At 42.0% G+C, this 57,520-nt stretch carries 63 protein-coding genes and 1 other annotated feature (1 of these 64 only partly in view); of the genes, 16 read left to right on the forward strand and 47 right to left on the reverse strand.

Annotated elements, in window-relative coordinates; all coding sequences use genetic code 11:
- The first annotated feature begins 199 nt into the window (after positions 1-199).
- A complete protein-coding gene (locus M1K58_RS06630) occupies positions 200-799 on the forward strand; it encodes a hypothetical protein (protein WP_256757860.1) in 600 nt (199 codons plus the stop codon).
- Between the two features lie 50 nt (positions 800-849).
- Here M1K58_RS06630 and M1K58_RS06635 read toward each other — a convergent pair whose 3' ends face one another.
- The 3 genes from M1K58_RS06635 to M1K58_RS06645 form a co-directional block, all read right to left on the reverse strand.
- Complete coding sequence (locus M1K58_RS06635) at positions 850-1,593, reverse strand: COG4705 family protein (protein WP_256758271.1); 744 nt, start codon at positions 1,591-1,593, stop codon at positions 850-852.
- 136 nt (positions 1,594-1,729) lie between these two features.
- A complete protein-coding gene (locus M1K58_RS06640; protein WP_256757861.1) occupies positions 1,730-3,127 on the reverse strand; it encodes a sensor histidine kinase in 1,398 nt (465 codons plus the stop codon).
- On the reverse strand, positions 3,124-3,798 hold the full coding sequence (locus tag M1K58_RS06645; RefSeq protein WP_256757862.1) for a response regulator transcription factor: 675 nt from the start codon (positions 3,796-3,798) through the stop codon (positions 3,124-3,126). The genes M1K58_RS06640 and M1K58_RS06645 overlap by 4 nt, the downstream gene beginning before the upstream one ends.
- Positions 3,799-3,987: 189 nt before the next feature.
- Between M1K58_RS06645 and M1K58_RS06650 the strand changes: the two genes are divergently transcribed.
- Positions 3,988-4,563 carry an undecaprenyl-diphosphatase gene (locus tag M1K58_RS06650; RefSeq protein ID WP_256757863.1) on the forward strand — a complete coding sequence of 192 codons (576 nt, stop codon included), beginning with the start codon at positions 3,988-3,990 and terminating at the stop codon, positions 4,561-4,563.
- A 355-nt stretch (positions 4,564-4,918) separates the two neighbouring features.
- Here M1K58_RS06650 and M1K58_RS06655 read toward each other — a convergent pair whose 3' ends face one another.
- The 11 genes from M1K58_RS06655 to M1K58_RS06705 form a co-directional block, all read right to left on the reverse strand.
- On the reverse strand, positions 4,919-5,053 hold the full coding sequence (locus tag M1K58_RS06655; protein ID WP_256757864.1) for a sporulation protein YjcZ: 135 nt from the start codon (positions 5,051-5,053) through the stop codon (positions 4,919-4,921).
- A gap of 189 nt (positions 5,054-5,242) precedes the next feature.
- On the reverse strand, positions 5,243-5,347 hold the full coding sequence (yjcZ, locus tag M1K58_RS06660; protein WP_256757865.1) for a sporulation protein YjcZ: 105 nt from the start codon (positions 5,345-5,347) through the stop codon (positions 5,243-5,245).
- Positions 5,348-5,486: 139 nt separating this feature from the next.
- Positions 5,487-6,719 (reverse strand): MFS transporter, encoded by a 1,233-nt coding sequence (locus tag M1K58_RS06665; protein ID WP_256757866.1) that lies wholly within the window; start codon positions 6,717-6,719, stop codon positions 5,487-5,489.
- A gap of 27 nt (positions 6,720-6,746) precedes the next feature.
- Positions 6,747-7,008, reverse strand: a binding site (T-box leader).
- A 22-nt stretch (positions 7,009-7,030) separates the two neighbouring features.
- Positions 7,031-8,197: a polysaccharide deacetylase family protein gene (locus M1K58_RS06670; protein ID WP_256757867.1), complete on the reverse strand. Its 1,167-nt coding sequence runs from the start codon at positions 8,195-8,197 to the stop codon at positions 7,031-7,033.
- 214 nt (positions 8,198-8,411) lie between these two features.
- A complete protein-coding gene (locus M1K58_RS06675) occupies positions 8,412-8,966 on the reverse strand; it encodes a GNAT family N-acetyltransferase (RefSeq protein ID WP_256757868.1) in 555 nt (184 codons plus the stop codon).
- Between the two features lie 47 nt (positions 8,967-9,013).
- Positions 9,014-10,975 carry a copper amine oxidase N-terminal domain-containing protein gene (locus M1K58_RS06680; protein WP_256757869.1) on the reverse strand — a complete coding sequence of 654 codons (1,962 nt, stop codon included), beginning with the start codon at positions 10,973-10,975 and terminating at the stop codon, positions 9,014-9,016.
- A gap of 155 nt (positions 10,976-11,130) precedes the next feature.
- Entirely contained in the window at positions 11,131-11,457 is a 327-nt protein-coding gene (locus M1K58_RS06685) for a YnfA family protein (protein ID WP_256757870.1), read from the reverse strand.
- A 37-nt stretch (positions 11,458-11,494) separates the two neighbouring features.
- On the reverse strand, positions 11,495-11,947 hold the full coding sequence (locus M1K58_RS06690; RefSeq protein WP_256757871.1) for a CBS domain-containing protein: 453 nt from the start codon (positions 11,945-11,947) through the stop codon (positions 11,495-11,497).
- 39 nt (positions 11,948-11,986) lie between these two features.
- On the reverse strand, positions 11,987-12,643 hold the full coding sequence (gene bshB2 / locus M1K58_RS06695; protein WP_256757872.1) for a bacillithiol biosynthesis deacetylase BshB2: 657 nt from the start codon (positions 12,641-12,643) through the stop codon (positions 11,987-11,989).
- Positions 12,644-12,666: 23 nt separating this feature from the next.
- A complete protein-coding gene (locus M1K58_RS06700) occupies positions 12,667-13,011 on the reverse strand; it encodes a YojF family protein (RefSeq protein WP_256757873.1) in 345 nt (114 codons plus the stop codon).
- A gap of 219 nt (positions 13,012-13,230) precedes the next feature.
- Entirely contained in the window at positions 13,231-13,761 is a 531-nt protein-coding gene (locus tag M1K58_RS06705; RefSeq protein WP_256757874.1) for an acetylglutamate kinase, read from the reverse strand.
- A 269-nt stretch (positions 13,762-14,030) separates the two neighbouring features.
- Between M1K58_RS06705 and M1K58_RS06710 the strand changes: the two genes are divergently transcribed.
- Positions 14,031-14,429, forward strand: coding sequence for a LysM peptidoglycan-binding domain-containing protein (locus M1K58_RS06710; protein WP_256757875.1), 399 nt, complete (start codon positions 14,031-14,033; stop codon positions 14,427-14,429).
- Positions 14,430-14,507: 78 nt separating this feature from the next.
- Here M1K58_RS06710 and M1K58_RS06715 read toward each other — a convergent pair whose 3' ends face one another.
- The 5 genes from M1K58_RS06715 to M1K58_RS06735 all read right to left on the reverse strand — a co-directional run bounded on the left by M1K58_RS06715 (position 14,508) and on the right by M1K58_RS06735 (position 17,184).
- Entirely contained in the window at positions 14,508-14,882 is a 375-nt protein-coding gene (locus M1K58_RS06715) for a DoxX family protein (protein ID WP_256757876.1), read from the reverse strand.
- 84 nt (positions 14,883-14,966) lie between these two features.
- Positions 14,967-15,407: an RrF2 family transcriptional regulator gene (locus M1K58_RS06720; RefSeq protein ID WP_256757877.1), complete on the reverse strand. Its 441-nt coding sequence runs from the start codon at positions 15,405-15,407 to the stop codon at positions 14,967-14,969.
- 97 nt (positions 15,408-15,504) lie between these two features.
- Positions 15,505-15,975, reverse strand: a complete 471-nt coding sequence (locus M1K58_RS06725) for a DMT family transporter (RefSeq protein ID WP_256757878.1) — start codon at positions 15,973-15,975, stop codon at positions 15,505-15,507.
- A gap of 29 nt (positions 15,976-16,004) precedes the next feature.
- Positions 16,005-16,703 (reverse strand): Crp/Fnr family transcriptional regulator, encoded by a 699-nt coding sequence (locus M1K58_RS06730; protein ID WP_256757880.1) that lies wholly within the window; start codon positions 16,701-16,703, stop codon positions 16,005-16,007.
- A 55-nt stretch (positions 16,704-16,758) separates the two neighbouring features.
- Entirely contained in the window at positions 16,759-17,184 is a 426-nt protein-coding gene (locus M1K58_RS06735; protein ID WP_256757881.1) for a DMT family transporter, read from the reverse strand.
- A gap of 282 nt (positions 17,185-17,466) precedes the next feature.
- On the opposite strand from M1K58_RS06735, the gene M1K58_RS06740 reads away from it, so the two are divergent.
- Positions 17,467-18,006 carry an NADPH-dependent FMN reductase gene (locus tag M1K58_RS06740; protein ID WP_256757883.1) on the forward strand — a complete coding sequence of 180 codons (540 nt, stop codon included), beginning with the start codon at positions 17,467-17,469 and terminating at the stop codon, positions 18,004-18,006.
- An 89-nt stretch (positions 18,007-18,095) separates the two neighbouring features.
- Here M1K58_RS06740 and M1K58_RS06745 read toward each other — a convergent pair whose 3' ends face one another.
- From M1K58_RS06745 to M1K58_RS06805, 13 genes are all read right to left on the reverse strand, one after another.
- Positions 18,096-19,052, reverse strand: a complete 957-nt coding sequence (locus M1K58_RS06745) for a hypothetical protein (protein ID WP_256757884.1) — start codon at positions 19,050-19,052, stop codon at positions 18,096-18,098.
- A 63-nt stretch (positions 19,053-19,115) separates the two neighbouring features.
- Entirely contained in the window at positions 19,116-20,030 is a 915-nt protein-coding gene (locus M1K58_RS06750; RefSeq protein ID WP_256757885.1) for a tyrosine-type recombinase/integrase, read from the reverse strand.
- Positions 20,031-20,618: 588 nt separating this feature from the next.
- Positions 20,619-21,305 carry an FMN-dependent NADH-azoreductase gene (locus M1K58_RS06755; RefSeq protein WP_372339133.1) on the reverse strand — a complete coding sequence of 229 codons (687 nt, stop codon included), beginning with the start codon at positions 21,303-21,305 and terminating at the stop codon, positions 20,619-20,621.
- 40 nt (positions 21,306-21,345) lie between these two features.
- Complete coding sequence (locus tag M1K58_RS06760; RefSeq protein WP_256757887.1) at positions 21,346-22,446, reverse strand: DNA alkylation repair protein; 1,101 nt, start codon at positions 22,444-22,446, stop codon at positions 21,346-21,348.
- Positions 22,447-22,563: 117 nt separating this feature from the next.
- Positions 22,564-23,574 carry an LLM class flavin-dependent oxidoreductase gene (locus M1K58_RS06765; protein WP_256757888.1) on the reverse strand — a complete coding sequence of 337 codons (1,011 nt, stop codon included), beginning with the start codon at positions 23,572-23,574 and terminating at the stop codon, positions 22,564-22,566.
- A complete protein-coding gene (locus M1K58_RS06770; RefSeq protein ID WP_256757889.1) occupies positions 23,571-24,296 on the reverse strand; it encodes a DsbA family oxidoreductase in 726 nt (241 codons plus the stop codon). The genes M1K58_RS06765 and M1K58_RS06770 overlap by 4 nt, the downstream gene beginning before the upstream one ends.
- Before the next feature lie 195 nt (positions 24,297-24,491).
- Positions 24,492-25,196, reverse strand: a complete 705-nt coding sequence (locus M1K58_RS06775; RefSeq protein WP_256757890.1) for a DUF3105 domain-containing protein — start codon at positions 25,194-25,196, stop codon at positions 24,492-24,494.
- Positions 25,197-25,283: 87 nt separating this feature from the next.
- Positions 25,284-26,144 carry a M56 family metallopeptidase gene (locus tag M1K58_RS06780; protein ID WP_256757891.1) on the reverse strand — a complete coding sequence of 287 codons (861 nt, stop codon included), beginning with the start codon at positions 26,142-26,144 and terminating at the stop codon, positions 25,284-25,286.
- Positions 26,141-26,557 carry a BlaI/MecI/CopY family transcriptional regulator gene (locus tag M1K58_RS06785; RefSeq protein ID WP_256757892.1) on the reverse strand — a complete coding sequence of 139 codons (417 nt, stop codon included), beginning with the start codon at positions 26,555-26,557 and terminating at the stop codon, positions 26,141-26,143. Before M1K58_RS06785 ends, M1K58_RS06780 begins: the two co-directional genes overlap by 4 nt.
- Before the next feature lie 64 nt (positions 26,558-26,621).
- Positions 26,622-27,431, reverse strand: a complete 810-nt coding sequence (locus M1K58_RS06790; RefSeq protein ID WP_256757893.1) for an ABC transporter permease subunit — start codon at positions 27,429-27,431, stop codon at positions 26,622-26,624.
- Positions 27,428-28,315, reverse strand: coding sequence for an ABC transporter ATP-binding protein (locus M1K58_RS06795; protein WP_256757894.1), 888 nt, complete (start codon positions 28,313-28,315; stop codon positions 27,428-27,430). Before M1K58_RS06795 ends, M1K58_RS06790 begins: the two co-directional genes overlap by 4 nt.
- A 63-nt stretch (positions 28,316-28,378) precedes the next feature.
- A complete protein-coding gene (locus tag M1K58_RS06800) occupies positions 28,379-29,008 on the reverse strand; it encodes a TVP38/TMEM64 family protein (RefSeq protein ID WP_256757895.1) in 630 nt (209 codons plus the stop codon).
- Positions 29,009-29,226: 218 nt separating this feature from the next.
- Entirely contained in the window at positions 29,227-32,292 is a 3,066-nt protein-coding gene (locus M1K58_RS06805; RefSeq protein WP_256757896.1) for a glycoside hydrolase family 2 TIM barrel-domain containing protein, read from the reverse strand.
- Between the two features lie 106 nt (positions 32,293-32,398).
- On the opposite strand from M1K58_RS06805, the gene M1K58_RS06810 reads away from it, so the two are divergent.
- The gene (locus tag M1K58_RS06810) at positions 32,399-33,247 is read left to right on the forward strand and encodes an AraC family transcriptional regulator (RefSeq protein ID WP_256757897.1); all 849 of its coding nucleotides are present in this window, start codon (positions 32,399-32,401) and stop codon (positions 33,245-33,247) included.
- 44 nt (positions 33,248-33,291) lie between these two features.
- Here M1K58_RS06810 and M1K58_RS06815 read toward each other — a convergent pair whose 3' ends face one another.
- Positions 33,292-33,594 (reverse strand): hypothetical protein, encoded by a 303-nt coding sequence (locus tag M1K58_RS06815; protein ID WP_256757898.1) that lies wholly within the window; start codon positions 33,592-33,594, stop codon positions 33,292-33,294.
- Positions 33,595-33,984: 390 nt separating this feature from the next.
- On the opposite strand from M1K58_RS06815, the gene M1K58_RS06820 reads away from it, so the two are divergent.
- Entirely contained in the window at positions 33,985-34,662 is a 678-nt protein-coding gene (locus M1K58_RS06820) for a YjgB family protein (RefSeq protein WP_256757899.1), read from the forward strand.
- A 124-nt stretch (positions 34,663-34,786) separates the two neighbouring features.
- Complete coding sequence (locus tag M1K58_RS06825; protein ID WP_256758272.1) at positions 34,787-35,752, forward strand: NAD(P)/FAD-dependent oxidoreductase; 966 nt, start codon at positions 34,787-34,789, stop codon at positions 35,750-35,752.
- A 69-nt stretch (positions 35,753-35,821) separates the two neighbouring features.
- Here M1K58_RS06825 and ribF read toward each other — a convergent pair whose 3' ends face one another.
- The gene (gene ribF, locus M1K58_RS06830) at positions 35,822-36,754 is read right to left on the reverse strand and encodes a riboflavin biosynthesis protein RibF (RefSeq protein ID WP_256757900.1); all 933 of its coding nucleotides are present in this window, start codon (positions 36,752-36,754) and stop codon (positions 35,822-35,824) included.
- Positions 36,755-37,021: 267 nt separating this feature from the next.
- A complete protein-coding gene (locus tag M1K58_RS06835) occupies positions 37,022-37,159 on the reverse strand; it encodes an MYXO-CTERM sorting domain-containing protein (RefSeq protein ID WP_256757901.1) in 138 nt (45 codons plus the stop codon).
- 229 nt (positions 37,160-37,388) lie between these two features.
- Here M1K58_RS06835 and M1K58_RS06840 point away from each other — a divergent pair, with 229 nt between their 5' ends.
- Complete coding sequence (locus tag M1K58_RS06840) at positions 37,389-37,511, forward strand: sporulation protein YjcZ (protein ID WP_256757902.1); 123 nt, start codon at positions 37,389-37,391, stop codon at positions 37,509-37,511.
- Between the two features lie 145 nt (positions 37,512-37,656).
- On the opposite strand, the gene yjcZ (M1K58_RS06845) is transcribed toward M1K58_RS06840, so the two are convergent.
- From yjcZ (M1K58_RS06845) to M1K58_RS06855, 3 genes are all read right to left on the reverse strand, one after another.
- Positions 37,657-37,761: a sporulation protein YjcZ gene (gene yjcZ, locus M1K58_RS06845; protein WP_169280063.1), complete on the reverse strand. Its 105-nt coding sequence runs from the start codon at positions 37,759-37,761 to the stop codon at positions 37,657-37,659.
- A gap of 123 nt (positions 37,762-37,884) precedes the next feature.
- The gene (locus tag M1K58_RS06850; protein ID WP_256757903.1) at positions 37,885-39,828 is read right to left on the reverse strand and encodes a TOMM precursor leader peptide-binding protein; all 1,944 of its coding nucleotides are present in this window, start codon (positions 39,826-39,828) and stop codon (positions 37,885-37,887) included.
- Entirely contained in the window at positions 39,825-41,291 is a 1,467-nt protein-coding gene (locus tag M1K58_RS06855) for a bacteriocin maturation protein (RefSeq protein WP_256757904.1), read from the reverse strand. Before M1K58_RS06855 ends, M1K58_RS06850 begins: the two co-directional genes overlap by 4 nt.
- A 216-nt stretch (positions 41,292-41,507) precedes the next feature.
- Here M1K58_RS06855 and M1K58_RS06860 point away from each other — a divergent pair, with 216 nt between their 5' ends.
- On the forward strand, positions 41,508-41,993 hold the full coding sequence (locus M1K58_RS06860) for a hypothetical protein (RefSeq protein WP_256757905.1): 486 nt from the start codon (positions 41,508-41,510) through the stop codon (positions 41,991-41,993).
- 55 nt (positions 41,994-42,048) lie between these two features.
- Here M1K58_RS06860 and M1K58_RS06865 read toward each other — a convergent pair whose 3' ends face one another.
- The 4 genes from M1K58_RS06865 to M1K58_RS06880 all read right to left on the reverse strand — a co-directional run bounded on the left by M1K58_RS06865 (position 42,049) and on the right by M1K58_RS06880 (position 44,327).
- The gene (locus M1K58_RS06865) at positions 42,049-42,591 is read right to left on the reverse strand and encodes a GNAT family N-acetyltransferase (protein WP_256757906.1); all 543 of its coding nucleotides are present in this window, start codon (positions 42,589-42,591) and stop codon (positions 42,049-42,051) included.
- Positions 42,592-42,632: 41 nt separating this feature from the next.
- The gene (locus tag M1K58_RS06870) at positions 42,633-43,064 is read right to left on the reverse strand and encodes a hypothetical protein (protein WP_256757907.1); all 432 of its coding nucleotides are present in this window, start codon (positions 43,062-43,064) and stop codon (positions 42,633-42,635) included.
- Positions 43,065-43,158: 94 nt separating this feature from the next.
- The gene (locus M1K58_RS06875) at positions 43,159-43,599 is read right to left on the reverse strand and encodes a hypothetical protein (RefSeq protein WP_256757908.1); all 441 of its coding nucleotides are present in this window, start codon (positions 43,597-43,599) and stop codon (positions 43,159-43,161) included.
- Positions 43,600-43,754: 155 nt separating this feature from the next.
- Positions 43,755-44,327, reverse strand: coding sequence for a TetR/AcrR family transcriptional regulator (locus M1K58_RS06880; RefSeq protein ID WP_256757909.1), 573 nt, complete (start codon positions 44,325-44,327; stop codon positions 43,755-43,757).
- Positions 44,328-44,501: 174 nt separating this feature from the next.
- Between M1K58_RS06880 and M1K58_RS06885 the strand changes: the two genes are divergently transcribed.
- Positions 44,502-45,704 (forward strand): MFS transporter, encoded by a 1,203-nt coding sequence (locus M1K58_RS06885; RefSeq protein ID WP_256757910.1) that lies wholly within the window; start codon positions 44,502-44,504, stop codon positions 45,702-45,704.
- Between the two features lie 115 nt (positions 45,705-45,819).
- A complete protein-coding gene (trpB, locus tag M1K58_RS06890; protein WP_256757911.1) occupies positions 45,820-46,980 on the forward strand; it encodes a tryptophan synthase subunit beta in 1,161 nt (386 codons plus the stop codon).
- Positions 46,981-47,152: 172 nt separating this feature from the next.
- On the opposite strand, the gene M1K58_RS06895 is transcribed toward trpB, so the two are convergent.
- From M1K58_RS06895 to lpdA, 4 genes are all read right to left on the reverse strand, one after another.
- Positions 47,153-47,953 (reverse strand): GNAT family N-acetyltransferase, encoded by an 801-nt coding sequence (locus M1K58_RS06895; protein WP_256757912.1) that lies wholly within the window; start codon positions 47,951-47,953, stop codon positions 47,153-47,155.
- A gap of 85 nt (positions 47,954-48,038) precedes the next feature.
- Positions 48,039-49,172: an ABC transporter permease gene (locus tag M1K58_RS06900; RefSeq protein ID WP_256757913.1), complete on the reverse strand. Its 1,134-nt coding sequence runs from the start codon at positions 49,170-49,172 to the stop codon at positions 48,039-48,041.
- Complete coding sequence (locus tag M1K58_RS06905) at positions 49,156-49,788, reverse strand: biotin/lipoyl-containing protein (RefSeq protein WP_256757914.1); 633 nt, start codon at positions 49,786-49,788, stop codon at positions 49,156-49,158. The genes M1K58_RS06900 and M1K58_RS06905 overlap by 17 nt, the downstream gene beginning before the upstream one ends.
- 30 nt (positions 49,789-49,818) lie before the next feature.
- Complete coding sequence (gene lpdA / locus M1K58_RS06910; protein ID WP_256757915.1) at positions 49,819-51,222, reverse strand: dihydrolipoyl dehydrogenase; 1,404 nt, start codon at positions 51,220-51,222, stop codon at positions 49,819-49,821.
- 197 nt (positions 51,223-51,419) lie between these two features.
- Between lpdA and M1K58_RS06915 the strand changes: the two genes are divergently transcribed.
- From M1K58_RS06915 to gnd, 5 genes are all read left to right on the forward strand, one after another.
- Positions 51,420-51,986, forward strand: coding sequence for a TetR/AcrR family transcriptional regulator (locus M1K58_RS06915; RefSeq protein ID WP_256757916.1), 567 nt, complete (start codon positions 51,420-51,422; stop codon positions 51,984-51,986).
- Positions 51,987-52,182: 196 nt separating this feature from the next.
- Positions 52,183-52,914 (forward strand): GntR family transcriptional regulator, encoded by a 732-nt coding sequence (locus M1K58_RS06920; RefSeq protein WP_256757917.1) that lies wholly within the window; start codon positions 52,183-52,185, stop codon positions 52,912-52,914.
- Entirely contained in the window at positions 52,907-54,457 is a 1,551-nt protein-coding gene (gntK, locus tag M1K58_RS06925; RefSeq protein ID WP_256757918.1) for a gluconokinase, read from the forward strand. The genes M1K58_RS06920 and gntK overlap by 8 nt, the downstream gene beginning before the upstream one ends.
- 19 nt (positions 54,458-54,476) lie before the next feature.
- Positions 54,477-55,823: a GntP family permease gene (locus tag M1K58_RS06930; RefSeq protein WP_256757919.1), complete on the forward strand. Its 1,347-nt coding sequence runs from the start codon at positions 54,477-54,479 to the stop codon at positions 55,821-55,823.
- A gap of 15 nt (positions 55,824-55,838) precedes the next feature.
- Positions 55,839-57,251, forward strand: coding sequence for a decarboxylating NADP(+)-dependent phosphogluconate dehydrogenase (gene gnd / locus M1K58_RS06935; protein ID WP_256757920.1), 1,413 nt, complete (start codon positions 55,839-55,841; stop codon positions 57,249-57,251).
- 117 nt (positions 57,252-57,368) lie between these two features.
- Here the strand turns inward: gnd and M1K58_RS06940 are convergent, their stop codons facing one another.
- Positions 57,369-57,520: the 3' portion of a nucleotidyltransferase domain-containing protein gene (locus M1K58_RS06940; RefSeq protein ID WP_256757921.1), read on the reverse strand. It continues 703 nt past the right edge of the window; 152 of the gene's 855 nt are visible here — the last part of the coding sequence; its start codon lies off the right edge, out of view; the stop codon is at positions 57,369-57,371.

Below are 57,520 nucleotides of genomic sequence, written 5' to 3' on the forward strand. Positions count from 1 at the left end.
CATCCGAATTTAGAGCAAAAGTCGTTCGTCCACTCCACCCTCTACAATAGTTTTGCAGATGTGATAATAATTTACGACCATACACGTGGTAATCGATGGTCAAATTTTGTGCCCCTCTTAGCTCATAAAGCTGAAATCTCATCAAAATTTAATCTTTGAGCATTAAGATTATGGTATTCATGAGATGAGGTGCCAAGCAATGAGAAGCAATCGAGGCAATCGAGCTTTAATGATACCCGCCCAACTGGTGGCAATTGTAAGTCTCTTTCTTATTCTTTACTCAATCTTTGGGTTGACTCAAGAGAATTTGGGCGGCGCAAGGCCAAGAGTCGAACAGGGTGGAGAAGAATTATTCAAGACACTAGGTACTTTGTCTGTGTTTATTACAGCCGTCAGTTATGCCTGGTATCATTTGAAGAAGAAAAGGAAATCACCCTCCCCTTTAGTCCGGTTGATTGTTAAATGGTTTGACAAGCTGCACAAATACACCGGCTATTCAGCAATCCTCCTCATCGCCACCCACGGGATCTATTTTCTGACCCAGGCCGTCGTTAAAAAAGAAACCTACACCGGAATTGCTGCATTCTCACTGTTGCTCTCAGCTGGGATATACGGCTTTCTAATTAAGCGTTTACCTAAGAAAAATATGCGAAAGGTTCATTTCATGCTTGCTACCGCGTTTGCGCTTGTTGCCATCATTCATGCAGGTGGTTCAGCTATTATGGCCATACTTTGTACAATCGTGTTCTGGGGCATTACTGAGTTGATCGAACGGAGTGCAACCCCTGCTCAAGATTAGCGTTGAGGTAACACTCCCTCAGATTACAAGGATACCGAGCACTTGTGAGATTAGTCGGAGCGGATCTCGTCTTTTCTCGTCACGGTCAGAAAGATGACCAAGCAAATAATGGTTGCGAGGAAGACAACGCTAGTCACTGTCGTTCCTACTTCAAGTCCACCATCCTCCCGTGTCTGCGACAGGTAATCTCCAATAGAGGCACCGAGCGGGCGCGTTAAGATATAAGCGATCCAGAAGGCCAAAACCGCATTCAGCTTGAAGCGATAATAAGCGATGGTAACTGCCCCGATCATAACAGCAAACAAAATTAAAGAAGTTGAATATCCAAAGTTAAGTCCTTCCGCGATTAGATCGCCTACCGCCGTGCCTAGGGCAAAAGTGAACAGGATAGCCAGCCAGTAGAACACTTCCCGCTTGGTCGTGTAGATCGAGTGAATCGACAGAGTCTTCTCGCTCCCATACCAAATAGCAAAGGTCACCGCAAGTAAAACACTGAAGAGAATTGTAGTCGTCAGCAAAGGAACTCCGAAGTTGTCCGTTAGGTTGTCGGTAATTAGTGTGCCAACAACGCTAATTAGTACAACCGTGATCCAATAGATCCAAGGGACGTAAGTTTTGGCTTTGAACTGCAATACGAGAGTTAGTAGCAAGATTGCGCACATGATCAAGGTCGTATTCGTTAAACCTAAGTCGAAGTTCTCGTTCAAATAGTCTGCTGCCGTTTCCCCCACAGTGGTTGCCATAATTTTGATTATCCAGAAGACGATGAATACTTGGGGTACCTTATTTAACATTTTCAAGCCTCATTTCCCCTCTCACCCATGATTGAGCGGTAATATTCCGCTGCCTCATGTAGTATAAACCCGCATTATGAGAATACAGTGTGAGAAGATAAACAAGGTTGCTTACAATTGCTAGTCTCTATTTCGTTCAATTGCGCCACCTCGGTAAAACTATCGTAACAACAGTCCCTTCGTTTTCCACGCTCGTAAGATGAATGCTGCCATGATACGCCTCAGCTAGACGTTTAGCGATCGCAAGTCCCAAACCACTTCCTCCTACTTTACGGCTCCTTGCTTTATCTATTCGGTAGAAACGATCGAATACGAAGGGAATATGTTCTTCCGATATCCCCACTCCTTTATCAGCTATGCGCAATTGTACTTTATGATCTGTCGTTGTGTTTCCTGAAATCATGATGGTCTTCTCATTAGTTGAATATTTAATCGCATTATCGATAACGATCATCAGGATTTGCTTCAAATGATGTGCGGAAACTGCGAGTTGAGCATGACTCAGGGAGCGATAATTGACATCGAAAATAAAATTCGGGTGGATGATCGCGAAGTCTTCCACGACTTTCATTATTATTCGATTTGGTTCGGTTTTTTGTTCCTTCTCCATATGAATGGGTTCCGAATGAGAGGAAGCAAGTAAGTCTTGGGTCAGATTTTTGAGCCGCACCAATTCTTCTAACGAAGCATTTAATGATTCGTTTAATATAGCAGGATCGTCCTTTCCCCAACGTGATAGCAATTTCAAATGTCCTTCGATTATCGCAATTGGTGTTCTAAGCTCATGCGATGCATCTTCCACGAATTGATTTTGCTGTTCAAAGGAAGTTTCTAATCGATCCATCATCTCATTGAATAGCTGGCCAAGCTTAGATAACTCGTCATTATTATTTATGAAATCGACCCTCTCGGATAACCCGTTGTAATTGATGTTCGCTATCGTACCGGACAGCTTTGCTATGGGTTTAACGAATTGTCTACCAAGAAGTACGCCTCCTATAGAACTAAAAGCAATACCTCCTAGCCCCCCTAGTACCATAACCAAAAGCAGCATTTGATTTAATTTCTCGTAATTTTCTAAATTCCGAACAATTTCAATGGTTCCGTTAAAAGAGTCAATCTGAAGTGGACTTCTCAGAATGAGCAGATGTTCCCGCTCGTGTCGTACACTTACCATAAGTGTGGTTTCAACAGGCTGCGGAGACACCCATTGAGCAGGCAAACCGTCGCTTATCGTTAGTAGGGGATTCCCTTCTAGGTCCAATAGGCGAATCAATTGATCGTTCTGGTTTGCTTTCTCCAGGAAGCTTTTACCTGCCGTTACATCTCTTGAGCCATTGTCCTCATAGTATCCAATGATTTCATCCATACTCTTCTTTATCGCAAGCTCTTCTTGCTTAAGGGTCCATCGGTCAAGCACAAGATATTGAACAGAATTATAGAGAAGAAAGAAGATGCACATCCATAAAGAAGCCCATACGGTAATTCTCCATTTAATCGGAAGAGTGTTTATATTCAATATTCCTTTTCTCATGCTCTCATCACATATCCAATTCCTCGCTGAGTGTTTATGTAAGGCTCGTCTGCCGAATCGCTCAATTTATTTCTCAAATATCTGACATAGACATCGACGACGTTCGTTTCAACTTCCGTATCGTAGCCCCATACTTTATCCAACAAAGAGTCTCGTGACAGCACGACATTGACATTCTGCAGTAAGACGGCAAGCAAATCGAATTCCCGTTTCGTAAGTTCTACGATTTTGTCTGCTTGTTTGAGAATTCTGGAACTGAGATCTAGATTGAGATCGCGAAAGACAAGAATGTTTGACTGTTGTTCGCTATGCTCGAATCTACGAAATAAAGCTCGCATCCGAGCAAATAACTCTTCGATTGCGAATGGCTTCGGAATATAATCATCCGCCCCACAATCTAATCCTAACACCCGATCTGTCACATTATTTCTTGCAGTGAGCATGATAATGAGGGTTTTTTTGGTGTTTCGGATAGCTCGGCACACCTCTATCCCATTCATACCAGGAAGCATGATATCAAGCAAGATCATGTCCCATTCCTGTTCAAGTGCTAATTGAAGTCCATTTGTTCCATCATTGGCAACCGAAACATCATACGATTCATGGACTAGCTCTAACTCAAGAAATCTCGCAAAGTTAGGTTCATCTTCCACGATAAGTACCTTTTTCATCGTTCCCCTCCTGTCCCTTTTCCGTTTATTGTTGCATACTCGGTGGCTTCTCATTCCAAGATTAACAGACTTATATGAAATCATGATGTGAATATTCAAATGGATTGAAATAATTATTCAATGATCAAACTCTCATTAAAAACACAGAATCTTTCGTTATAGTGTAAAGAAAAAAAAGGATGTGGCTAAATGAACAACTCATTGTTCCATTTCTTAAATCATTTTGCCGGGCATTACGATTGGATTGACGATCTCATGGAGGTTTTCGCGCAAGATATCGTATGGATTATGCTAGCTATAATAGCATGTCTATGGTTTACCGGAAAAGAAGGCAATCAGAAGTTGGCGTTCTATTCGTTAAATGCCGCAGTAGTTGCTCTATTCATAGCAAGCATCATCATCTCACCCAGGGTGAATCATGCAAGACCCTTCGTTGAACATCAAGTCATGCAATTAATACCGCACGCTCCCGATGCTTCTTTTCCTAGCGACCATGCCACATTGGCGTTCACTCTTGCCTTTAGCGTGCTGTTCGTCAGACGCAAGCTGGGGTTAGGGATGCTATGCCTTGCGATAATCACGGGAATATCAAGGGTTTATGTTGGTGTTCATTATCCAGGCGACATAGCAGGCGCAATCGTATTGTCCTTCTTTATAAGCTATATCATTTATAAACTCACAGGTCATTTGGATTTCATCCCTTTATTATTTGTTCGGACCTATAGGAGTTTGATAGGCAAAATTATCGAAACCTTTGGAAAGTAATTTCTTCGCAATACTCCGATACTTGTCCAAATTTTATTCTGTTACTGAATAGGTCCGCGATTAACGTGGACTTCAATTAGGAAACTGACCCCAATGTCCCTCGATTATGCCAAATATTGTTTGTATAAAAAGCGCTGCCGATAAGTATAAAAACTAATAGAATGAAAATAACAAGTACAAATAAAGCAACAATAGATATACGCAACAAGTTCACCCCCTATTATTCAAAAACACAACCCCGGTTTGCCTTAGGCTCTGCGGGGTTGTATACAAGAACAAGATAAACCATCTTATTAATAAGATCGGAGATGAATAATGTGGGATTCAACTGAATTAGGCGTACTAGAATTATCTCTTAGTAAATCCCAGTTCCAGCTTTCAATATGATGACCAACAAAATGAAGAGAACAAGAGCAAAAGCGGCAGCTCCCATTCCACCACCATATCCTCCACATGAACCAGTTTCTACACCACCTACTTGACAACCCATAGTAACACCTCCATTTTTTAATTGTGAATGTTTATCACCCTGTTAGGTTATGTCTGGATGATTATATTGCCAGTACATTCGTACACTTGTATCAAAAATCCACTTATACACAAGCATCTCACTATTCAACAAGAGCCTAATCCACGTAAAAAACCACCATACTACTTGAGCATGGTGGCAATTCGTTCATTAATAGCCTGCGCGCAAGATGATAACCAACAAAATGAAAAGTACAAGTACAAAAGCAGCTGCTTGCATACCGCCATAACCTGCACAAGATCCACCGTAACCCATCGAAATCACCACCTGATTCTTTGATCTGTGATTGTTTATCACCGTCTTAATTTATGCACGGGTAAATATACGGACAGTGCATTAGCACAGTTACAAATGAAATTTCCGTTCATGACCGAAAATTAATCCTTACTAGATATCACTTTTGATTAAGTTCTTTGTCGCTAGTCGAAGTACTTATACTCGAAGGCTGCAGAATGTAAGTGCTTAACGCAACTCCCAATGCAACCATAATAATAACACCCACGATGACAACAATCTGAATAGAAAACAGTTCAGCGGCAATTCCACATACAACGGTAGTAAACATAATGAATATGGCTTCGATAAAGCTATTTACACTGCTAACACGCCCCATGATATTTACTGGAATGTTGTTCTGATAAAAGGTGGCGAATCCCGTATTTGCGAAGGCTAAAAAGAAAGCTAAGACAAAAAAGCCGATAGCTGCGACATTAAAAGCTGTTGAGAAAGCGTAAATGAGATACCCCCCACTCACTCCTAGTGCTCCTAAACCAATCATCCGTGAATTGGCGACTTTTCTGACTATTAATGTATTGATGCTTGCTCCAACGATAATACCGGCTCCAGAAACACTGACCAAAATTCCGTATTCTCCTTCGGTTAAGCCGAGAACAACTTTGGCAAATGCCACCTCCAACGAGTCTATGGCTGATGGCATAACTACCATTACGCTACTGAATAGAATGCAAATCATCATAATAAACAAATGTCGCCGATAAAATCGAAGGACAATGTTCCAATCCTCTTTAATCATCGCCAAGGTGATTCTATTATCCCTTTTATCGCTAGAGTTTTTCTCTAGATTGGGCATGAATATCGTAATCAATCCAGACAAGACAAGAGCAGATGCATTAATATAGATGGCAGAAATAGGTGAGCCAATCACGAACAGCATTCCGGCAATCGCTGGACCAATTAAGAAGGCTCCCGACCCGATTAATGCGTTAAGCGAGTTAAACCTTTGCCTTTGATCCACTGGAATCAACTTGGTTATATATGTTGTAGATGCCGGTCGAAAAATAGATTCCGCCATATTGATAAAGAAGACGATCAAATAGATGTACCCAATAGCCGGATTCAAGGGAAGCAAGACAATCAAGATAGATCGCATTAAATCAAGGCTAATCATGAGGTTTCGCTTGTTCAAACGGTCAATCAGGCTACCTGACCAGATATTCGTAAATAAAGCGGAAAGAGGCCTGATGATGTACAGAGCAGATACTGCCAATGCCGACTGTGTCATTTCCAGAACAATCAGATTGAGGGCGATGAAATAAATCCAACCGCTAACGTTGGATATCCCAATACCAAATAGCAGAATCGTTGGATATTTCCATGATTTAAACATAAAAAATCCCGCCCCTAAGACCAAAGTCTTGGGGACGAGAATGATCGTCGTGGTACCACCCCAGATTTGCCAATCTGTCACCAGATTAGCCTCATCGAGTACGGCAATCGCTGAATGCTTATACTCTAGCTCTATAACAGGAGCTCCTGTCACACCACCCCCGCACACTAGCTCGGTTCCGATGTGATGCTCAGAGACTTGGTTCGATAAAGCATTCTTTACTCCTTTTCACCTACCGGAGCTCTCTGCCAAAGAACAGTTTATTTACTCTTCTCTTCATCGCATTTGTATAATAATTCTATATAGAACGATCAAGTTGTCAAGCTCACTTGTTTCTTCTTATTGTTCCAGTCGACCTTAATATCGTACTTCTTGCAAAATTCGCGTAACGGGATTAAAATTTCGTCCTGACGCTTGAGCGGTTGTAGCTCCGAGAATATCATTTTCTCCCCATTAATGCTAACGATTATTGTGCTCTCATCTGAACCTAAGCTCTTAAGCCGTTCAATCACCTGCTCAGCCGTCTCATCCTTCTTCGCTCCATTTATTCGGAAAGCATTTTTCTGATCCGCTGTGTTCAGTCCTTCTTTCACCGTAAAAGAAAGCTCAATGCCCAGAGATTTCAATATGGCCATCACATCATCATTGTAAGCTCCGTATGGGAATGCAATAATCCCCCTCGTATTCCCGAGCTCCTCCTTGAGTCTTTGCTCTGCCTTAGACAAATCCGACGTAATCCGTGTCGTATAATGTTCATCTGTTTCAAATGTTTGGGTCGCTTTTGAATACTGCTTGCGAGTCATTACCGGCTTAGTTGTACCTTTCTCGTTCATGACGCCATATTTGTGCAAATCATATGTATGGCTATAAAAGCTCATCCCTGCCTTCTGCATCTCTCTCATCTGATCCCAGGTCATCTTAGGTGCACCCTTAGGGTTATCTATGGAGGAAACAATGACGAAATTAACTGCGGGATAATCATATTTGATCAAGAGCGGATATGCCTTGGTATAGAAGTTCTCATAACCATCATCGAATGTAAGGAGCACTGCATTGTCCGGAATAGTTGCCCCCTCTAACATGAAGGAAATGTATTGTTCCATACTGATCACGTTAAATCCATTTGACTTTAGCAAGCTCAGCTGCTTCTCCAACTCCGCAGTAGCAAGCTCTGATTTGGGGTTCGGATCATCTTCGATCCCATGGTACATCATTACAGCTACCTGATCAGAATAATAGCTCGCAGCCCCATCTCCCCTTTCATTTGCAGTAGTCGTTTCTACCTTCATTTTGAATACTTGCTCGATGAATGACGTCGGCACATATAATTGACCATCATTTATCATAACGGCATAATCAACCTTCAACTCCACACCGTCAATAACGACAGTAACCTCATCAGGTGTTTTCGCACATGCAGCAAGTAGATTTGTCAGCAGTACCGCAATAAAAACTAAAATAATATGATTTCTCTTCAATGTGATAACCCTCTCTATTCTTTATTTCAGTCTAGTATAGAGATATCTAATTAATAACAGTTAATGGATTCTATTAACATATTCTTAACTTTATCTTAAACTTTCTTAAGTGGATATGAAACGGGATGAGAGTTTTAATAAACTAACTCATTAGAATGAAAAAAAGCCCGTATGAAGAAACGGGCTTCTAGTTGAATAGTATGAATACTTATTTTCATTTTCCTCGATAAGCCTTCTCGTGATAATCCGTAATTGCCTTGAATAATTGTTTGCCGTCATCAGTTAATGGCGTGTCCGCATCAAAACTATAATACATAGCCCGGTAAGTTTCCGGTACCCAGATGTAGGACTGGATATAGTCCGTCAATTGAAATCCGACTTTTTTCCAGAACAGAATACGGTCCGCATTTTCCTTTGTGTCCTCGGCTTCCACCTCGATGACGAGCCCACGACATTCCGATATGGAGTTCTTAGCCCAATCGTGAATATTCTCGATGCACAATCGACCAACTCCCTTACCCTGACTACTTCGACGAACCGCAAGATAATCAATGACAAGTACTTTACCTCGCGAATTGAAAGCTGTCAGGGCCATTGCGACGATAACATTTCGTTCGTTCCACGTATGTAGCGTGCATATCCCTCTATTGAACATGCGACGAACTATCATACGTTCTTTTCTTCCGTGTTCTGGAAAAGCCTCGTGGTACACTTGCTCCGCTTCGGACCATATTTGTTCGTTCCATTGATCGGTTGTTTGATAGTCCATCTAGTTGATCTTCCCATTCGAATCGCCTAAGCCTTAGCCTGCGCGATCTAATTTAGAATAAAAGTCACTTTTCCATTAACGAAGGATACCACATCAAAGTTATAATATACCCAAGTTTCTATCGTTTTCCCGCTCGCGTTCGTGACGTTCCTACCTGACGGATAACCCCAGGACATTTTCACCTGGTCCTTAGTCATTCCGAGCACAATTTTACCGGCTTTGATTAGACTCCATGTCGAAGCAGACCATGGATACTTCTTCTTAGGATCGAAGTTAAAGAAATAATCTTCATTCGTAAACAGCTCGGAAACAAAGGAGGAGGACATTGGAAAGCTCTTTAACTCTTTGCCAGCAGCTGATTTGAAGACAATGACGAAATCTCCTGAATCATCCGGGAGAATATCACTCACAGTAACCTTGGAGAAACGATCCCACTGTTGAAAATAATTAATCCAGTAGCTTTTTCCGATATATTTGGCTAGGCTTCCTTGCATCGCTTTCTTAACAAGCCCCGCTGTGTCTGAAGAGACAACAGTCATCTTTGCATCTCCGAAAGAGATTTCAGCTGTCTTCCATTTGCCATCCCAATTTACACTGGCACCAACAGCGAATGTCAGCAGCATCCCAGGGATGTATGTGTCCCCTTTTTCCGTTAGAGGCGCTGCTTTGAGCGTTATAGTTTCTCCATTCAACTGCGCATTCATATCCCCGACCTTGAAGGAGAATGTCACGTCTCCAATACTCGCTTCGAAGATACCACTCGTGATAGAGACGGTCCCGCCTAATGCTTGTATAACGGCCTTCGCAGGAACGAATTCGATACCATTAACCTGTTTGGCCCACTTCAAATTGTTCTGCAAGCTCGCGGATACCGTTAGCGTCTTAGTAACCCCACCGGTTGTCAAGGTAACTTGTGTTTGACCTACACCAAGCACTTTGAGGCTACCGTCAGACTGAAGCTTCAGTAAATACGGCTTGTCTACAGAGATATTAGTCTCGTTCGGTATGACCTTGATCTTCGCACCATTAGAATAAGTTTCCTGAATGCTTACTTTCAGAATATCTCCGACATTTGGCTTGAGTTCTGATATCGATACATCTACTTTATCAACTTTAGGAATTTCAACAGAAGTAACAACATTATCGGCAAAAAGCACCCAGCTTCCATCACTTCGCTGTGCGTAGAAATGATTGGAATCCAAATATGCCGCAGTTTTAACGACTGTACCGAGCCCGGATATTTGTTGATCCAACTTCCAACGTGCCTGGTACTCCCCTGTCTGCCATACTGTTCCGTCCTTACGAGTAACTAAGAGTACATCCGTTGGGTCCCCAGAAGTATAAGCGATGTGAATGGCATCTTGTGCGACCGTAACCGGAATAATCTTACCATTATCGTCAAAGTTCGCAGTCTCGTAGACAACAACCTGACCACTTTCGAATAGCAAGGCTACATGATCCTCTATCACGGTCAAGGAAGTTACGGAATCTGCATTCTCGATTTTTCCTAATTTCAAGTACTTATCTGTAATATTTCTGTCTGATAAGAGTACATCCCCGTTTCGTGACAAGGCGGCGAAGCGCCGTTCAGCGTATCCGATCATCGAGATCCCATCGAGATCCTTAACCTTGCCTGCACTATTCCAAACTGAGCCGTCCGTCTTAAGCCAGAAGGACCCTGCCACTTGCTTGACGCCGGTCTGACCAACAACTGGACGAGGCGCTGTGCTAACGCTCCATTCGATTAACTGACCGTCTTGTGTTACTCCTATGCCGAAATACTCATCGCCAGTTATTGATGAGACACTGCCCAACGTACGAATCTTCCGATTTCCATCGATTAATGACCACATCGTGCCATTATCCATCAGAAAAGTGTCCTTCCCGATAATATTCGAGATTCGCGATTCGCCACCAGCGGCTGCAGCCTTGTTGCCAAATCCCCCACCCATAAAACAAAAACCCATTACGAATCCAATTAATATACCTATTTGCATTATCTTTTTCATCTTTCGAACACTCCCTATATTGGTTACTTCTCCCAAGTATAAGATTTCGACAAATGCTGCGACTTCCCTCCTGTCCATCGTTGTTATTAGTGGGGTTATAGTCTGATCACAACTAAAAAAAGCCCTCCTAATGGAAGACTTTGATTACAACTCTATTAACTTCGAGGTGCCCAAAGCATGACTGAAACTCCAATCATGCAAATACCAGCTCCAATACAATCGTACATATCAGGGGCTTTCTTATCCACGAGCCATCCCCATAGAACTGCAAGAACAACAAACACTCCACCATAAGCCGCGTATACACGGCCAAATGATGGGAAGCTTTGCAGAGTTGGAATGATGCCGTACACAACAAGGATGATACTTCCAACAATCCCAACCCACATCGGTTTGGATTCGCGCAGCCACAGCCAAACCATATAACCTCCGCCGATTTCAGCGAGACCAGCAAGTAAAAAGATGAATATCGTTAGTAGCACAAAGATAAACCCCTTTTGGCAAGACAGTTCCAATCTTTCAGATAATCGTTCGGAAAGCATGTCGTATGACGTCGCCGCGGCTAATAATCCCAACCAATACGCCGGATCGCACGATTGGAAGCTTCTTGATCTGTTTTTTTCCGAGTATTGCCGCGATCTGATCGATATCTGTTTCCCAATCTGCTGTAATCACTTTCTTCTTACATAAGGTCATTACATCTAAATTTAAGATTTCAGCAACCTTATCTTCCAGACACCGCGGATCCCTGATAATAGTGGAGAAATACATGAAATCGACAACGCGATCGCTTTGCTTACCGATAAACCGCATAATGTCACCATCGCTAATGTAACCAACAATTTCGTTACGTTCATTAACAACCGGCAAACCACTAATTCGGTGTGTTATAAACTTCTCGATAACAGAGCGAACCTTGTCAGATTCCTTGACCTTATATACGTTGCGGATCATGATTTCTTGTGCCTGCATCTTGTTCCCCTCCAAGTATGAGACCCGATAATAGATTATTTATGCAAAGGGATATATCCAGAACCGTTCAGTTCCAAACCGTTCTTGAATCTCTTTGTCATTGAGCTTTTTGCTACCTAGTAATTCAGCAGCTTGGAACTGGGAACGATGAGCGCTTATGGAGTCCATCTTCTGTTGCAAATAATCTTTAACGTCATTAATAACTACTGGCTTCCCTATGAATTGCTCATGATTATTGGAAAAAGCTACGCAGTGCACAAAAGGTCTTTGATCCTTCGGCATTCTACCAATCGTACGGATTACCGCAGCTCCGGTAGCATCATGATCGGGATGAACGCTATAGTCCGGATAGAAAGTGATGACCAGTGAGGGGTTGAGTTCTTTCACAAGAGCTTCGATTTGGCTATCTAACTGATCCTGATCCTCGAACTCGATCGTCTTATCATGAAAACCAAGCAATCTTAAATCTTGAATGCCAATGGCTCTGCAGGACTCTTCGAGCTCCTTCTTACGGATTTCCGGTAAAGTCACCCGACTTGCGAAAGGCGGAATCCCCATATTCCTGCCCATCTCCCCTAAGGTTAGGCAAGCATAAGTGACTTGGGTTCCGTTGTGAATATGTTTTGCTAGCGTTCCTGATATCCCAAAGGCCTCGTCATCAGGATGCGGTAATATAACAAGTATGTGTCTCTCCATTATCTTCCTCATCTCCTCTCCCATTAGAACGGTTCTCGGCTTAATTGCAAAGCTACGACCAGCTTACCTTGTCCATCATGTCCTGCCATAATGAGTCTGTCTTTCTCGTCTTCTTCGAAGTGGGTAAGCCCTTCCGAATAAACCCAGCCATGCTTCATTTTTAAGCCAACTCGATAAGGTCCGTTCCCTGATATCGATCCTTGGGAGAATTGAATGACTGCATTAGAAATAAAGGTCGCTGCTGGATGTTTAGAGCTATCCAAGTGAGCAGCGTAAGCACCAGTTGTCATCTCTAGATGGATATATAGTTCTTGATCTTTTAGGTGATCGATCATTTTCTGAACTTCAGCAACATTAATGAGCTTCATTTACTAACCTCCAAATACCACAATTCAGTCTATAGATAATATTTCAACTATCTCATCATTTTAACACCTTGTACTTCGATTCGACAAATCGTCTGCATGATATGTACATATGTAATCTCAATAGATGAAAGATGTAGCTGCGAAACATAATATTACACCTAAAATGCTCCGCAGTCAGCCATTTTTTCAGAACGTAATAACCTTATTCCGTCTCAGTAATTAATGGGAAAATGCCGCTGGGAACTGTTGAATGATCCCATAAGTCATATTATCAGCCATTTCATGTGCCTGCGATTGGATTTCATCACTTGAATCGACGTTATCCACATAGTTCCCGGCTAGACGGGTTGCGACTTCATTCGTTAGTAGCCTTAAATGCTCATAGAGCATGTTTTGCCAATCCTCTTTAGACCAGTACGGGTTGATTCTACTCAGGAACTCAGCTATTGCATCCGCATTAGCAAACCAACGCTTTTGGGCATCTGTAGCAGTTGCGGTATCCCCCGCTTGCAACGCCTTTACGAGCTCTACTGCTATTGTGAGATGCTCCGTAAGCAATTTAGCAAACTTATTCGCAATGTCTACTCCATAGAAGGGTTTAAGAACTGCTGCGAAATCAATTGGATTGCGGAGAAGCCTCTCAATCGTTACCTTCTCATCTGGTAAGTGGCCAACAATACTATTCACCGTTAATCGTGTCCAGAACACATGCTGCTCCCACAGTGCCCGCAGCTTTTGGTTTAATTCCACATGTGACGATGTCCAACAACCATTAGGAGAATCCTGCCTGTAGGGATAATAGTAATGACTTGGGCTTGCGTAATAACCATACATATCTTTTCATTACACACTCCTTATTTAAGTATTCGTACAATATATAGGCGGTACGCACCCTTTGTGCATAGATGAGATTTAAATGATCATTGTTCGCAAATCCCTTTCAATGATTTGTAACCCAATACAGGCCTTCGCAATACCCTATATAGACAAATGACTATTATTTAACTGGAGGTTACTGTATGGATCGCGGATTTTTTCCTGGTGGTGGTTTTGGGCGTCGCCCATTTTTCCGTCCTTTTCCCCATCCTTTTTTCCCTAATCGTTTTTTATCACCGTTTTTCTTCTTCTCCCCGTTTTTCTTTCCTTTCTTCCGAGATGGCAAATCGGATGACATGTTATTCGCGCAACACCAAGTTCAACAGGGTGACACTTTAGCTGCTGTAGGCCACAGATATAATATTCCTCAGACCATTCTAGAGGAGGCCAACTCCCACCTTGCCAACCCACAGCAATTGAATGCTGGGGAAATCGTATACGTACCGCGAATTTCGAACATGGTTTGTCAAAAGTCCTATATGGAGATGACAGGCTCCATGCAGCAAGCTCAGCCGAACATGCAACAAGCTCAGCAATCCTAAGAAAAGTCGCCCTACGAGCTGTTGATTGAACAGCTTGCAGGGCGACTCTTATTTAAATTCTCACATTGATTCTATCCATTACTTAAACCCAGGGAAATCAGCTAGATCAGACATCTGAATGAAAAATAGAATGAAAGTTAAAATACCGAAAACAAGGATGGGGAACGTCTGTTTGAAAGAATCCTTGATGCGCAAATGAGTGATAATCCCACCAATTGCAGTAACACCAAGTAATAGTGCACCAGCAGCCGTCCAGCTTGGCTCCCAGAAGCCGATAATTAAGGCAGCTGCAACTATGAGTTCAACAAAACCGGTTACGACACGGAACCATTGTGGCAGTCTCCACCTCTTAAAGCCTTCTACATGCATTTGGGAACCTGTAGTTTTTCCTATACCTGCCATCAAGAACGCAAGTGCCAGAATACTTTGAAGTACAATAGCTAGAATATCCATGTTCATCCCTCCTTATTGCAACTATCTTAAGCACATATTAATCGGTTTACCATTATTTGTCTAGACTCTTTTTTTGATTGAAAATTAAACCACAAAAAAATCCACGCGATTCATGACATCCGCTATCGTAAATTTTCGCAAATAGTCTATGGTTTGCTGTTCGGCATTATATAAAATTTTCTCTAACTCAACATCCAATTGATCACCAGCTGCTCCACAATTATTAACGTCCAACTCGGGTTCAGAAGCACAGGTATTCACGGCAGAGTAGATTTCACCTAATGTAATATCAGCTGAAGATTTGAGTAAAATATACCCCCCCTCTCGTCCCCCCTTGGACTCAACGATTCCAGCGACAAGAAGTGCTTGCATAACCCTACGCATGAAGGTTGCGTGCGAATCCACTTGATTGGCTATCATAGCACTCGATAATGTACAGCCGCTCTTGGCTAACCAGACAATCGAATGCACGGCTATTTTAAAATGAGGAGGACCAATGTTAACTCCGCGATCTGCTGTGCTCATTACAATCCCACTCCTTATAGAAATGTAGATATGACTCTTCACTTCATATCCGACTACAATTGCAACCTTATGAAGCACATTATAAAATACGACATGTTTATGTGCAAGATTGTTCAGATTCGTTCTCTTTGCGTCCGCCACTTAACTTAAATACATAGATGCCAGCAACAATAACCAATACACCTATTAACTTGTTAACGGTAAAGGGTACCTTCTCCAAACCAAGCCACCCAAAGGAGTCAAACAATAGAGCAAATCCAACCTGCGAGGTGAGAGCAATTGAAATGGCATATGTCGGATCTAGAAGCTTTATTCCATTGACTAAACAGATCACCACTCCGACACCAATTAATCCAGCGAACCAGTACCAAATCTCCGTATTCCCCAAGGAAAATTGCTCTTTCCCTTCAAATAACAATCCCATAATTAATGAAGCAAGGAAGCCCAAACCTAACACTAATGTTGTGGTCGTCCAAGTTCCAGAGCGCTCATTAACCTTGCTATTAAAAATATTTTGCAAGCTAACTAACAAGCCAGCAACTGTCGCAAACAATAATCCTGTAATCATATGCACCAATCTCCTATACTTGCTGAAATCTATTCGTAAATATTATGAATGGCTTTTATGCTTAATCTTTCCCTGTCCTTAATGAGGATGAACCCTTTGTCTCGCTCGATTAGTCCTTCTTTGCAGAATTGTTGGATAACCCGATTCAAATGTCTGTAGCTCGTTCCAATTAATTTGGCCGCATCCTTCAAGCTGGATGCTCGCATTTGCCCTTCCAATAATGAATCTGATTCATCAAAGGAGATTGACATCAAATAGCTTGCCAGTCGCACCTCCACTGGATACAGCAGGTTAAAGCTCAAGGAATTTGATTTCACATAAAATTTATAAGTGATGATCTCTAATAAAAAATTCAAAAATGGCGAGTAATCCTTACCGTATTTAGACAACCATCGATATTGAACGCCAATCATACAAACAGAGGATACTGCCTCAACCGTATTAATGATTTCAATATTCCGTAAATATTCGATATCCCCGATAACTTCCAGTGGTGTCCTAAATGACAAAATGATCGCTTTGCCTTCAGCCGAGGTATTATAGATTTTAATCTTTCCTTTGACGAGCACGTACAGTATCTGTGAAGGATCCCCTTGAGAACAGATCAGCTCACCCTGCTCGAAGAAGTAAAGTGATAAATGTGTTAAAAGCTGTTCATTAAAGACAGAATTTATTTGATGAACGTTCATAAAATGCTTCAATTGCTCAGGATCTCTCACTTCAATCATGACAAGAACTCACCTCTAAGTATTTCGGCTGACTTTATTAAGCTGACTCAATGGTTCAAAACCCGAGGATCACCACACCCAATATCATCATCCCCATACCGATAAACTGTGGTAGCTTCATCTTCTGTTTAACCACACCAAACCACCCCTTTATTTCAATAATAAAGGTCAAGCTCAGTTGGGCTATCATCAAAATGGATATTGTAAGAGTAGCACCGATCTGCTGAATAGCCGTAATATCACTAAAAATTACGATTGCACCTAATGCGCCACTTATCATGTATATCGGATTTACTTGCTTAAAGCTTTGCCAATTACCGTCACGGATGAAGAGCAGGATAATGAATGCCACTAAGAAGCCTGTGAACTGTGTAATCATCGCCGCTTGCCACGTGCCAATGTCTTGGCTGATCCGAGAATTTGCTACTCCTTGCAGCGTTATAAATGCGCCACCGAAAAAAGAAAATAAAATACCTTTCATATTATGACTCCCTACATTTGATTTCTTTATCAATTAAATGATATTTCCTGATGCATGTGAAGGACATATGTCCTCAATAGTATGGCTAGGATATTCATTTCAAATAAATAAACTAACATTTAGTTAGTAACTTGACATTATGAATTGGTTTGTGTATTATTATCTCATGTTCATAAATCTTTAATTAAAGATAGTGTGAATAGGTTGTTAAGGATTGGTGGTATAGTCATGAGTTTTCTAGACAGATTAATGGGTAGGACCAAAACTAAGGAGGAAAAAACAATGTCTAAATTAAATATCGGTATTATTCTAGGAAGTACTCGTCAAGGTCGCGTTAGTCCACAAGTAGGAGAATGGGTAAAAAGCATCGCTGATAAACGCGGAGATGCGAATTATGAGATCGTAGATATCGCAGACTTCAAGCTTCCGCTACTAGGTGAAGCAGATGCAACTGAACAAGCGACTGCTTGGAACACCAAGCTTGCTCAATTAGACGGCTTCGTATTTATCGTTCAAGAATACAACCATAGCATATCCGCATCCTTGAAAAATGCGTTAGACTATGCACGTGATGCATGGAACAATAAAGCTGCCGGTATTGTAAGCTACGGTTCTGTAGGCGGCGCTCGTGCAGCTGAACATTTGCGTGGAATCTTGGGCGAGTTGTCTGTGGCGGACGTTCGTGTACACCCTGCTCTATCACTATTCACTGATTTTGAGAACGGAACAGTTTTCAAACCAGCTGATCTGCATCTTACGAATGTGAATGGCATGCTTGACCAAGTGATCTCATGGAGCGGCGCATTGAAAACAATCCGTTAAACATTTAATCATAATAAAAGTGAAAAGGGGTGGCACAGAGGGTTTTACTATTTCTGTGCCACCCCTTTCGTATTTGGGTCAATCGCTTCTTAGCTAGGCTGAAGGGTGACTTTGGTTATAAAACAAATACTGCTCTTACCTGCATATTGTAAAGTGATCGTATATGTACCAAGACCTGGTACCTTCGCTTCCACGATGGTGATTTCATTATCTTCACTAGCATTTTCAACATTAACTACGTCATAATGCACTTGATCTTCGGCCATACCTTCAGGAATAAGATTCGTTGTCATGAATTGGGCTGTCAATAAAGGGGTCGATTTCCAAGGAGAATGACCCTCATTTACACTTTGAACTTCTTCATTTGTTACATAGTTGATATCCCCTCTTACGTAGTAGGGGATTTTTGATATGTCTTTTTGTAACGTATCTTCGGATACAGAATAGACAATTAAGGGCTTCTCGATTAAATCAATTTTGAAATCCGGTGCTTGTGTGAAGATGATTTTTTGAATCAGCTGCAAATCGGAATCCTTGCTATTTTTAAAGAATATCGTGTAAGTACCCCAATTAGGAACTATTGCTTCAACCGAAGAGCTTCTGGTTGTCACAAAATCTCTTTGTAGCTCTGTAAACACGATGCCTATAGCGGTTGTGATTTGATAGGGCTCCCCATCGACCTTACCCTTCCCTAATTGCTCACCTATCGTAAAATCCTTCAAATAGTCGTATGGGATGACATTAGAAATAGCAGCCATGGCCTGAACCACAGGATCGCCTAATGTCGGACTATGACCCTCATTATAGCCATCAACTATATTTTGGGTAAAATCATTGGTGACTTCTCCTTTGCTATATCTAGGAATTTCAATCGTCTTTTGTTCAAAGTAATCCGTTCTAAGCTCATATAAAGTGACAGGACCCCTAATTTCAACGATTGGAGAATGGATAGCCTGCTCTGTAGCTATAGGGGCCACAGCAGGCCTAGAACAGCCTGTTAATGCGAGTACGATAACGATTCCCGATAAAAAATTACGTATTTTCAAGATTCCTCAGACTCCATCCTTTATTTACCTATCTATTGGACGAGTCTAGGAATTAGGAAGTTTCTAAATTTGCGGAACCTTAATCGTGGTCATGGCTCCACGCTTTTGCTCATCATTAATATGGGTGTAGATCATCGTCGTTTCTATCGACGCGTGACCTAGAAGCTCTTTAACAACACGGATATCGACGTTATTATTCAGAAGCATTGTGGCAAAGGAATGCCTTAGCTTGTGACAAGATAACTTCATATCATTCAGATGAGGATGGTCCTTTTTTAATTCATCGAACACTTGAGCTGTGATTTTTTGGATTTGTCGAATTGACAATCTTCTCCCTTTCTGGGAAATGAAAAAGGCTTCTTCCTTCTTACTGTATGGATGAATTCTTTCCAATTCAACCTTGGAAAGGTATTGAATTAACAATTCTGGAAGAGGAATTTCATTCCATTTCCTCCCCTTACCTAGCACCTCTAATGTTCCTTTCGCCTTCTTATAATGCGCGATATTAATTCGGTGGACTTCACCGACACGTAATCCACAATATCCCATCAATAGAAAGATCGTTAAATTTCGATCACGATAGCGACCTTCAATATAAGTCAATGCTGTCTCCAGTTCTTGCTCTTCTAAATAAACCGGGTTTTTGTTTTTTTCCGTTTTCGACTTTTTCACTTCAAGTGCGGGATTTCTTGTTGCAAGTTCAAAATCTATTAATGCCGCATAGAATGACCGGATAGCAGAAAGTGTGCGATTTCTAGTCTTTTCCCCTGCTGTTCCTTGCTTGGATACTAAGAAGCCTACTACATTCATTTTTCCCGCTTGTTGAACGGGCATTTCATCTAAGGAAAGTAGATAGTCATGAACTTCCCTCATATATTCCTTCTTCGTTGCTTCTGTATATCCTGACTGCTTCATCCAAATTGAAAATGCTTTTAAAGGATTTGTATAGGTTTCTTCTAAGATGTCATTTCTAGCCATTGCAATCCCTCAATCCAATTTCTGTATGTATCGTGCTTCTAGATGCTATTTTTCAAGCTAAAACTCGTAAAACGTCGCAAAAACTTGTTAGCATTATCCCGTGAATAGATTATTAAATCGCTTAGAAACGAAAGGTCGCAAAATACGTGTTTGGCGTACTTATTATAGCACATATGTTCCCCAAAATACCTATTTTCGCACTAAAAAACTGCTAAGGATACACAACTGCAGATATGTCATTCAATTTGACTTCCATTGGTGTAGTGGTTTCTGAAATTGAGCTACTGATTATTGCTGCGGCTACTAAATAGATTTTCTTTGCTGGAAGCCTCGTTGCTGACTGATTGTTGCGATTAACATCTATCATGTTTACGATCTGTTGCAATATCTCGATTTGTTCAATAGCTTCTGTCTCGGCAGATGGGTAGGAATGGTGATTTCAGATGACACAATTCTACCTACATAAAAATAAAAAGCCTGATTTACCAAGCTTTTCTTAACTATTTGTTGCCGCTTTTTTGTCCATAAACAAAAAGAAGCCTGCGAGATTCGCAGACTTCTTTTTGTTGAACCGAATATGGAGTTGGTTTAGAATTTTGCAGCTGCTTTAGCAACGTTTGCTAGTCCATCAGCAATGATGTCTTTAGCGCGGTCTGGGTACTGGTTATGTCCTTCGATTACGACTACATCTGGGTTAGTAATGCCCCACAAGCTAATAATCGCTTTAACGAGATTTACAGCCATTTCAGCAGAAGCCATGCCTTCTAATGCATAATCTGCACCACGAGCGTTTAATAGCATTACTTTTTTCTCACCAGCAAATCCAACAGGACCTTCAGCTGTATATTTGAACATTTTACCGGCTTGTGCCAAGTAGGACAAATATGTGATCAACGGAGCTGGTACAGTTGAGTTCCAAAGAGGGAAAGCAAACACAATTTTGTCAGCTGCAAAAAACTGCTCTAAATACTGATCAACTAATTTAACCGCAGCAGCTTCTTCAGTTGTAAGCTCATAGCCTTGGTTACGTTTGTAAGTTCCCGTAATTGCTGTGTTACCGTAGTAAGGCATTTCTTCCTTAAACAAGTCCAACTCAACAATTTCGTCAGAGCTGTTCGCTTCTTGATAAGTTTTATAGAATGCATCATACATTTGTGCGCTTACTGCTTGCTCTACAGGACGATCATTAGCATTGATAAATAATACTTTAGACATTATAGTTCCCCCATGATGAGAATAAATTTTAGTTACAGATTTAATAATATACCATACTATCTAACCTTTTACTGTGTCAGAATCGTTACAGTTTCAAACATTACACAAGATCAATGTTACAAGATGCGACCTCATTCCCGTTCACTACGAGAGCAATAAGATGCTCACCCTTGTAATGGCGACGTGTCGACAGATCAGCCCATCGATGTGTTCGAGTACCTTTTAAGTGTGAGCCCCCAGGTACTGTCTTGTCCGACAGTAAAAACAGCTTACGTGAGGTGCGTCCTCCAGCTTTTACAAAATAAATCCCGTATTCGATACGAATCTTAGCCTGCTCGCCTTCACGAATATGAAGCTCATAGCTCAGATCGCAGCTTTCACCTATCGCGAGTACAGTCCGACTTGCGGACAATGAAGCGGCTATCGCAATCGGCTCAGTACTCTCTGAATTTGCATAACCAAATAACGCTAGCACCTCGGGATCAGCCTTACGGATTAGCGTTCGACAGCCATGCCGGACGATCCAATCTGTATTGGGATGAACACCTCTCCAACGTTGCGCGGTTTCAAGCACGAGCGATGGATGATCCTTGGCGATGTCATTTAAGTTGTTAGCCACACTCTTGCGTACATAGAGAGAGGAGTCCCTCTTTAATTTATCCAAGATCAGAAGCACTGGAGCTGGATCGCGCTTAAACTCGGGAAGAGCTTGTCCCCACGGTAATCGCGGACGACAGCCCTCGCTAGAAAGTCGACGTACATGCTCACTTGGATGCTCCGACCATATTGTCATCTGTTGCATCATTCGTTCCGGATCTCGAATGAGATAAGATCGCACAGCAAATTCTGCAGAAGACTTGGAAGTAAATCGTTCGATGGCTTTCATCGACAGCTCCCAGTGTTCTAAGGCCGAACCGTGAACCTCCACAAAATCAGGGAAAAACAAGTACGGGAATCCAACGCATATTTCATCAATTGCAAACAAGACATCAAGTGCATCTTCGTAAGAGGACGGCAGAAATTTTCCTAGCGTTACAGAAATATGTCTAATCCGCTCTTTTAACTTGAGCTCTTCCCATCCCTCGGCCATTGTTGCAGCCACAAATCCATCGCTATCAAAATCCGCAAATACAGCGTGTACTTTCCCGCTGAATTCACGAAGAAAACCTTCATCATACATGTCTTTTAACGGTTCAGCCATTTGCCCATTCCTCCATGTCTATTCCTGATCTTACTTACAGCGTATCACAATCAATATGACAACTGTATGTCATGTTCAGTCAAGGTGAGGAATAAGCAAATGAATCCGAAGAACTTATTAGCCCTTCATACCGAACGCTTCCGAGATCAATTCATACGAACGGATACGTGCTTTCGCATCATGAATAGGAGTATTGATGAGAATCTCTCCAACATTGAAATCCGCGCCCATCTGTAGCAGCTGCTCCTTCACCTGTGCCGGAGTTCCGATAACTCTGCGTTGGCGAATTTGCTTAATATACATATGATCCATCTCGGTGTACGGATAATCGGTTGCTGTTTGTACGGAAGGTAGATATTCCATCTCTCTCCCTGTTCTAATCCCGAGGAATAACAAATCACTGCTTGTTGCCAATCGATTCGCTTCTTCTTCAGTCTCCGCGCAAATCGCAAGTGTGGCAATCATGGAGCGCGGATCAGCCTCCAATGTCGGATTGACCTTAAAGTTGTTGTTATAGTAATTCGTCGCTTCTTCACCACCTGGCGTACCGAAGAACTCCGCAAATGCATAGGAGGTTCCCAGCTCAGCGGCAATTCTTGCGCCCTCACCACTAGATCCGAGCACCCAGATTTCAGGAGCGGTCGGAATATCTGGAGATGCCAATAATCTTTCGAACGGATGACCCGCTGGCAACGCATTATGGAAATAGCCTACGATATCAAGCACCTGCTGCGGAAATGTGTTCACATCAACCATCTTATGCTGTTGAAGAGCTCGCGTCGCAAGCGGCATTCCTCCCGGAGCACGACCTACACCTAAATCTATGCGACCAGGATGAAGCGCTTCTAGTAGTCGGAAGTTTTCAGCTACCTTATAAGCACTGTAATGCGGAAGCATGATGCCCCCAGAGCCTACGCGAATTCGGGACGTAGCCGCTGCCAGATGAGCGATCAGAACTTCTGGACTTGAGAATGCAAGTGCACGCATCGAATGATGCTCAGATACCCAGTAACGAGAAAAACCCTTGGCCTCAGTTGCTTGAGCGAGACGCGTAGATTCCTTCAGTCCTTCTGTAGCGGTACGACCTTCACTAATGAATACTTGGTCAAGAACCCCTAACTTAATCATAATGCACTTCCATCTTTTTCTGGAACGACACAACCGTCATCCGTACATAAGATACCTTCAGTTGAGCCGCCAAGCGTAATGAGCGGATGCTCTTCATTCCAAGCTTTCTGTAATGCATCCAGGAACACTTCACTTGGCTGTGCACCAGATATGGCGTATTTACTATTAACAACAAAGAATGGAACACCTCTTACGCCAAGCGCCCCAGCTTCTTGAATATCTGCATGAACTTCCTTAGAGTAGTCATCATTTGCCAATACACGTAGAGCATCGGTACGGTCAAGTCCTACTTCAACGGCTAAGTCTGCTAGCGTCTCCGGATTGCCGATATGAAGCGTGTCTGTAAAATGTGCCTTCAACAGCCGCTCTGTCATCTCCGCATGCTTCCCTTTCGTTGCTGCGTAATGCGTTAAACGATGCGCATCAAATGTGTTCGTCTGGATTGTACGATCAAAGTAATAATCGAGTCCGAGCGTTTTCGCTTGCTGCGTAATATTATTCGAGTTAGCGATAGCTTGTTCACGGCTCATGCCATACTTGCTCGCTAACATATCATATACAGGAGGATTGCCATCACGACTTGCATGAGGGTCTAGCTGAAAGCTTTTATATACCACTTCAATCGCATCTTTATGAGCGAACTGCTGAAGCCCTGCCTCGAATCGACGCTTGCCGATATAGCAGAACGGACAGACATAATCAGACCATATTTCCACTTTCATCGATGACACCTCCATAATTATAACCTGATTTAAGATCAAGCTCAGTAAAATCAAATAAACAAATTTAACTGTTTAATATATTGCACAGTATACGACCATATTGAAAAGCTGTCAAATGCTCGGTCCTTGATCGATAGGAATCGATGAGGCTCCACCGAGCATTTAACACTTCTACATCAAATCATTCGAAGTTTATTACATTGTTCCTCCGCCCCTGCGGATATTTGCTGGAATTTTCTCAGGACCATTATTAATATGCGTGTAAATAAATGCGCCCGTTTTTTGTACATCATAGGTCGTAAGCTCCATTGTTTTCGTCCATGCTGTCACGACAACTTCCTTGCCGTCCGGTATGTCCTCGCTGGGCACTGCCAACACACCAGCGCCTGCTTTTCTAAAATGACTCAAGTATTCAACGGAATCCTTAATTTCGACACTTGCGTCAGGGCGATAGTAAATGATGATATCCCCATGCTCTAGATTGTGTACTAATAATTCATACGTAGGCTTTTCTTTATAAAACCCGAATTTGATATCATGAAAGCTGTGAGTACCTGAAGTTGGAATATCCATTTCGTACAATACATTAGTTTCAGTATGCCCAGCTCCGTAATATTTGTCTGTCCTGACGTCGATCTGAACATCATAATTCAACGTCTTCAAATCATAGCTACTAGAATTTTGTTGGATTAACGTAATAAGTCCCAATACAATGGAAACTACTAATAAACTATGTGCCGTAATCCTTATCTTACCGGTTTTCTTCTTTAAGATTGCCTTTTGTTCCTTCTTGATTTGGCTGGTATTTTGTTTATTCAGCTTTGATGCATAGTAGTAACTTATGAATGACAAAATAAATAGAATTCCACTAATGATTCCCCATACCATAGATGCATTCATTCCTCTATCGCTCCAATCAACTTAGTTATTTTCATTTTCACTCGTCACCGCAACACTACATCGCGTAGTGTATATATTCAAAAAAAATCAAGCAATCGCCAATACAATTACGCCCATCAGTAAGAGAAGCATATGAATGGAGATTACTATTGAAGTCATTCCGAGTTTAACGGGAATTGATCTCTGTGGATGCAACAGCTGCTGTAATCTGAAATTAACGGAAACTTCAGCAAAATGAGTCATCGCAGGTGCTGCTTGATTTGTAAAGCTGACTTTGATTAGCTTCAATAGAGCACTGCTTAATCCAAGCTCAGAACCTGTCTTCCTTATCGCATATTCATCAGCTAACAATTCACTCATGATGGTGCAGTTCTGATAAGACCATTTGGTAAGTGGGATGAACCATAGTGCACGTGATATGACCTGCAGGATAAAAATTTTCATAGAATCATGATTATTCTTATGAAAGGCTTCATGCTCGATGACTGCTTCAAGCTCATCACGATCAAGTAGTTCCACTAAGCCACTGGAAAGGACTATGAGTGGATTTCTAAATCCCAATGTAAAAGCCATCGACTGATTATGATCGATTACGATGAGATCCTGATGTTGCAGCCCAAACTCCTCGATCAGATGTTTCGTTAAATAATCATTTCTAAGACTCATAATCTTCGACTTAAACTTTGTAGAGCGCACATATTGCTGCACGACATTCACGAGTGTGATCATAATGCTATATACGATTACCGTATTTAATAGGAAGATCATCATAAAGTAGTACAAGCTATTGTCCCTAAACAAGCTGAGACATAACTTAAAAAAGTTCATTTTCAGGTTTACACCGAATAGCAAGTGGGCTAAATACATTCCCATCTGACTCCACACCACACTTGCGATAAGTAGACTCAGCCCAAAAACAAGAGATGATTTCCTCTTCCACAGCATCATGTCATGTCCTTCTTTAATTGTTGGATTCTTTGTTCTAATTGAACAAGCAACGCATGATCAACATGTTTAAGGGAATCAATCATATGATTGATCACGACACCACCGAACTCGTCTAGCAGGTTTTCTGTCAGCTTCTTAGACTGCTCTTCAATAAAGACAAGCTTAGATTGCGTTGGCCGAAACAGGGAAAGTCTTCCTTGTTGTCTCTTATCAAGTATCCCTTTATCTACTAAACGATTCATTACGGTCATAACCGTGTTAAAGTTGATCGGCTTTTCCTTCTCCAAGCGTTGTTGCACTTCTTTAATGCTTAATTCATCACATTCCCATAATAGCTCCATGATCTTGGCTTCAAGGGAACCGAAGAAACGATTTAACCCAGCTTCACCATACTTGAAATTCTTGATTTCCAAACCGCTCACCTTCCACTACACATTATAGTGTAGTGTTATTCTCGAATCAACTAGGAATAACAATCTATAAAGGCAGGTCGCGTTTACGAAACAATAGGATGGCAAGACCAAATGAGACTATACCGACGATGGAGAGAATACTTGAGGGGGTGGCGAAATCTACATTCCCGTTAACGATTTCACCCGGTTGGTATAAGGAGAAGATGGACAGCTTTCTTATCCATTCGATCTTTTCACTGAATTTGCCTAGAAGATCCAAGCTAAAAAATCCAAACGTAATGAATCCGGAAATACTGAGAGCTTTCTTCTCGTCGTTACAAAGTGAGGAGACTAAGAAGGTAATGCCGCCGACAGCAAAGAAGAGCAGGAACACCACGGCATTCATCTGCATGAATTTGGAGGTATCGAATTCGTAAGTACCGCTTAGAAACCAAGCGCTTCCTACGAATCCGGCAATCGTCGTGACGGCTATGATCAAGAAAAGTCCGGTCGTCAGCACGCTTACTTGCGTAAAAGCAACCTTCCCTCTTGTTGTTGGTGTGGACAATAAGTAGGCCATAGATCCTTGATCCACCAATCTGGCCATAAGCTGGGTCGATAACTGAACGCATACAATAGATAAGATCAGTATGAGAATTAATCCGTAGTATTCACCTGATATGAAAGCTTCGGCACTGTCAAAGCCATTCAGTCCGAAAGCCTTCCCCACCCCTTCCGGCATGGATTGGATCAACTCATCGATCGCTTTCGTGTTTTGGGCGATACTGGGATACAACCAGAACATAAGAAGGATATAGAAAGCTGAACCGAAAGCATAGTTCATAAAGCTCTTCATGTTCACCTTTATCATCTGCTTATATAGGGTGACATTCATTTCATCGTCCCCTTTCGATCATAGTAATTCATGAATATATCCTCAAGGTTTTGTGTGAAAATATCGATATTGCGCACACTGTACTTTCCGGTCTCTTCGACAAATCTATTGTAATTGCCCTGTACGGCTACCCTTACCCGATTCCCATCATGAGATTCGATATGCAAACCAGAGCTTAGAAATGAAGCCGCCTCTGTATCACTTTCAAAGGTAACTTCGAACAGCTTCCGCTGCATCGACTGCAATTCATGGATATCCTTGATCGTAATGACGATGCCGTCTTTGATAATAGCGGCCCTGTCACATGTCCTCTCGATTTCTGGAAAGCTGTGCGATGACATCAAGAATGTCTTCCCTTGAGCCTTCTCCTCCAGCACGATTTCAATAAATACCTTCTGCATAAGCGGATCAAGCCCTGACGTAGGTTCATCCAAAATAATCACTTCAGGATCATGCATGAACGCGGCTACGATCGCTACTTTTTGCTTCATCCCTTTAGACATTTTACGGATCGGAGTTTGCACATCAAACTGTAGGCGGTCGATTAAGACGTTACGCTTGGACAGCTCCTTCACACCTTGCATGTTACCCATGAAATCCAGAAACGTCTTCCCTGTCATCCCTTCGATGAATGAGATTTCTCCAGGCAGGTATCCGATATAACTTTGAACCTTCCCCTGCTCCTTCCAGGTATCCAGCCCATTAACCTTAACAAGTCCTTTATCCGGCTTCATAAAGCCCATAATATGCCTTATCGTAGTGGACTTCCCCGCCCCATTGGGTCCTAGAAACCCAAAAACCTCCCCCTGCTCCACAGAGAACGATACGTCGAAAATTCCTTTCCCGTTGGAAAATGTCTTCGTCAAATGTTCAACGTTTAACATAATTGACACCTCCTGTATCGAAGAACTGTTAATCGGTGGGGGATTTTTTATGATGAGTACATTTTACTGTGATTTTTGAAAAAAATGACGATAGATCCAGTACACGACCCCTAAGAAAATTCCATAGACGCCAACCGTAATCATAATTCCTTGGATGTCTGGTGTATTAAAGAATTGGTCTCCTAACAAGGTAACTAATAGGATAAAGGGGATTTTTCCGGCTATAGTTGCATATAGATACGTCTTCCATGACATCCTCGTAATCGCAGCAAAGATATTGATCGCTTGAGCAGGTAAAATAGGGAGTAACCGGGCAAAAAAAATCGCTAAGAAGGCGTTTCGTTCTGCTAAAGCAGCTAAATAAGCGATTCCCCTTCTACTAGCTAATCTTTGCCTTCCTTCTTCTGAGGAAGAAACTCGTACCATAATAAATAATATAACTGCGGCTAGTACCGAGATTACAATATTTAGGGCAGTCCCTATAAGCACCCCATACTTTGCACCAAAAACTGCAGCAACAACTCCATATGGAATGCCTGGCACAATCGCAATGAGCAATCCTATTAATGCTATGTAAATATCCATTCCCCCAACTGCAGTCGAGTCCATCCAATTAATTAATGGTTCTCGATACACAGCAAGAGTAGCTGCAATGATGAAGTACAATCCAACCATCATCATTTTATTAATCAATGTTACAAGCCCCTTAATCGTTCTACTTTATTAACATAGATCACTTATATTTGTTGTGATTAATAAGATAAATATATCGCATACTTCATAAATAACAAAGAAGCGATTTGTGTGCAATGACATAATCTCAAGGTTATCCCCTCTAATGTCAAAAGGAAGGGGCAAGTAACTTACTTTGCCCCTTCCTTTATAGTAGCTACATCACTTGCTCGATCCGATTATTCATCTTCCTTAAATACAGGCTTGATTTTCATTACAAACGATATCGACTTCTCTTGCAATTGATATTTTTCTGCAAGCGCTGGTCCACATGAATTGGAACCGACTCCACTCATTCGGTAATCGAGATGAAGAATCGTCATCTTACTCTTCTTCAGTAGATGATTATGCGAAGCACGTTCCAGATCCTCTGCCGAATAATGGGATGCATTGAGTGAGAATGGCTGCTCTCCTTCGAATCGAAGTCCCATACCTAGCAAATTGGATGCGATTGCCCACTCGGTACCGTAACGAGAACCATTTTCCTGCGGCATAATATAGGACTCGAACATTTCGTCCACCGTGAATAGGTAGTGGCCCTTTTTCACACTTTGACGCTTGTCGATATAGCTTTCATGAGGACCGTAACCGAAGTATTCAATCTCTTCGTTGCCTTGAGGCATCGTCAATTGAAGTCCGAATCGTGGCAAGTAGACAAGCCCCTCGCGCACCTGTGCATTCACCATAAGTGTAATTTGACCTGTACCGTCGACTCTCCATATGGCTTCACCGCTCAGAATCGGACGCCGGATATAGCTACCGAGTGAAAATCGGACCGTTATGTCCACTTGACCATCGTCGATCCTCTTCCATGCGCATTTATAAACCTTCATCTCAATGTGATCATAGCCTTCGTCGATCCACTGTTTCTTCGCGTACATATCATTGTCCGTCGGTGCTCGCCATATAGCGAATCGTGCAGGCGCAGCCAGCATTTCTACCTCATGCTTCGAAATACTGCGGAACGTTCCTCCGTTCAAGTCGAATGTATGACGATATCCACTACCTTCCAAGATAAGATCAGCACCGGACTGCCGAACACGTATAGCTGGCATGGCCATCGACTTCGCAGCCAACTTCGCTTCCTCACTGCTTGCTTGAAGCTCAAATTCAAATTGCTGGAAGGTGATCTCGTGGCCAGCTTCTGACCATGGCGCTTCCTCTTTCGTTCTTACAGAGAACGACAGCAATCTGTTCTTACGTGGACCGACCGTACGATCGATCTCGAGCTGAACTGTCTCTGACTGTTGTGGGGCAGCCTTCAAATGCCAGATGACACCTTGCTGGATGATCCCGCTCTCATCTTCGAGCTTCCATTGCAAATACACGTTAGATAAGTCGACAAAATCATATAAATTTGTAATCTTGAACTGGTCCACATTCACATCCAGTATGTCAATCTTCACAGGAGCGATGACCTGTTTAAGCTCTAGTAATCCCGTATGCGGCTTGCGGTCCGGTGTTACAAGTCCGTCAATACAGAAGTTACCGTCATTAGGCATGTCCCCGAAATCCCCACCATAAGCGAAGAAAGGTGTGCCGTCTGAGGTTTCTGTGCTTATACCATGGTCCGTCCATTCCCAAACGCAACCACCCATTAGCTTCGGATATTTATAAATAATATCCCAGTAATCCTTCAAGTCTCCTGGCCCATTTCCCATGGCATGGCTATACTCACACAAGAACAAAGGCTTCTCATTCAATGAATTCTTTGCGTATTCCTCAATATACTCAACCGAAGAATACATACGACTCTCGATGTCAAGGCTCTCACAGTTGGTGCTGCCTTTGTAATGAGGAGCTGCCCCTTCGTAATGTACGGGCCTGGAGGAATCTCGATTCTTCGTCCATTCTTGCATCGCGATATGATTGTTGCCGTATCCCGATTCGTTGCCCATGGACCATATCATAATAGAGGCATGGTTCTTGTCACGCTCTACCATTCTGACCGCCCGCTCAACAAAAGCCTCTTTCCATTGTGGATCATCGGATAAGCGATGTGATTCGTTCTCTAACGCTTGATCTCCTCCTCCGATGCCGTGGCACTCAAGATCCGCTTCGTCGATTACGTAAAATCCGTAGGAATCACATAAATCAAGAAAACGCGGATCATTCGGATAATGTGAAGTCCGTACTGTATTAATATTGTGCTGCTTCATTAGCTTGAGGTCTTTGATCATATGGTTGAGCGGAATCGTTTGACCTAGTGTAGGATGGGAGTCATGGCGGTTAACGCCTTTCAGCTTAACGGGACGCCCATTTACTGTGAATACACCATCCGCTATCTCAATTGTACGGAAGCCGACAGTGAAGGTAACAACCTCACCACCTGAGCTAATGAATACACGGTACAAATACGGCTGCTCCGCATTCCACAGGATTGGTTGGTCAATAGTAAGCGCAATGCTTCCGCTCTTACTGACAACTGCCGAATCGGTTGCTACCGTCTGTCCTTTTGCATCCTTCAATTCAATATTAACCTCAATATCGCCAATGACGTCCAATTCTGCTTTCAACACAGCAGTGCCGAAATCATCTGATAGCACTGGTTTCAAGAACACATCGCGTACCCTTGCTTCATTCCGAGCAAGTAAATAAACATCGCGAAAAATACCGGAATATCTCCAGCTGTCCTGATCTTCTATATAAGTGCCATCGCACCATTTCAGCACCATAACTGCGATCTTGTTAATGCCCACTCGGACGTGGGAAGTGATATTGAACTCGGCTGGAACCCGACTTCCTTGGCTATAGCCGACGTAAACCCCGTTTATCCAAACATAAAAGCACGAGTTGACACCCTCAAATACGATGAATTTTTCTTTACCTTCCCATGCTTCCGATATTTCGAACTCTCTTACGTATTGTCCTGCAGGATTACGATCGGGAACATGCGGAGGATCACAAGGAATTGGATAGTTAATATTTGTATAATGAAGCTGATCGTAGCCATTAACTTGCCAACAGGATGGTACTAGAAGAGAATCCCAACTTGAGACATCAGCCGTTTCTTCGTAAAACCCCTCTTCCGCATCCAATACGCTAGAATAATAGCGAAACTTCCATTTTCCGTTCAGAGTAGTATAAAAGGGAGAGTGACCGCGCTTCTCTGTGGCGGCAGTCTCGTAATCCGAATATGGAACAAAATAAGCGCGAGCCGCCTCTCTGTTTACTTGCAGGACGGTTGGATCTTCCCAATTCTTCGCAATATTGACCACTGAGCTACACGCATCCTCTCTAATCAATCATCTGATTTCTCCTCTCTATTATAGGGTGTGCTATACTGTTCAAAATAGCTTTCGAAAAGGACAAATCCCAGTACAAAATGGACATTTTAAGGAGGGGATTAATTTGACCACTCTCGCTTTGCGAACAAATCTATTATCCGATGAACGCATTCTCCCCTTAGCTGTGTATACGACTGGCATGGAGCAACAGCCTCCAATTAATCGAGTGGAAGGCTTCTCTGCACACCAATTACTCATAACGGCTTCTGGGCATGGTAAAGTCCATTGGTTTGATCAGAATAAATGGGACATCGTGTCTCCGAATACCGTTCTCTATATTCCCGCTGGATTTCCAAATAAGTACGTTGCTGAGAACGAAGGTGACTGGCTAGTTGGCTTCGTATCCTTTCATGGATCGGATGCAGCTAGAGAATCTTGGGCGCTGGGAAATAAACCAACCATCATTCCTGTACAGTCTACGACTCGATTACTTGAGTTGTTAGAGGACATCTGGCATAGTTCAGGATTGAACCACGATATGTGGAATTCCTCTGAGCTGTTATTTTCATTACTTACTGAGCTTCGTAAACAGTCTTACGCTGAACTTGAGCTTCTGACAAATTCTCGGACTGCACCAGAGACTTACCGCGAGTCCGTCGTGCTAAAAGCATCGAAGTTTCTTCAAGATTACATGCATCGTAACATCAGCATTTCACAACTTGCAGAACAGGTCGGATACTCACAGAAGCAACTGACTAGACTTTTTGTCCAAACCTTCCAAACCACACCACTACAATATTTAAGACAAGTCCGAATGACAGCTGCGGAGCAACTGTTGGTTACACATATCGAGATGAATGTCAGTCAAATCGCTCAGCACGTAGGTATGGAGCCCGTGTACTTTACTCGCATTTTCCATCAAATCTACGGTGTTGCACCAAGCGAGTACAGAAAAAAACGACTAAGCTTGTAGGAATAGCAAGCTAGTCGTTAGTGTGTGCAAAATCAAACGATTATTTACAAATTCATTGAAGAGATATGATTTCTTGTTTCTTCTGTCCCCAATTCGTGGAGCGTATTATATATTTCCTTGAGATAATAGTCATAACCATCATTCTCACTATCGTGATGGTAAGGAATTCCAGGGATTTGATTACGGATATAGCTCCTGTTATCGAAATCCTCCATCTCAACGAACAGCTCTTGTAGCTTTTGGAGCTCCTCAGAAGTAGCTTCAATTTCAAACTCATATGCCGCATCACCTTGCTGAGTCATAATCGTTTTGGACTGAACCGACACATAATAGGTTTGGGAATCCATTCCTACACCCCCTTGTTATTGAGTTAAGAATACAATAATCATTGCAATTATGATTGTGACCACAGGGATGACGATATATAGGATATATATCGGATTAGCGACTATGGGATGCTTTACTGTAGTTAGACTGGCACTCTTATCTAATGTTGAATTATTCCTCTGTTGTCTGCGAAAGATCACAATAGATCCGACAATTAAATACACACAAGCTACTAGGCCTAAAATAAACAACAATGTATACAACTCACGGTCACCCCCAAATAACAAATTCAGCTTATCGGTATTTTGCCTCTAGATATTTTTTTTATTCGAATGATATTCGTAACTTATTGCGAATTGCATCGTTTCCTTTAATGAATTCAATAAATGAAACTTAGAGGAGATAACAACATGAACAATCAGATTAAAATGATTACACTCTCCGCAATGCTTGTTGGAATGCTAACGCTAACTGCGTGTAATTCTAATAACCAATCCAGTCCGTCACAGTCAGTAGTGCCGTCTGAAACACCAATCACCAGTCCTTCTGCAAGTCCATTGGCGAGCCCTTCCTCTAGTCCGAAAACGAGTCCGTCCGCAAGTCCCGAGAATGTGAAACCTTCTCAAGAACCATCAGCGACTGCAGAAGCTTCAGCTACGAGTAAACAAATCAAGGAAATCCTCGAGCTTGCCAAGGATGGCAAAGCACCCGGGATTGAGTATGCTGCGCATACAGGATTAATCGATGAAGTTGAGAAGGCTTGGGGTGAAGCAGATACGCAGGACGCCGCCGGAAAAGGAATATACGCCACATACGTGAAGAAAAATGCTGTATTTGGCTTTAATAAAGGGAGCCTGATCTTTGACGTTCGTTCAAGTGACGCTAAGCTGCAGAAATTAACCTTGAAGCAAATTCAGCAGACGCTAGGCAAACCCGACGAAACCAAAGTTAACGGTGAGGACACGATTTATATTTACCAAGCGAACAAACAATTTCAGCTCAAATTTATCATTTCTAAATCAACCGGCAAGGTTGACCATATTTCCGTATTTTCTGCTCAGGATTCAATCAATTCTATGGCCAATTAACTTCTAGAATGAAGATTGGAATGGCTCTGTCTCCTGTTTTATGTTAGTATATATAAATGTATAAAATATATAATTAACAGGAGCAGATCACTTGAAAAGCATACAACCAGAACAATTCATAGATATGACGATTATCGGTGGAGGACCTGCGGGCATGTTTGCCGCATTTTATGCAGGTATGCGTCAATCGAGCGCAAAAATTATTGATAGTATGCCGCAGTTAGGTGGTCAGCTTGCAGCTTTATACCCGGAAAAATATATTTACGATGTTGCCGGATTTCCTAAAGTGACCGCACAGCAGCTAGTCAATAATCTAATAGAACAATTAGAGCATTTCCCTACTCAAATTGCCTTAGAGGAAAAAGTACTTCAAGTGAATAAAATAGATGAGCATCATTTTGAAATCGTGACAGATAAAACAACACATTATAGTAAATCTGTTATCATTACCGGTGGTGTGGGTGCATTTGAACCAAGACGGTTGGAGTTGCCTGAAGCTACTCAATTTGAGAAGAAAAACTTACATTACTTCATTAAAGACTTGAACCAATATGCCGGCCAAAAGGTCGTTGTCTGTGGCGGGGGCGATTCCGCTGTCGACTGGGCACTCATGCTGGAGCCGATCGCTGAGCAAGTGACGCTTATTCATCGTCGCGACAAATTCCGTGCGCACGAGCATAGTGTTCAGACCTTAATGCAATCGAAAGTCAACATCATTACCCCAGTGGAAATACAAAAGCTTCATGGAGATGATGAGCTTCATTCCATTACCGTCAGCCATAGTAAAACAGGAGAAACACAAGATATCCCTTGTGATTCACTTATCGTAAACTATGGATTTGTCTCTTCTCTCGGTCCTATTGCACAATGGGGAATCGAGATTCAGAATGGCTCTATCGTCGTGGACTCTAGAATGGAAACTAGCATACCGGGAATATTCGCAGCTGGCGACATTACTACTTATCCAGGCAAGCTCAAATTAATAGCTGTAGGATTCGGAGAAGCACCGACAGCTATTAACAATGCCAAAGTATACGTCGATCCAAATGCTAAGCTATCCCCTGGTCATAGTAGTAATATGAAGAGATAAGGAACTGGCGCTACCAACGAATAGAACCCCATCAAACTCATTTTGAGCTTGATGGGGTTCTATTGGCTATCATGTGTTTTGTCTATCCAGAGGCATACCAAATGCTTCTCTGGCACTCCGTTCATCTTCCTTCATTTGTACGATTAAATCATCCAGTGAAGCAAAATTGATCTCACCTCTCATCCGTTCAACAAAAGAAACAGAAATCGTCTGATCGTACAAATCTCCGGAATAGTCCAAAAGATAAGCTTCTACTTTATATGACTTCCCTCCAACTGTTGGTCGATACCCTGCACTAATGAGACAGTTCCACGATTCTGTCTGTTCTATTATCGGATCATATCGTTCTACAGTTCCCAAATAAACACCCGCTGATGGTGCGACATATTCGTCTATTTGATCCAAATTTGCTGTTGGAAATCCTAGTGTTCTTCCCACCTTGTTCCCATGAGCAACGATCCCTTTGAGTGAATAATTACGTCCTAGCAACTGGCTCGCAGATCGAACCTGCCCATTCTTAATATATTCGCGAATTTCGGTGCTACTGATTATCTTGTCATTCCTTCGCAGAAGTGGAACAATTAGAACTTGCACGCCAATTCGCTCACACAATTGCTGGAGTAATTCAACATCAGAAGCGTGCCCTTTACCAAAACTAAACCCTTCTCCTACCACAATGTATTTAACGTTTAATAGGGTTAAATGTTCCAGTGTGAATGTTTCTAGCGTGATCTTGGTGTAGGCTTCAGAAACTTCAACTTCGTACATTTTCTGAATACCTTGGCGTTCTAGCAGATCCCTCTTCTGTGCTATTGGGGTTATTGATGTTTGATCGAGTGATGAGAACGTCCACACTGCTAATTTGTCATCTTCATTCAACAATTTACGCGCTTGCTGGAAAAGATACTGATGCCCCCTATGCAGCCCATCGAAAATTCCGATACAAAGTACAATAGACTCCTTACTCATAGGAGGCACATTTGTAACCTTTATATATTCCACGATGATCACCTTATCCCATTAATCCAAATTTAACATTTTGGGGCTTTGCCTCGATAAGTCGCCGTTCGTTGTTCAGACCTATTGTAATCCCGTCAAACAACATAGTCAACATAAGCATATATAATGTATGGTTAACAAACACACAATCCCGCCCAACCGAGTGGCTGAGCGGGATTGTGTGTTCGCCATCTTATTAACGAAGTAGGAGCGGAGGAGTATGTGAGGATAATAACTAGATCACTTGATAAACCTTACTATACTTACTTCTTAGCAAATCCCTGTTCCGGCTTTTAAGATGATGACCAACAGAATGAAGAGAACAAGAGCGAAAGCAGCAGCTCCCATTCCACCACCATAACCTGCACAAGAGCAACCTGCACCTGTACCAGCAACTGGATAACCCATAGTATCACCACCCGTTATTATTGTGACTATTCATCACACTGATAGCTTATGATGGGTCAAATAAATTGACAGTACATTCGCACAGATCCAGAATTATTATTCCTCAACCCTTCTGTGCACTTGCGGAGTTTTGTTTACTCTAGTTAAATGTACTGTACCATACAGGGATCTTTACATAAGCTAACCGGGTGATCAACTATCACAACTAAACAAATCGGTGGTGAATTCTTTGAGCGGAGCTGTTGGTGGATATGGCGGAAGTTGCGCAGGCAATGGTGGTGGAATGCAGGCAGCTGCATTTGCCCTTGTTCTCTTCATTCTGTTAGTCATTATCTTAAAAGCAGGTTACTAATCAAATTGGATTAATCCGCGATGCAACAGCATTCGCGGGTTTTTTTCATGGCAATTTTAAAAATATTAAATATATACTCTACAAACTGAAATAAGCTTAAACGTAAAAACCACCATGCTAAATTAGCATGGTGGCAATACGTTCATTAATAGCCTGCGCGTAAGATGATGACCAAGAGAATGAAAAGTACAAGTACAAAAGCAGCTGCTTGCATACCACCGTAACCTGCACAAGATCCACCGTAACTCATCGAAATCACCACCTGATTCTTTGATCTGTGATTATACATCACCCTGTTAAATTATGCAGGGATAATTATCCGGTCAGTGCATTCGCACAGAATCATTGAATATCCGCATATACCCACCTTAGATTAAGGGAAAGGGTGAGGATGAGGATTTAGCTCCTCTAAGGTCAATAAGCTTTTCTTATAGCCTAGTTTCATCGGTACATTCAATATCCTGTCTAATCCTGTTAACCGTACAAGGTGATGTCCGAATGACATGGGTACCATGCCCGGGATCAAAACCTTCACACAATGTAGTCCGTGTCGTAATGTTTCGGGTGTGGTCTGATCAATCACAATTATGTTAAGATTTAATTGGCTGAATTTCTGTAGTAGTTCCTTGAGATCCTCCGTCAAATCAGCATGCGCCGCTTTGGGTTGAAACTCCTCCTCGAACGTTCTAAGCGGACGATTCTGTTTCAGCAGGAAACGGAGCCGATCCTCAGATTCAGAAAGGCTGTATAACAAAGAGTGATCCTCCATCCGTCTCACCAGGAAAGGATCAACCAGCATTCGGGTGATCTCCTCCCTGTTCACCTTTAACATTTCGTTGAGGAATGTCATATTACCCGCCACTTCAATAAGCGCGCTTTTGGCAGCCTGCACAGGATCCAGATGAGCTCCTCCGGCACAAATCAGATTCGCTCCTGTTTTCCTTTTGTTTTGCGCGATCGCCCAAATGCTTGGAATACCATTCTCCATCGTCGTGTTAAACAGGGAGATATCGTACCCTGCAACCTCCTGCAATCGGTCTAGCATTAGCTTCAACTGCGTGTCGTTAGATGAATAGGGATCAAGTCGCGGGACAGAAAGCTGTGCATACCATGTCAACAGGAACGAATCGCGCTCGACGACCTCCATCAAGCCGTAGAAAATCGCCTCCTCCAAGCTCCCTCCCAATGCACACCCATTCGAGCCTTCTGAGACAAAGCTATCTCCATTTCCAGAGCTATAATAAGCAAGCTGCTCAGGAACGAGAATCGGACGCTCAAGCATAAAGGAATAACCCCATACCCAATTCATCGCAGCATTAGGATCAAAAGGTTGGAAAGGGAAATCCGTTTGTGCATACTGTTCATCCGAGTAAACTCCCGACTCCACCGGATTTAATGCCAGTTCAGCTAAATTACGATAAGTATCATAAACCATCGTTCTTTTGCCCCTTGGGAACATTCCGCAATAACGCTCTAATCCTTCCAGAATGGCAGTTTGTTCACTTTGCGCATAAGATTGAGAACGACCAGCAGCAGTTTCATTCCCCATTATCACTGGCATATTCATATACACATTGGAAAACGGCGATAACCAATCCACAATTTTGTTATTGAAGATACCCACCCGTTCATCCAAATATGAATTAATTAATCCTAAACTGAGTTCATCCAACGACTTGCAGCGATACGTTTCAGGGTTGACTTTAAGGCATGGCTGCAATGAAAATCTCGCTTGATCCGGTGTATCATTAGGCAGATTACCGCAATAAGGGCACAAGGGGTCCGGCAGGAATGCGTGAAGTGTACTCTTCAATGTTTTTAGATCGACTAAGTACAGCTTCCCCTTTGTTTGAACAGATTCACCTTGAATCATCTTCTGCGCTTCAGCTGCGATTAAGTAGCTTGTGTGCACAACACCAAATGGAGATGTAGATAAATCACGCTGAACGACACCATCCAACAATAAGTTCATTTGTAATTCCAAACTATTGTCTCGATCACGTCCCGCTGTATTGTACCTTAAATCTGCACACTGGGAGCAGCCTGCTATACCAGGCTGAATTAGCGGCCCGATCACACCCTCATCGTGTAAAATAAAGCCTCTCAGCCAAGGGATTCCGGCTTGCTGCATTATGCTTTCTGCGTTCTCATAATGTGTGGGTCTCCACTCATCGCTCAGTACCACAACCAGCTTAGCCGATTCAGAGAAGCCAAGCTCGAAATCAATCTGTCTCTCGACTGTGAATCGTTCGGATAACAGCTCACTAACTTGCTCAGCCAACATTCCTATTCCGACGATTACTATGATCTCATTCACTTGGACGGTTCCTCCCCTTCGAGTCTGACATCAAACTCAAGCCTGACATCAAATAAACCACCCAAATGCTCATTCAGATAGGGCTCGACTCCAATCTCATCAATGGAGATCTTCGTTTGATGCTGTTTTAAGGTGTGTAAGGCATTTTGAAGCCATTCCATATGCGCTTTTTCTTTGACTTTTTCAATATCTGCGCTTATTAAGATAGCTTCTTGAAGATTTCCGCTTGGACATTCTATAACCTGTATCGTTGAAATTCCTTTTGGATTTTGTGCTTTGTGGAGTGCCTGCTGAAGTACCATTCTAAGAGCTAAAGTCCTATTCAAATCCACTCTGCCATACCAACAATCGCCAGAGTTGACCCACACAACTGGTAAGCCGAGCATGTCTTCGCCCCATCCGATCGTCGGCGCTTCGTGCATCGTCGTCAATGCTTGTAAATAATAATGACAGTGCGGATCCTCGATCGAATGGATTTGAACGTTATAGATCGTGGGGTTCCGCATAGCTATTTCCAAGCTTAATTGCTGCATCAAGCATTTTTCGAGACCACGATAGATAGCCTCTTCAACTGTAACCCCAGCTCCTATTCCGTATAATCCCACAAGCTTTGTGACGTAATCTTCTATCCCAGCTAACCCCGCTTCCCTGCGAGCCTCCAGATGCGTAAGTCCCGTTCCAATAACAGCAGGCAGCAAATCCGCTGGACCTTCCGACAGCGGGTTGACAGCCTGAATAAGGCACTGTGAAAGTGGAAGCTGCTTCAGGTTTCCCTCATCCCAAAGATGTAAAATACCCGCTTGCGGCGATGTTACGTGACTAATAAATTCCAAAAACTCAGTAAGTTCTTCACTGCTGTTCCCGCCGTCCCTAAGCAGATGCTCCCAGTTCGGAATGTGTTCCGTGGTCATTCTATTGCTTCCATCGCTCTTGAGTGGATGTGGCAAGAACGAATGATAGCTGCCCTCCAAGAAGTCCAGATCAAGCAAATAAAATTTATAGTTTAATTCTAATTCCGTTACCTCTGTAATCGATCTACTCAAGTCAAATACGATGATGTTGGACAGCATTTGCAGCGCAATAATATTGCGTGTAGGATTCAATGGCTCAATACGAATCGCGGAACGATGTATTCGCCGCCATACGCTTTCCCAGCAAATGTCTGAGTCCGGATGTACCAGCGGTCCTACAAGCCCCGTTTGACCACTACATAGCGCTGTAAGAAGCGGCTTGTTCTCAGCCCTGCATGCTGTATGAAGAGATTGAATTTCATCTGCCATCAGCTGTTCACTTACATACACTACCCGATCAAACGGCTGTACCTTTTTCCTCCAGGCTGTCACTTTTTTTAGGGAAATCGTCCATTCAAACAATTCAAATTCGAATCCCGATTCGAATAATGCTGCTCCTAATGAGACTAGTAAAGAACCATCACCGACAGCTAATACTTTGGTATTGGCCATGAGACTTTCTATGCCTCCCCCAAGATTACCTTAATTGTAGGGGCTTCTAGACAAAAGCCCACTTATCGAAATAATGTATGACTTCGGTCGCGGTATGGTGTATATTCTCAACCATTTTCTACTAGGGATATGTCGGTTATTGCATAGTTAAACGTACAAGCAGCACATCAACTTCTGAATAAATTGTAGAAAGAGTACAGGAAAGGAGATCAGACTATGATGCATAAAAAGCAAATTGCGATCAGTAAGCAAGCAAAGCAGATGATAGATCAACCTGTTTGCGTAATATTGAACAACGGTAGCTTTTATGTTGGCTTTATAAAGGATGTCGAGAACGGAAGATTGATCCTTTCGGGGAAAAAGGGCAGGGGGAAAATAAATCACGCTTCCTCACATAGAACTAAAAAAGCGATGATTTCAGGATTTTTCCCAGGCATGGGCTTTGGCAATTTGGGTGGCGGTAATTTTGGTGGTGGTGGAGGTAATTTGGGCGGTGGTGGCAATTTCGGTGGCGCTGGCGGCAATTTCGCTCCCGCTGCAGCAGCCGCAGCTCCAGGAGGCGGAGGTGGTGGCGGTTTTCTAGGTGGTTTCGGTGGTTTAGGCGGAATTATGAACTTCATGAATAAAGCTTGGCCTGCAGTCAACATGGGCATGGGTATGGTAAAATCCATTATGCCGCTGATGGGCCTCTTGAAAGGCTAAGTTTGATTGACTATGGATTCGATTATTAAACTGTGTATCTTGTCGTATTATGAGGTTAGCCAGATTTTACGGGCTGACCTCTTTCGTTTTTTACTTCATCTAAAAATTTCATATAACAATGCCTAGATTTTCCGCCATACATTAGACGGGTAAATTGGCGAATAAATCCTGTTGCTTCTAAATTTATTATACTCACATGATTGTCTGGATGGACAGTTGAATACAGGTACCGATAACCGTTCTCCCGAGCACTATTTTCACGTAACTCATGGAATTGTCGTTGCAGACCAATACCACGAACGGATTCGTGAACAACAGTAGCATCCAAAGCAGCCACAAAAGGTAATTCATTCTCTGGCACACCTAATTCTCTTCCCAGATTACGATCACTCAAACCTGGATACGCCAAAATTGAATAGGCAACGAGTTTCCCATTGAGATATATACCATATATTTCACCGTTTTCTTGGGTTTGGGCGCGCAAGTATTCTTCATCATCCTTAGCAAAAAGATCTTGTGATGGGAGCCTTGAAATTACGTCTATCATGAGCTCCCTTATATTTGCAACATCCGTATGACCTAAACGACGGATTTCCACAATTGTTTTCCTCCTCCGGCTCAGCTATATTAACGATCATGTCATTTCGTAACCAAAAATCCCTCCATAATATCTTTAACACGCCCATCTTTTACTGCTTCGTCCGCGACATAGAAAAGTAGTACATTCGCTATTTGGTATTTGCTGTGCATGACCAACTCCGCTGCTGCTGTACTATTTTCAAACTCCTTGAGTCCCTTTTCAGCTTCCTGCTTATTGGAAAAGACATAAAAGCTGATAAACTGATTTTCATTCATTGTATACGTTTCAGGTTTGACTCCGTTCAAGTTCCTTATAAATACATTTTCCGGACTTAATCCACTTGGCTCTGATAATGGAATATCATAATACGTCTCAAATGATTCTTTAATCTGTGCGGCCGATATTAATATTTCATCTTTTGTGCTTGCATCTTTCGAGCAGCCTGTTGTAATGAAACACATTAATAAAAATATGTTCATAGCTATTTTCATTCTTTACCTTCCTTCTATATGAAAATGGTAGCAAGTCAAATAAATAGCTTTACCTTCGTATTGGGGTGTATCGATGGAATCAGTGTTACAGCCCCTAACCTTCTTTACTTCCTTTTTCAAATACATTTAATAATAAAAAACCTAAAATTAAACCGCTGACTGTATGAGTTGTTCCTGAAGTCAACAAAAGGTAGCCAAAAGGTAGAGCATTATAAGATATAGATAAACCAGACCACATTATCAATGGTAATATCGAGACATAGAGTGAAGGTAATCCGAAAACAATAAGCTTAGTCCAATTTATCCTCCATTCTCCAGTCTTCCTCAATAATTCAAACCATCTTAGCAAACCGAGCAGCATTCCAAAGAAAATAGGAAATAGAACAGAAAAGACTAAGCTAGGTCTAATTTGATACGTCATACGTGCTTCTTCCTGCAAATGATGTTGATATTTCAACCCTAATATAAAAACTAAGATCACAATGACTAAGAAACCCAAATTAATAAATAATTTATTTACCCAAGCCTTCTTCATTAGTCCACCTCCTTACAACTCTCGTAAAACCGAAGCCATATGAAACAACGTTGTTTCGTCCCCATTTACCTATCCACGACATCTAAAACTATTTTCAAGTTACTATTGCACATCGACTTAGAAAAATTAGAAGTAGAAATCAGTTTGCCTTAATGCTAAATGATTCCTTCAAACACATGGGTAACCAGCTGCTTTACATAGTTATCGTCAACCGGATCTCCGGATACTAACAAGCGGTAAAAGATCGGCCCATAGATAAGATCCGTACATAATGCAATATCAAGATTTTTCTTTAGCTCTCCGCGCCGAAGCCCCTTATCCAATACCCCCCGTACCTCCAGCCGCCTCGGCTGTATATAACGGGTCCGAAATGCATCCGCTAATGCAGAATCTACTTGTCCTTCGCCTATAATCTCTAGAAATATGGAGCCCTCGCGGCTTGTCATAAACCGTGCCATATTCGTAGCATGCTCCAGCATGTCCTTGTATACCGAACCTGTATCCGGCACAGGCAGTCTTGCAGCCGCAGCGGATAGAAATCCGTCCATAACCACTGCCGCTTTGTTAGGCCACCATTTATAGATTGTTGCTTTGCTGACCTTCGCTAGATCAGCAATTTTTTCAACCGTAACCGCTCCGAAGCCGCTTTCCAACAATAAGTCATAAGATGCGGTAAGGATGGAGTTTTGTGTCACCATATTGCGTGGACGCCCTCTTTTCCCTTGCATATAAATCCTCCTCTGCGTATATGGGACTTTCCACACATTAAATAAACGATACGTTTAGTATACAAAATACGAGCACTAAAAAAAAGCCTATTTACAAAACGATGCGTTCAGTATAACATTCAAATCATTAATTAATAAACTGAACGTTCAGTATTTTATTTGAGGAGGATCATTATGGAAAAAGAACAGGACATTCGAAAAAGCGGTATATCGAGTTGGTTGATATTTTTATTAGCAGTTGCATGCGGACTTATCGTTGCTAATCTTTATTATGCTCAAACTCTGGTGGGACCGATCAGCGAGGCAACGGGCCTTACCTCTACAGCGGCGGGATTCATTGTTACAGTAACTCAAATCGGTTATGTTGTGGGACTGCTGTTCATCGTACCGCTAAGTGATATTATTGAAAATCGGCGACTGGGAGTTATTATGCTAACAGTTACAGTTGTCGCGTTGTTAACCGCTGGATCCGCGCCTAATGCGCCTTTCTTTTTGGCAGCCTCTCTATTTATCGGGATTGGATCTGCGGTTGCTCAAATACTGGTGCCCTACGCAGCTTATTTAGCGTCAGAAGATCAACGCGGTCGCGTGGTTGGCAATGTAATGAGCGGACTCTTGCTTGGAATTATGTTTGCCAGACCATTAGCAAGCTTTATAACCAGTCTTTGGGGTTGGAGAACCGTATTTATTGGGTCCGCAATTGTTATTTCGTTATTGACCGTTGTGCTATCAATTGCTCTTCCAAAGCGCTCGCCTTCTCCTACTGTACGCTATGGAAAACTGATTGCTTCTTTAGGCAATTTGATGAAGCAGACGCCTGTTTTACGGCGCAGAGCTCTGTATCAAGCTTGTTTATTTGGAGCTTTTAGTTTATTTTGGACGGTTGTTCCTTTACATCTGGCTGAAGACTTCGGAATGTCGCAGCAAGGCATTGCATGGTTTGCACTCGTTGGAGTGGGCGGTGCAATTGCTGCTCCTATTGCCGGAAGATTAGCGGATAAAGGATGGAGCCAGAAGTTAACATGGCTATCCATGCTTGTAGCCTCCCTATCTTTTTTACTCATATATTTGTTCAGTAGCCATTCTATTCTTGCTTTGATATTTCTTTTTGTATCCGCATTTACGCTCGACATGGCCGTATCGGGAAATCTTGTAATCAGTCAACGTGCGGTTTATTCGTTGGGAAGCGAATCAAGGGGGCGTCTAAACGGACTATTTATGTCTATTTTCTTTATAGGAGGAGCCATCGGATCATCTGTTGGAGGTTGGTCTTATGTTCAAGGGGGCTGGAAACTCACCACTCTCATTGGCACCTTCCTGCCACTTTTAGCTTTGGTTTACTTTTTAACCGAGAAAAGAAAAACGATGGCAGAATGAACTTGCAAGAAACAAGATTAGTATAAGCCCCACTGTGCAAATAATATCCAATTTTTCATTCCATATGTTACACTAACCCTAGTAAAAATATTTAAATATAATGGAGGTTAAATCAATGAGTCATGATCAGTTGCAAGAAGGTTATTTTGGTGAATTTGGTGGTAGCTTCGTTCCCCCAGAACTTCAGGAAGTACTCTCTTATTTAAATGAGCAATTTAAAAAATATAAAGATGAACCTGAGTTTAATAAGGAATTACATTATTATTTACGTGAATATGTAGGTCGGGAAAATCCATTAACTTATGCTCAGCGCATTTCTGAAGCTTGGGGTGGTGCAAAGGTTTATTTGAAGCGTGAAGATCTTAACCATACTGGCGCTCACAAAATCAATAACGTTGTCGGTCAAATCTTACTTGCAAAACGCATGGGTGCCAAACGTGTTATCGCTGAGACTGGCGCGGGTCAACACGGAGTTGCAACAGCTACTGCTTGTGCAATGTTTAATATGGATTGCGAAATTTACATGGGAGCTGAGGACATACGTCGTCAATCTCTTAACGTATTCCGAATGGAACTCCTAGGTGCCAAAGTTATTCCTGTATCCAAAGGCCAAGGTCGACTGAAAGATGCCGTAGACGAAGCATTGAATGACTTGGTACAGAACTACAAAAATACCTTCTATCTCCTAGGATCAGCTGTTGGCCCGCACCCATTCCCAAGTATGGTGAAACATTTTCAATCTATTATTAGTGAAGAGTCTAAACGTCAAATTCTTGAAAAGGAAGGCCGTCTACCCGATGCTGTCATTGCTTGTGTAGGTGGTGGAAGTAATGCCATAGGCGCTTTCGCACACTATATTGATGAACCTTCCGTTAGATTAATCGGGGTCGAACCGGATCAAGCTCCCACATTAACAGAAGGTGTCCCTGGCATAATTCATGGATTTAAGTGTCTTGTACTTCTAGATGAAGAAGGTAACCCTAAGCCAACATACTCCATTGCTGCTGGATTAGACTACCCTGGAATCGGACCAGAGCATAGTCACTTGAAAGTGTCCGGTAGAGCAGAATATACCACCGTGAGCAATGAAGAAGTATTAGCCGCCTTCCAAGAACTTTCTCGTGTAGAAGGAATTATCCCAGCATTGGAAAGTGCTCATGCTGTTGCATTCGCCAAAAAGCTTGCTCCTACTCTCACTAATGACCAAGTGATTATTATAAATCTCTCAGGTCGTGGCGATAAAGACGTTGAGCAAGTATTCGACATGCTGAAATAGTTTTTTTACGCTAGCTCAAGTCTCAGTTATCTCCTTACGATGCTGAACAGATAATAGGGCACCCCCATAGGGTGCCCTATTATCTGTTTCGTCGTATATAAATCTCCAAAGATGCTTATGCTTCTCTTCAATGTTTTCCATCAAAAATAAAATACAAAACCATTCATTGTTATTATTCAAACCGCACTAAGCATAATCGATGTTTATTCGTTATAAACCCTGCTTTTTCAATCATTCTTTTTGATGCAATATTATCACTTTCACAAGAGCAAATAGACTCAAGCTCCTTTTGATTAGAAATCTTGTTTAGCTTTGTGAGTATACAAGTTCCTATTCCCTTGCTTCTATTTTCAGCAGATACGATCACTCCGAGATCCACGAAGGATGGTCTATGGATATTCTTTCTTAATTCACCGATTCCAAGTATTTCATGATTTTTATTAAAGAGTATAAAGCACCCTCCATCTGTGATAAGTTCACTCACAAAACGGTTTAAGAACAGACCATCCATATCCGTATTTTTCTGATAAAAATCGATAATAGCTTGAAATTGTCCTTCCTCTGCTTGGATAAATTGATAATCGTCTTCTATTTCGGAAACACTTCTTTTACTATCCTGAAATAAATAGGTATGAATGGATAAACTTCTGTGGAAATCCAAACATAATGAAAAGAATAAAGGATCAAAAGTGAAGGTATGTGCGATCTGTATTGAATAATCAAGTAATGTTTTCGTGAAAATGTCTTGAGATAAGTGTAAGAATTCATTATCTAAGAAAAATTGTATCAATATACCGTCAGAGCTTAAGCTAAAGTATCCCGCTAAATTAGTTTGATAATAGATTTCATAAAACTCTGAACTATTGATTATGCTAATCCACATTCCATCCATAGTAGTAGGAAGGTCCATAAAATATTTATCTCTTAAACCTTGAATATTAGATAGATTATGTACCTTTTCAAATTTAATCATTCATTAATTCCCCCTAAGCTCCCTACTCCGCATGAAATTCGTGTTTCATCAAATCTACCTTCCAGTATAAGTCTTTCTTGAAATATTAAATAGAAGAATTCGTTTTGCGCGATTCACGAAGCATCAACAATCCAATTAACAAGGACGCAATGCCAATAATGACTAACAGAGCTCCGATCTCCACACTGTAGGCTGTCAACGATCCATGCCGAAATGCCATTCCACGGATTAAACGGTTAAGCCAGTTCATCGGCAACGCCCATGCCGTAATCTGAAAAAACATTGGAAATGCAAGCGGAGTCAACTGAATCCCCGTGGCCAGAAACGACGGATACACGACTAGACTTGACCGTAAACCCACTTTAGACGCATCTTTTGCCGTATAACCTATCAATAACCCCATAAGAGACAAGGCAAAGCAATAAACCAGCAATGGGACGATAAATAGATAAGGCTCCGCCTCAAACCGCATACTTCCTACTTGCTTGAGTAGTCCATAACTTAGCATTAAAGAGAATGTACTCAGAATCGCATAAGGTACGCTGCGAACCCAGAGCTGGACAGGCGATACACCGTTAACAAACAGCTTCCCTTCTTTGCGAAGACGAGGTGCAATCGATCCAGCCGCGCTAGTTGTTATCATGACTACGATGATATTCACAAATCCAAGAACCATAAACCCGACATAGCTTGTCGTTGGATTAAACAGCATTCGCTGTTGAAGAGATAACGGAGATATAAGCCCTTTGGCAGTTTCCGCATCCATCCCGCTTTGTCCCAGACGTGTCATGGAAAGAGTCGTATTTTCCGTTGTGATGATCTCTTGAATCGCGGTGCGGACCCCCATTAGCCCTGAGGGCATCGTGTTATCCATTAGAATCCCAATATTCGAAGACTTCCCATGCAGATTTCGTAATTCCAATTGATTAGGAAGCATAATGACTGCTACAGCTTGCTCGTTTGCTAGCAAGGTTTCGGGGTCCATGCGATTTGCGAACACATTCGTTACTTTCATATATTGGGATGCATTCAATTTCGAAATCAATTGTCGCGAATAAACACTGTGGTCCTCGTCTATCACAACAACCGGTGATTTGTTGATTTGGTTATTTGAAAACATCAATCCAAAAAACAAAGCTGCAATCAGCGGGCCTATAAAAATCATAAGAAGGAACTTGCTGCCCGTTACGTATTTCCACTCCTCAATCAGCGATTTCATTGAGGTCCACCTCCGCAGTCATACCCGGAAGAAGATCTGAGTTTGAATTTACGGATATTCTGACTAGAAACATGCTTAAATCAGCTTGACCTTTCTCGCGCGTCATGCGCAAGCTGGCAAATTGAGGGGCGGCCGAGATCGAAGACACAACGCCATCGACTTGGGCAGAATGCTTCAGATATGGAAAATGAACGGGGACGCTTTGGTTGACCTCAAGCTTCTGAATTTCCCCTTCTTGCACATAGAGGTCCGCATAATAGGTGGTCTTTTGCACAACTGCAACTGGCATACCTTGCGCAAGCTGATCTCCCGGCTTTATCATGATTCTACTAATCAATCCATCATCCGACGAAGGCACGTCTACCTCCGCTCCTTCAGTTGATTTCACCTTGAAAAGAATGTCTCCCTGTTTGATGGAATCTCCTATAGCTGCGTTGATTTTAACGATTGTCCCTGGACTTTTGTCATACACGATCATCTTTTGCTCCGCTTCAAGCATCCCTTGTTTTCTACTCTCCGCCTGACTAACTGCATCTTTGCCTTTTGCAGCAAGAAGCGCACCTCCTGCGATAACGACGACGGCAATTCCAATATACAAACCTGCTTTAATATTCATTGTTTGATCTCTCCCTCTCCCTGAATGCTTCTAAACATACTGCTCTATATTTCTATTCCTTCTGATTATTCGAACGGCGTTCTCAGCAGCCTCCATAATCACCTCTCCCAATGTGGGATGAGGATGGATGGTCATAGCCAAATCCTCCACGGTCGCTCCCATCTCGATGGCTAAAGAGAGCTCTGATATGAGAGTTGACGCCTCTTCACCAACGATTTGCGCACCTATTACGATTCCTGACGCTTGATCCGCAATGATTTTGACAAACCCTACCGTTGCTTGTAGCGCCAATGCTCTGCCGTTAATACCGAAGGAGGACTTGCCAATCACAACAGGAATAGCATCTGCCTTTGCTTCCGTTTCACTTAGACCAACACTAGACAGTTCCGGTTCGGAAAAAACGACCAGCGGGATCGCTTTGTAATCTACGACAGAAGGTTGATTTGCAATGACTTCTGCCGCAACCTTGGCTTCATAGGAAGCTTTGTGGGCAAGCGACGGACCGTGTGTAATATCACCAATTGCGAAAATATGTGGGATCACTGTTCTGCACTGTTCGTCTGTTTCAATTAACCCCCTGCTTGTTACCCGCAAATGGATGCGCTCCAGTCCTAAGCTCCCGTCTGTATTCGGTTTTCTTCCGACAGTCACTAACGCGTATTCCGCTCTAACCAGATGCTGCTCCTGATTTTTTAAATAATGAAGGGTTAGGGAATCGGCATCTTGCTCTGCTTTTATAGCAGTCGCCCCTGTTATGATGTTTATACCGTCGGCTTTCAACTGCCGAATAACAGGAGCAGCTAGCTCCGCCTCGAATCCAGGCAACACTTGCCCTCCCCCCTCCAGTATCGTCACCTCTGTTCCGAACTTGGCATACATCTGCCCTAGCTCTACACCAATGTATCCACCGCCGATAATGATCAGGCTGGCTGGAATATGAGAGAGCGATAACGCTTCTGTGGAAGACAAGATGCGATCACCGAACGGCAATGCCTGCAGCTCAATCGGACGAGAACCCGTTGCCAGTATGACATGCTTAAAAGAAATAAGCTGATCCATTCCTGTGTGTTTAACGGCAATGGTATGCTCATCGATAAAACTTGCCTCTCCCTCCACAATCTCCACCCCGGCGGTTTTCAGCAAATATCTAACTCCACCGGCCTGCTTCGTCACGACCCCTTGTTTGAAAGCTTGAGCATTCTTAAAGAAAGCTGAACCATCAGTCTGACTCCACTGCCTATGCAATTCAAAGCGATGTGCTTCGGCAATCAATGCTTTGGAAGGTATGCAGCCCACATGGGTGCAGACTCCACCAAGATGGGAGCGTTCAACAACTAACGTCTTCATCCCTAGCTGCGCGGATCGCTGCGCCGCAACATATCCTCCTGGACCTGTTCCAATAACCAATGTGTCCACAGTTTGAAGCTTACTCATTCCCCTAACACCTCCAATTAAACTGTACATTAAAATATGATGGTCGTAATATATTATAATCATCATATTTTAATCCAGTCAATAGATTCGTTTATTCTTTCTCTATAGCTAACGGCTGGCATAAGAAAATTGACATGACTTATTATGATAACTATAATATTTTAAAATAGATTTATACGTATCGGAGGGTCTGCTCGATGCCATATCCTGAAGGTCATAAGTTAAAAGTTAGAGGCAAGATCATCGAAAGTGCCGCTCAAGCTTTTCGTGCGAATGGAATTCGCGACATCAGTGTCCCTTTCATTATGAAAGGAGCCGGACTGACTCATGGAGGGTTCTACTCGTACTTTGATAACAAAGATCAACTCGTCGCCGAAGCCTGCCAGTATGCCATCAGCGATACAATTGCGCTTTTGCAGAAAGCTGCTGACGAGGTGAAGCAAGGACCCAAAATCGATGCCATCATTGATTACTATTTAAGCCCGTATCACCGTGACAGAACTGAGATGGGCTGTATTCTACCTGCCCTTTCCAGTGAAATTTCCCGATCTTCAGATGAGGTTCGTCAGGTGTTCACCCACGAGCTGGAACGAATGATTGCATTCATTTCCAATGCAGCAAAAGTAGACACAGCCACAGGTAGCGTACTGCTTAGTACAATGGTCGGTACGCTAGTGCTTGCACGATCCGTTAATGATCTTTACCTCAGCGACAACCTTCTTTCGGCAGGCAAGCAGCATATCAAAGGACTAATTAAGACCTAAGCTCCGTTTGACCACAAAATAGATTCATATCTAAAAGCGAAACCACTCCAATGTCTGGAGTGGTTTCTTTAAATAATTTGGGAGCCAATAATTGCTATCACTTGACAGGCACCAATCTTAAAAAAGCGCTTGGAAAATTAAAAATAATCGTTATAATACTTGTATACAAGTATACTTAGTTGAGAAGGTGAAATTTATGACCGAATCACGTGAATTTCTTTATCCCTCCAAATGGCTTTCAAAAGCCTCTGCTGGTGATCGTGTATCATACGAGCTTAGAATGCGTATTATTTCCGGCCAGATTGAAAGCGGTACTATATTATCAGAAAACAAATTAGCTGCAGATTTTGCGGTAAGTCGCTCACCCATTCGGGAAGCGTTAAAAATACTAGCATCCGAAAATATTATCCGTTTAGAAAGAATGGGTGCAGTTGTTATTGGGTTATCAGATAAAGAAATAGAAGAAATTTATGATGTCCGTTTACTTATAGAATCATTTGTATTTGAACGGCTTGTAAGGATAGACACAAATGAATTAGTAAAGGAACTTAGTAAAATACTTGAAATGATGAAAATCTCAATTAAATATGGGGATGCTGATGAGTTTTCATATCAGGATGTCTTGTTCCATGAAACGATTATTCATTCCGTTAATCATTCCTACATCCTGATGATCTGGAATAATTTAAAACCTGTTATGGAAAGCTTCATTCTATTGTCTATGCGTAAGCGATTAAAGGATAAGGTTGAAGACTTTACACGGATTATAAGCAATCATGAGCTTTATATTGAAGCGATCAGAATCAAAGATAGAGACCTCATGATTAAGTCGTTACATGAAAACTTTGATGATGTTCAGGGTAAGGTAGAAGATCTATGGATATCGCAACAAATGCTTTCTAAAGGGGTAGTGCAGCAAAATGACTAACTATATGTTAGCTGTAGATATCGGAACCACAAGTACGAAAGCCGTTTTATTTACTGAAAAAGGCGAAGTCATCCAACAAGAAAATATTGGGTACCCTCTTCATACACCGGATATGTCGACAGCTGAACAAGACCCAGAAGAAATATTCCAGGCAGTGCTACAAGCCATTTCGAATATTATGAAACATCATTCATATAACAAGCTCTTGTTTGTTTCATTTAGCAGTGCCATGCATAGTGTCATTGCAATGGATGAAAATGACCTGCCGCTGACGCCTTGTATCACTTGGGCAGATAACCGAAGTGAAGCATGGGCACATAAAATAAAAGATGAGTTGAATGGCCATGAAGTCTATAAGCGCACGGGAACACCGATTCACCCCATGTCACCTTTAACTAAAATAGCTTGGATTGTGAATGACCTGCCTGAAACCGCTATCAAGGTTAAAAAATATATCGGAATAAAAGAATATATTTTCAAAAAGTTCTTTAATCAATATGTTGTCGATCACTCACTGGCATCTGCTATGGGCATGATGAATCTCAAAACACTAAATTGGGACGAAGAGGCTTTAAGAATTGCTGGTGTTACACCTGCCCAACTATCTGAGCTCGTACCCACAACCAAGATATTTACTAACCTTGATTCAGATTTAGCAAAACAGATTGGTATCCATCCACAAACACCGTTTGTCATTGGTGCCAGCGATGGAGTCCTTTCTAATTTGGGTGTAAATGCGATACGTAAAGGTGAACTTGCCGTCACAATTGGGACAAGTGGTGCCATTCGGACCATTATTGACAAGCCGCAAACTGATGAACAGGGTAGAATATTTTGTTATGCCTTAACAGAAAATAACTGGGTAATCGGCGGGCCGGTAAACAACGGCGGCATGGTCCTTCGCTGGATCCGTGATGAGCTTGCCTCATCAGAAGTAGAAACAGCAAAAAGACTAGGAATTGATCCCTATGATGTTATCACTAAGATTGCTGAACGTGTAAGACCAGGGGCTGATGGATTGTTATTCCACCCATACCTCGCTGGTGAACGTGCACCATTATGGAATCCAGACGTACGCGGCTCATTCTTCGGTTTAACGATGTCACATAAAAAAGAACATATGATTCGAGCAGCCCTAGAAGGAGTCATTTACAACTTATACACCGTATTTTTAGCATTAACCGAATGTATGGACGGTCCTGTTACCCGAATTCAAGCTACTGGTGGCTTCGCTAGATCAGATGTTTGGCGGCAAATGCTGTCCGATATATTTAACTCTGAAGTAGTTGTTCCAGAAAGCTACGAAAGCTCTTGTCTAGGTGCTTGTATTTTAGGCTTATATGCCACCGGAAAAATTCAATCCTTTGAAGTCGTTTCTGATATGGTGGGCACTACAATCAAACACGCTCCAAAAGAAGAAGCAACAAAAGAATACAAGGAATTACTGCAGATTTTTATTAGCCTATCTAAAGTATTAGAAGACGATTATACACGGATTGCCAATTATCAAAGAAGCTTAATCAAACAACAACTTAGAAGTTAAATCACAAGGGGAAATTACAATGCCATTAGTTACGGTAGCAATTGGAATTTTAGCGTTATTAGTGTTAATAATGGGCTTCAAATTAAACACCTTTATTTCATTAATCATTGTATCGTTCGGCGTCGCTTTAGCACTTGGAATGCCATTAGAGGAAATTGTAAAAACCATTGAAGCCGGATTAGGAGGAACACTTGGTCACTTAGCGTTAATCTTTGGTCTAGGAGCAATGTTGGGTAAGTTAATCGCTGATTCTGGTGGCGCTCAAAGAATTGCCATGACCCTCGTTCACAAATTTGGTGAAAAAAATATCCAATGGGCGGTCGTAGCTGCTTCATTCATTATTGGTGTGGCGTTATTTTTTGAAGTAGGTTTAGTGTTATTAATTCCAATTGTATTCGCCATTTCAAGAGAAATAAAAGTTTCAATTTTATATCTCGGTATTCCGATGGCTGCAGCTTTATCCGTAACACACGGTTTCTTACCTCCTCACCCAGGACCTACAGTTATTGCAGGTGAATATGGCGCGAATATTGGTGAGGTTTTACTTTACGGCTTGATTATTGCAATTCCAACAGTCCTTTTTGCTGGACCATTATTTACTAAGCTAGCTAAAAAACTCGTACCTGCATCCTTTACGAAAACGGGTAATATTGCCTCTTTAGGTGAACAAAAAGAATTTAAATTGGAAAATACACCTGGATTTGGTGTCAGTGTTTTTACCGCAATGCTTCCTGTTATTTTGATGTCTATAGCTACGATTATTACTTTGCTTCAAAAAACATTAAAATTTGAAGATAATAATTTACTAGCAGCTATCCGTTTTATTGGTGATGCATCAACTTCCATGTTGATTTCCTTACTAGTTGCTATCTACACCATGGGACTAGCAAGAAAAATTCCAATTAAAAATGTAATGGAATCGTGTACAACTGCTATTACTCATATTGGGATGATGCTCTTAATCATTGGGGGCGGCGGAGCCTTCAAACAAGTATTGATTAATGGCGGTGTAGGTGACTATGTAGCCGAATTATTCAATGGAACTTCACTATCACCAATCTTGCTTGCCTGGATCATCGCTGCAATTTTACGAATTTCCTTAGGCTCTGCTACAGTTGCAGCTTTAACAACTGCTGGTTTGGTTATTCCGATCTTAGGACAATCTGACGTTAATCTTGCTTTAGTCGTGCTTGCAACCGGAGCAGGTAGTGTAATAGCTTCCCATGTTAACGATGCTGGTTTCTGGATGTTTAAAGAGTATTTTGGTCTAAGCATGAAAGAAACATTTGCAACATGGACATTGCTTGAAACCATCGTTTCTGTAGCTGGATTAGGATTCATTTTATTACTAAGTTTATTTGTATAAAAGGGGTAAGAAGAAATGTTGAATACAATTGGTGTCATTGGATTAGGGGTAATGGGCAGTAATATCGCTTTAAACATGGCTAGTAAAGGTGAGCAAGTGGCTATCTATAATTATACGAGGGATTTAACCGATCAACTTGTTGATAAAATTCAAGGTCAATTAAGTCAATTCATCCATCCCTACTATGAAATTCAAGAATTTGTTCAGTCCCTAGAAACTCCAAGAAAAATTTTCCTTATGGTCACAGCCGGCAAGCCGATCGATTCGGTGATAGGTGCATTAGTACCCTTTCTTGAAGCTGGAGATGTAATCATGGACGGTGGAAACTCCCATTTCGAAGATACTGAACGCAGATATGATGAATTGAGGTCACGAGGAATTGGTTATTTAGGAATTGGTATTTCCGGAGGCGAAGTTGGAGCTTTAGAAGGACCTTCGATCATGCCTGGTGGAGATAAAGACGTATACAATAAGGTAGCTCCTATTCTAACAAAAATAGCAGCCCAAGTGGACGACGATCCTTGCTGCGTTTATATTGGACCAAAAGGTTCAGGTCACTTTGTAAAGATGGTCCATAACGGAATCGAGTATGCAGATATGCAATTAATCGCAGAAGCCTATACATTTTTAAGAAAAAGGTTAGATTTACCCGTTGATGAAATTGCCGAGATCTTTGAATCCTGGAATGAGGGTGAACTACAAAGTTATTTAATCCAAATCACAGCTGAGATTTTACGGAAAAAGGATGAAATAACGGGCTTACCGCTGATCGATGTGATTCTTGATAAAACTGGGCAAAAAGGTACAGGTAAATGGACGAGCATTCAGGCAATAGATAACGGTATCCCATCCTCTATTATTACAGAGTCTTTGTTTGCCCGTTATATCTCCTCCTTAAAAGAGGAACGGATTTATGCAGAAGATATCCTATCCGGCCCTGAGATGGATCAGCCGAATTTAGATAAAGACTTGTGGATTGAGTACATTAGACAAGCCTTATATATGGGCAAAATTTGTGCCTACGCGCAAGGATTTACACAATATAGAATGACTTCTGAACTTTACGAATGGGATTTACCTTTGAAGGATATTGCTCTTATTTTCCGTGGTGGTTGTATCATTCGTGCTGATTTTTTAAACGTAATAAGCGAAACATATCAATCACAGCCGAATCTGGCAAATTTATTAATAGCCCCCTATTTTGCTGAGAAGATTAAACAATATCAAATCGGATTGCGCAAAGTTGTCAGTGAGGGCATCAATACTGGAAACGCGTTACCATGCTTAAGTTCTTCCATTACTTATTACGATAACTATCGGACAGGCATGTCAAATGCTAACCTTTTACAAGCACAACGGGACTATTTTGGTGCTCATACTTATGAACGAAGTGATGTAACAGGATTCTTTCACACCAACTGGCTGTGATCGGTATTAGAAAAGCATCATCCGCTTTTTCCATCGTCTTCTGATAAATCAGAAGACGATTTTTTAATGCTCTTGCGGTCAGCTTCTACAGAGTCTGACTTGAAATGCTTTCTAATCTTATCGATCTTGCAATGGCGGTTCCTGATCCAACCAATTCCATTCATTGTTTTCAACAAATAGGCTTACTGCCTGGCTATAATTAATTCCCCAATCTTGAAAGGAAGAGATCATATTCACAAAATCGGCTACTTTCTCTTTAGAGGGATCAT

It is taken from the genome of Cohnella sp. WQ 127256 (assembly GCF_024519285.1).
GTDB lineage: Bacteria > Bacillota > Bacilli > Paenibacillales > Paenibacillaceae > Cohnella.

What these genes read in the sequence shown, in the direction of transcription:
- M1K58_RS06630 (WP_256757860.1), top strand. Translation starts at nt 200, where the DNA reads ATGAGAAGCAATCGAGGCAATCGAGCTTTAATGATACCCGCCCAACTG.
- M1K58_RS06635 (WP_256758271.1), bottom strand. Translation starts at nt 1,593, where the DNA reads ATGTTAAATAAGGTACCCCAAGTATTCATCGTCTTCTGGATAATCAAA.
- M1K58_RS06640 (WP_256757861.1), bottom strand. Translation starts at nt 3,127, where the DNA reads ATGAGAAAAGGAATATTGAATATAAACACTCTTCCGATTAAATGGAGA.
- M1K58_RS06645 (WP_256757862.1), bottom strand. Translation starts at nt 3,798, where the DNA reads ATGAAAAAGGTACTTATCGTGGAAGATGAACCTAACTTTGCGAGATTT.
- M1K58_RS06650 (WP_256757863.1), top strand. Translation starts at nt 3,988, where the DNA reads ATGAACAACTCATTGTTCCATTTCTTAAATCATTTTGCCGGGCATTAC.
- M1K58_RS06655 (WP_256757864.1), bottom strand. Translation starts at nt 5,053, where the DNA reads ATGGGTTGTCAAGTAGGTGGTGTAGAAACTGGTTCATGTGGAGGATAT.
- yjcZ (WP_256757865.1), bottom strand. Translation starts at nt 5,347, where the DNA reads ATGGGTTACGGTGGATCTTGTGCAGGTTATGGCGGTATGCAAGCAGCT.
- M1K58_RS06665 (WP_256757866.1), bottom strand. Translation starts at nt 6,719, where the DNA reads ATGTTTAAATCATGGAAATATCCAACGATTCTGCTATTTGGTATTGGG.
- M1K58_RS06675 (WP_256757868.1), bottom strand. Translation starts at nt 8,966, where the DNA reads ATGGACTATCAAACAACCGATCAATGGAACGAACAAATATGGTCCGAA.
- M1K58_RS06680 (WP_256757869.1), bottom strand. Translation starts at nt 10,975, where the DNA reads ATGAAAAAGATAATGCAAATAGGTATATTAATTGGATTCGTAATGGGT.
- M1K58_RS06690 (WP_256757871.1), bottom strand. Translation starts at nt 11,947, where the DNA reads ATGCAGGCACAAGAAATCATGATCCGCAACGTATATAAGGTCAAGGAA.
- bshB2 (WP_256757872.1), bottom strand. Translation starts at nt 12,643, where the DNA reads ATGGAGAGACACATACTTGTTATATTACCGCATCCTGATGACGAGGCC.
- M1K58_RS06700 (WP_256757873.1), bottom strand. Translation starts at nt 13,011, where the DNA reads ATGAAGCTCATTAATGTTGCTGAAGTTCAGAAAATGATCGATCACCTA.
- M1K58_RS06710 (WP_256757875.1), top strand. Translation starts at nt 14,031, where the DNA reads ATGGATCGCGGATTTTTTCCTGGTGGTGGTTTTGGGCGTCGCCCATTT.
- M1K58_RS06715 (WP_256757876.1), bottom strand. Translation starts at nt 14,882, where the DNA reads ATGGATATTCTAGCTATTGTACTTCAAAGTATTCTGGCACTTGCGTTC.
- M1K58_RS06720 (WP_256757877.1), bottom strand. Translation starts at nt 15,407, where the DNA reads ATGAGCACAGCAGATCGCGGAGTTAACATTGGTCCTCCTCATTTTAAA.
- M1K58_RS06725 (WP_256757878.1), bottom strand. Translation starts at nt 15,975, where the DNA reads ATGATTACAGGATTATTGTTTGCGACAGTTGCTGGCTTGTTAGTTAGC.
- M1K58_RS06730 (WP_256757880.1), bottom strand. Translation starts at nt 16,703, where the DNA reads ATGATTGAAGTGAGAGATCCTGAGCAATTGAAGCATTTTATGAACGTT.
- M1K58_RS06735 (WP_256757881.1), bottom strand. Translation starts at nt 17,184, where the DNA reads ATGAAAGGTATTTTATTTTCTTTTTTCGGTGGCGCATTTATAACGCTG.
- M1K58_RS06740 (WP_256757883.1), top strand. Translation starts at nt 17,467, where the DNA reads ATGTCTAAATTAAATATCGGTATTATTCTAGGAAGTACTCGTCAAGGT.
- M1K58_RS06750 (WP_256757885.1), bottom strand. Translation starts at nt 20,030, where the DNA reads ATGGCTAGAAATGACATCTTAGAAGAAACCTATACAAATCCTTTAAAA.
- M1K58_RS06760 (WP_256757887.1), bottom strand. Translation starts at nt 22,446, where the DNA reads ATGGCTGAACCGTTAAAAGACATGTATGATGAAGGTTTTCTTCGTGAA.
- M1K58_RS06765 (WP_256757888.1), bottom strand. Translation starts at nt 23,574, where the DNA reads ATGATTAAGTTAGGGGTTCTTGACCAAGTATTCATTAGTGAAGGTCGT.
- M1K58_RS06770 (WP_256757889.1), bottom strand. Translation starts at nt 24,296, where the DNA reads ATGAAAGTGGAAATATGGTCTGATTATGTCTGTCCGTTCTGCTATATC.
- M1K58_RS06775 (WP_256757890.1), bottom strand. Translation starts at nt 25,196, where the DNA reads ATGAATGCATCTATGGTATGGGGAATCATTAGTGGAATTCTATTTATT.
- M1K58_RS06780 (WP_256757891.1), bottom strand. Translation starts at nt 26,144, where the DNA reads ATGATGCTGTGGAAGAGGAAATCATCTCTTGTTTTTGGGCTGAGTCTA.
- M1K58_RS06790 (WP_256757893.1), bottom strand. Translation starts at nt 27,431, where the DNA reads ATGAATGTCACCCTATATAAGCAGATGATAAAGGTGAACATGAAGAGC.
- M1K58_RS06795 (WP_256757894.1), bottom strand. Translation starts at nt 28,315, where the DNA reads ATGTTAAACGTTGAACATTTGACGAAGACATTTTCCAACGGGAAAGGA.
- M1K58_RS06815 (WP_256757898.1), bottom strand. Translation starts at nt 33,594, where the DNA reads ATGGATTCCCAAACCTATTATGTGTCGGTTCAGTCCAAAACGATTATG.
- M1K58_RS06820 (WP_256757899.1), top strand. Translation starts at nt 33,985, where the DNA reads ATGAACAATCAGATTAAAATGATTACACTCTCCGCAATGCTTGTTGGA.
- M1K58_RS06825 (WP_256758272.1), top strand. Translation starts at nt 34,787, where the DNA reads ATGACGATTATCGGTGGAGGACCTGCGGGCATGTTTGCCGCATTTTAT.
- M1K58_RS06835 (WP_256757901.1), bottom strand. Translation starts at nt 37,159, where the DNA reads ATGGGTTATCCAGTTGCTGGTACAGGTGCAGGTTGCTCTTGTGCAGGT.
- yjcZ (WP_169280063.1), bottom strand. Translation starts at nt 37,761, where the DNA reads ATGAGTTACGGTGGATCTTGTGCAGGTTACGGTGGTATGCAAGCAGCT.
- M1K58_RS06855 (WP_256757904.1), bottom strand. Translation starts at nt 41,291, where the DNA reads ATGGCCAATACCAAAGTATTAGCTGTCGGTGATGGTTCTTTACTAGTC.
- M1K58_RS06860 (WP_256757905.1), top strand. Translation starts at nt 41,508, where the DNA reads ATGATGCATAAAAAGCAAATTGCGATCAGTAAGCAAGCAAAGCAGATG.
- M1K58_RS06870 (WP_256757907.1), bottom strand. Translation starts at nt 43,064, where the DNA reads ATGAAAATAGCTATGAACATATTTTTATTAATGTGTTTCATTACAACA.
- M1K58_RS06875 (WP_256757908.1), bottom strand. Translation starts at nt 43,599, where the DNA reads ATGAAGAAGGCTTGGGTAAATAAATTATTTATTAATTTGGGTTTCTTA.
- M1K58_RS06880 (WP_256757909.1), bottom strand. Translation starts at nt 44,327, where the DNA reads ATGCAAGGGAAAAGAGGGCGTCCACGCAATATGGTGACACAAAACTCC.
- M1K58_RS06885 (WP_256757910.1), top strand. Translation starts at nt 44,502, where the DNA reads ATGGAAAAAGAACAGGACATTCGAAAAAGCGGTATATCGAGTTGGTTG.
- trpB (WP_256757911.1), top strand. Translation starts at nt 45,820, where the DNA reads ATGAGTCATGATCAGTTGCAAGAAGGTTATTTTGGTGAATTTGGTGGT.
- M1K58_RS06895 (WP_256757912.1), bottom strand. Translation starts at nt 47,953, where the DNA reads ATGATTAAATTTGAAAAGGTACATAATCTATCTAATATTCAAGGTTTA.
- M1K58_RS06900 (WP_256757913.1), bottom strand. Translation starts at nt 49,172, where the DNA reads ATGAAATCGCTGATTGAGGAGTGGAAATACGTAACGGGCAGCAAGTTC.
- M1K58_RS06905 (WP_256757914.1), bottom strand. Translation starts at nt 49,788, where the DNA reads ATGAATATTAAAGCAGGTTTGTATATTGGAATTGCCGTCGTCGTTATC.
- lpdA (WP_256757915.1), bottom strand. Translation starts at nt 51,222, where the DNA reads ATGAGTAAGCTTCAAACTGTGGACACATTGGTTATTGGAACAGGTCCA.
- M1K58_RS06915 (WP_256757916.1), top strand. Translation starts at nt 51,420, where the DNA reads ATGCCATATCCTGAAGGTCATAAGTTAAAAGTTAGAGGCAAGATCATC.
- M1K58_RS06920 (WP_256757917.1), top strand. Translation starts at nt 52,183, where the DNA reads ATGACCGAATCACGTGAATTTCTTTATCCCTCCAAATGGCTTTCAAAA.
- gntK (WP_256757918.1), top strand. Translation starts at nt 52,907, where the DNA reads ATGACTAACTATATGTTAGCTGTAGATATCGGAACCACAAGTACGAAA.
- M1K58_RS06930 (WP_256757919.1), top strand. Translation starts at nt 54,477, where the DNA reads ATGCCATTAGTTACGGTAGCAATTGGAATTTTAGCGTTATTAGTGTTA.
- gnd (WP_256757920.1), top strand. Translation starts at nt 55,839, where the DNA reads ATGTTGAATACAATTGGTGTCATTGGATTAGGGGTAATGGGCAGTAAT.